Origin of the sequence: Streptacidiphilus sp. ASG 303, from assembly GCF_020991365.1 — a bacterium.
In the GTDB taxonomy this organism is placed as follows: domain Bacteria; phylum Actinomycetota; class Actinomycetes; order Streptomycetales; family Streptomycetaceae; genus Peterkaempfera.
Window position 1 is genome coordinate 1 of record NZ_JAJLRA010000008.1, and the last position, 55459, is coordinate 55459.

Annotated in this window: 48 protein-coding genes, 4 tRNA genes, 2 rRNA genes and 3 pseudogenes (1 of these 57 cut by a window edge); 22 read left to right on the plus strand and 35 right to left on the minus strand. The window is 77.8% G+C overall.

From position 1 onward, the window contains the following. The 3 genes from LO771_RS12905 to LO771_RS12915 all read left to right on the plus strand — a co-directional run. Positions 1–99 (plus strand): 23S ribosomal RNA (locus tag LO771_RS12905); the annotation flags it as partial. Positions 100–180: 81 nt separating this feature from the next. Then, a 5S ribosomal RNA gene (rrf, locus tag LO771_RS12910) occupies positions 181–297 on the plus strand. Positions 298–422: 125 nt separating this feature from the next. Further along, positions 423–1463 (plus strand): NAD-dependent epimerase/dehydratase family protein, encoded by a 1041-nt coding sequence (locus tag LO771_RS12915; RefSeq protein ID WP_230651678.1) that lies wholly within the window; start codon positions 423–425, stop codon positions 1461–1463. 118 nt (positions 1464–1581) lie between these two features. Here the strand turns inward: LO771_RS12915 and LO771_RS12920 are convergent, their stop codons facing one another. The 8 genes from LO771_RS12920 to LO771_RS12955 all read right to left on the minus strand — a co-directional run bounded on the left by LO771_RS12920 (position 1582) and on the right by LO771_RS12955 (position 7979). Next, positions 1582–2298, minus strand: a complete 717-nt coding sequence (locus tag LO771_RS12920; RefSeq protein WP_230651681.1) for an alpha/beta fold hydrolase — start codon at positions 2296–2298, stop codon at positions 1582–1584. Positions 2299–2420: 122 nt separating this feature from the next. Beyond that, on the minus strand, positions 2421–3071 hold the full coding sequence (locus LO771_RS12925; RefSeq protein ID WP_230652210.1) for a phosphoribosyltransferase: 651 nt from the start codon (positions 3069–3071) through the stop codon (positions 2421–2423). 5 nt (positions 3072–3076) lie between these two features. Beyond that, a complete protein-coding gene (locus LO771_RS12930; RefSeq protein WP_230651684.1) occupies positions 3077–3352 on the minus strand; it encodes a UBP-type zinc finger domain-containing protein in 276 nt (91 codons plus the stop codon). A 148-nt stretch (positions 3353–3500) separates the two neighbouring features. After that, entirely contained in the window at positions 3501–3992 is a 492-nt protein-coding gene (locus tag LO771_RS12935) for a hypothetical protein (protein WP_230651687.1), read from the minus strand. A 529-nt stretch (positions 3993–4521) separates the two neighbouring features. After that, on the minus strand, positions 4522–5436 hold the full coding sequence (locus tag LO771_RS12940) for an ADP-ribosylglycohydrolase family protein (protein WP_230651690.1): 915 nt from the start codon (positions 5434–5436) through the stop codon (positions 4522–4524). 232 nt (positions 5437–5668) lie between these two features. Then, positions 5669–5741: transfer RNA gene (locus LO771_RS12945), tRNA-Lys, on the minus strand. A 94-nt stretch (positions 5742–5835) separates the two neighbouring features. Then, positions 5836–6516, minus strand: coding sequence for a GPP34 family phosphoprotein (locus tag LO771_RS12950; protein WP_230651692.1), 681 nt, complete (start codon positions 6514–6516; stop codon positions 5836–5838). A 176-nt stretch (positions 6517–6692) separates the two neighbouring features. Then, the gene (locus LO771_RS12955; RefSeq protein WP_230651695.1) at positions 6693–7979 is read right to left on the minus strand and encodes a multidrug effflux MFS transporter; all 1287 of its coding nucleotides are present in this window, start codon (positions 7977–7979) and stop codon (positions 6693–6695) included. Positions 7980–8287: 308 nt separating this feature from the next. On the opposite strand from LO771_RS12955, the gene LO771_RS12960 reads away from it, so the two are divergent. Together LO771_RS12960 and LO771_RS12965 are read left to right on the plus strand one after the other, a co-directional pair. Beyond that, on the plus strand, positions 8288–9379 hold the full coding sequence (locus tag LO771_RS12960) for an LLM class flavin-dependent oxidoreductase (protein WP_230651698.1): 1092 nt from the start codon (positions 8288–8290) through the stop codon (positions 9377–9379). Positions 9380–9687: 308 nt separating this feature from the next. Continuing rightward, positions 9688–9888, plus strand: coding sequence for a hypothetical protein (locus tag LO771_RS12965; protein ID WP_230651700.1), 201 nt, complete (start codon positions 9688–9690; stop codon positions 9886–9888). A 91-nt stretch (positions 9889–9979) separates the two neighbouring features. Here the strand turns inward: LO771_RS12965 and LO771_RS12970 are convergent, their stop codons facing one another. From LO771_RS12970 to LO771_RS12980, 3 genes are all read right to left on the minus strand, one after another. Then, positions 9980–10840, minus strand: a complete 861-nt coding sequence (locus LO771_RS12970) for an amidohydrolase family protein (RefSeq protein WP_230652212.1) — start codon at positions 10838–10840, stop codon at positions 9980–9982. A 158-nt stretch (positions 10841–10998) separates the two neighbouring features. After that, a complete protein-coding gene (locus tag LO771_RS12975) occupies positions 10999–12633 on the minus strand; it encodes an acyl-CoA dehydrogenase family protein (RefSeq protein ID WP_230651704.1) in 1635 nt (544 codons plus the stop codon). Next, the gene (locus LO771_RS12980; protein WP_230651707.1) at positions 12617–13231 is read right to left on the minus strand and encodes a TetR/AcrR family transcriptional regulator; all 615 of its coding nucleotides are present in this window, start codon (positions 13229–13231) and stop codon (positions 12617–12619) included. The genes LO771_RS12975 and LO771_RS12980 overlap by 17 nt, the downstream gene beginning before the upstream one ends. A 192-nt stretch (positions 13232–13423) precedes the next feature. On the opposite strand from LO771_RS12980, the gene LO771_RS12985 reads away from it, so the two are divergent. Further along, the gene (locus LO771_RS12985; protein ID WP_230651710.1) at positions 13424–14497 is read left to right on the plus strand and encodes an NAD-dependent epimerase/dehydratase family protein; all 1074 of its coding nucleotides are present in this window, start codon (positions 13424–13426) and stop codon (positions 14495–14497) included. A gap of 155 nt (positions 14498–14652) precedes the next feature. After that, positions 14653–15543: a S41 family peptidase gene (locus LO771_RS12990; protein ID WP_230651713.1), complete on the plus strand. Its 891-nt coding sequence runs from the start codon at positions 14653–14655 to the stop codon at positions 15541–15543. A gap of 71 nt (positions 15544–15614) precedes the next feature. On the opposite strand, the gene LO771_RS12995 is transcribed toward LO771_RS12990, so the two are convergent. Together LO771_RS12995 and LO771_RS13000 are read right to left on the minus strand one after the other, a co-directional pair. Next, entirely contained in the window at positions 15615–16781 is a 1167-nt protein-coding gene (locus tag LO771_RS12995) for a sensor histidine kinase KdpD (protein ID WP_230651716.1), read from the minus strand. Then, positions 16778–17701, minus strand: a complete 924-nt coding sequence (locus tag LO771_RS13000; protein WP_308188900.1) for a response regulator transcription factor — start codon at positions 17699–17701, stop codon at positions 16778–16780. The genes LO771_RS12995 and LO771_RS13000 overlap by 4 nt, the downstream gene beginning before the upstream one ends. A 195-nt stretch (positions 17702–17896) precedes the next feature. Between LO771_RS13000 and LO771_RS13005 the strand changes: the two are divergent. The 3 genes and pseudogenes from LO771_RS13005 to LO771_RS13015 all read left to right on the plus strand — a co-directional run. Then, positions 17897–18553 (plus strand): annotated as a pseudogene (locus LO771_RS13005) (glycosyltransferase family 2 protein); the annotation flags it as partial. A gap of 165 nt (positions 18554–18718) precedes the next feature. Continuing rightward, positions 18719–19285: a DUF2064 domain-containing protein gene (locus LO771_RS13010; protein ID WP_374228172.1), complete on the plus strand. Its 567-nt coding sequence runs from the start codon at positions 18719–18721 to the stop codon at positions 19283–19285. 1 nt (position 19286) lies between these two features. Then, the gene (locus LO771_RS13015) at positions 19287–20048 is read left to right on the plus strand and encodes a methyltransferase domain-containing protein (RefSeq protein WP_230651725.1); all 762 of its coding nucleotides are present in this window, start codon (positions 19287–19289) and stop codon (positions 20046–20048) included. Positions 20049–20279: 231 nt separating this feature from the next. Here the strand turns inward: LO771_RS13015 and LO771_RS13020 are convergent, their stop codons facing one another. Next, complete coding sequence (locus LO771_RS13020) at positions 20280–21506, minus strand: MFS transporter (protein ID WP_230651728.1); 1227 nt, start codon at positions 21504–21506, stop codon at positions 20280–20282. Between the two features lie 125 nt (positions 21507–21631). On the opposite strand from LO771_RS13020, the gene LO771_RS13025 reads away from it, so the two are divergent. Then, positions 21632–22165: a MarR family winged helix-turn-helix transcriptional regulator gene (locus tag LO771_RS13025; protein WP_230651732.1), complete on the plus strand. Its 534-nt coding sequence runs from the start codon at positions 21632–21634 to the stop codon at positions 22163–22165. Between the two features lie 185 nt (positions 22166–22350). On the opposite strand, the gene LO771_RS13030 is transcribed toward LO771_RS13025, so the two are convergent. Both LO771_RS13030 and LO771_RS13035 read right to left on the minus strand, forming a co-directional pair. After that, entirely contained in the window at positions 22351–22767 is a 417-nt protein-coding gene (locus LO771_RS13030) for a hypothetical protein (protein WP_230651735.1), read from the minus strand. Between the two features lie 290 nt (positions 22768–23057). Continuing rightward, positions 23058–24215: a molybdopterin-dependent oxidoreductase gene (locus LO771_RS13035; RefSeq protein WP_374228162.1), complete on the minus strand. Its 1158-nt coding sequence runs from the start codon at positions 24213–24215 to the stop codon at positions 23058–23060. Positions 24216–24328: 113 nt separating this feature from the next. Here LO771_RS13035 and LO771_RS13040 point away from each other — a divergent pair, with 113 nt between their 5' ends. From LO771_RS13040 to LO771_RS31640, 3 genes and pseudogenes are all read left to right on the plus strand, one after another. Continuing rightward, the gene (locus tag LO771_RS13040; RefSeq protein ID WP_230651738.1) at positions 24329–26023 is read left to right on the plus strand and encodes a glycosyltransferase 87 family protein; all 1695 of its coding nucleotides are present in this window, start codon (positions 24329–24331) and stop codon (positions 26021–26023) included. A gap of 220 nt (positions 26024–26243) precedes the next feature. Then, positions 26244–27494: pseudogene (locus LO771_RS13045) on the plus strand (carbohydrate-binding protein); the annotation flags it as partial. An 84-nt stretch (positions 27495–27578) separates the two neighbouring features. Beyond that, positions 27579–27707, plus strand: a pseudogene (locus LO771_RS31640) (carbohydrate-binding protein); the annotation flags it as partial. A 76-nt stretch (positions 27708–27783) separates the two neighbouring features. Here the strand turns inward: LO771_RS31640 and LO771_RS13050 are convergent. The 4 genes from LO771_RS13050 to LO771_RS13065 all read right to left on the minus strand — a co-directional run bounded on the left by LO771_RS13050 (position 27784) and on the right by LO771_RS13065 (position 33197). Beyond that, positions 27784–29616 carry a bifunctional diguanylate cyclase/phosphodiesterase gene (locus tag LO771_RS13050; protein WP_230651743.1) on the minus strand — a complete coding sequence of 611 codons (1833 nt, stop codon included), beginning with the start codon at positions 29614–29616 and terminating at the stop codon, positions 27784–27786. A gap of 746 nt (positions 29617–30362) precedes the next feature. After that, positions 30363–30788: an OsmC family protein gene (locus LO771_RS13055; RefSeq protein WP_230651746.1), complete on the minus strand. Its 426-nt coding sequence runs from the start codon at positions 30786–30788 to the stop codon at positions 30363–30365. Between the two features lie 101 nt (positions 30789–30889). Continuing rightward, positions 30890–31657: a VOC family protein gene (locus LO771_RS13060; RefSeq protein WP_230651749.1), complete on the minus strand. Its 768-nt coding sequence runs from the start codon at positions 31655–31657 to the stop codon at positions 30890–30892. A 481-nt stretch (positions 31658–32138) separates the two neighbouring features. After that, positions 32139–33197 (minus strand): SMP-30/gluconolactonase/LRE family protein, encoded by a 1059-nt coding sequence (locus LO771_RS13065; RefSeq protein WP_308188896.1) that lies wholly within the window; start codon positions 33195–33197, stop codon positions 32139–32141. 141 nt (positions 33198–33338) lie between these two features. Between LO771_RS13065 and LO771_RS13070 the strand changes: the two genes are divergently transcribed. After that, a complete protein-coding gene (locus tag LO771_RS13070) occupies positions 33339–33689 on the plus strand; it encodes a chorismate mutase (RefSeq protein ID WP_230651753.1) in 351 nt (116 codons plus the stop codon). A 577-nt stretch (positions 33690–34266) separates the two neighbouring features. On the opposite strand, the gene LO771_RS13075 is transcribed toward LO771_RS13070, so the two are convergent. The 6 genes from LO771_RS13075 to LO771_RS13100 form a co-directional block, all read right to left on the minus strand. Further along, positions 34267–35100: a ParB/RepB/Spo0J family partition protein gene (locus tag LO771_RS13075; RefSeq protein ID WP_230651757.1), complete on the minus strand. Its 834-nt coding sequence runs from the start codon at positions 35098–35100 to the stop codon at positions 34267–34269. Then, positions 35100–36167 (minus strand): ParA family protein, encoded by a 1068-nt coding sequence (locus LO771_RS13080; protein WP_230651760.1) that lies wholly within the window; start codon positions 36165–36167, stop codon positions 35100–35102. The genes LO771_RS13075 and LO771_RS13080 overlap by 1 nt, the downstream gene beginning before the upstream one ends. A 289-nt stretch (positions 36168–36456) precedes the next feature. Beyond that, entirely contained in the window at positions 36457–36948 is a 492-nt protein-coding gene (locus LO771_RS13085) for a GNAT family N-acetyltransferase (protein WP_230651763.1), read from the minus strand. 67 nt (positions 36949–37015) lie between these two features. Continuing rightward, entirely contained in the window at positions 37016–38119 is a 1104-nt protein-coding gene (locus LO771_RS13090; protein WP_230651766.1) for a DMT family transporter, read from the minus strand. A gap of 251 nt (positions 38120–38370) precedes the next feature. Further along, a tRNA-Lys gene (locus tag LO771_RS13095) sits at positions 38371–38443 on the minus strand. A 44-nt stretch (positions 38444–38487) separates the two neighbouring features. Next, entirely contained in the window at positions 38488–39000 is a 513-nt protein-coding gene (locus LO771_RS13100; RefSeq protein ID WP_230651769.1) for a DUF4232 domain-containing protein, read from the minus strand. Between the two features lie 468 nt (positions 39001–39468). Here LO771_RS13100 and LO771_RS13105 point away from each other — a divergent pair, with 468 nt between their 5' ends. Next, a complete protein-coding gene (locus LO771_RS13105) occupies positions 39469–39834 on the plus strand; it encodes a hypothetical protein (protein WP_230651771.1) in 366 nt (121 codons plus the stop codon). A gap of 439 nt (positions 39835–40273) precedes the next feature. After that, positions 40274–41350 (plus strand): nitrous oxide reductase family maturation protein NosD, encoded by a 1077-nt coding sequence (locus LO771_RS13110; RefSeq protein ID WP_230651774.1) that lies wholly within the window; start codon positions 40274–40276, stop codon positions 41348–41350. A gap of 260 nt (positions 41351–41610) precedes the next feature. On the opposite strand, the gene LO771_RS13115 is transcribed toward LO771_RS13110, so the two are convergent. Further along, a tRNA-Lys gene (locus tag LO771_RS13115) sits at positions 41611–41683 on the minus strand. Positions 41684–41848: 165 nt separating this feature from the next. Here LO771_RS13115 and LO771_RS13120 point away from each other — a divergent pair. Next, positions 41849–43045 (plus strand): acyl-CoA dehydrogenase family protein, encoded by a 1197-nt coding sequence (locus LO771_RS13120; RefSeq protein WP_230651777.1) that lies wholly within the window; start codon positions 41849–41851, stop codon positions 43043–43045. A gap of 97 nt (positions 43046–43142) precedes the next feature. Here the strand turns inward: LO771_RS13120 and LO771_RS13125 are convergent. The 6 genes from LO771_RS13125 to LO771_RS13150 form a co-directional block, all read right to left on the minus strand. Then, positions 43143–43215: transfer RNA gene (locus LO771_RS13125), tRNA-Lys, on the minus strand. Positions 43216–43233: 18 nt separating this feature from the next. Beyond that, positions 43234–43812: a bifunctional DNA primase/polymerase gene (locus LO771_RS13130; protein ID WP_230651779.1), complete on the minus strand. Its 579-nt coding sequence runs from the start codon at positions 43810–43812 to the stop codon at positions 43234–43236. Between the two features lie 313 nt (positions 43813–44125). Beyond that, on the minus strand, positions 44126–44497 hold the full coding sequence (locus LO771_RS13135) for a hypothetical protein (RefSeq protein ID WP_230651782.1): 372 nt from the start codon (positions 44495–44497) through the stop codon (positions 44126–44128). A 265-nt stretch (positions 44498–44762) separates the two neighbouring features. Then, the gene (locus LO771_RS13140) at positions 44763–46115 is read right to left on the minus strand and encodes an AAA family ATPase (RefSeq protein ID WP_374228163.1); all 1353 of its coding nucleotides are present in this window, start codon (positions 46113–46115) and stop codon (positions 44763–44765) included. 7 nt (positions 46116–46122) lie between these two features. Continuing rightward, a complete protein-coding gene (locus LO771_RS13145) occupies positions 46123–47793 on the minus strand; it encodes a hypothetical protein (protein WP_230651785.1) in 1671 nt (556 codons plus the stop codon). Beyond that, positions 47790–49076, minus strand: coding sequence for a hypothetical protein (locus LO771_RS13150; protein WP_230651788.1), 1287 nt, complete (start codon positions 49074–49076; stop codon positions 47790–47792). The genes LO771_RS13145 and LO771_RS13150 overlap by 4 nt, the downstream gene beginning before the upstream one ends. Positions 49077–49354: 278 nt before the next feature. Here LO771_RS13150 and LO771_RS13155 point away from each other — a divergent pair, with 278 nt between their 5' ends. Then, entirely contained in the window at positions 49355–50614 is a 1260-nt protein-coding gene (locus tag LO771_RS13155) for an MFS transporter (RefSeq protein WP_230651790.1), read from the plus strand. A gap of 121 nt (positions 50615–50735) precedes the next feature. Here LO771_RS13155 and LO771_RS13160 read toward each other — a convergent pair whose 3' ends face one another. Beyond that, positions 50736–51671, minus strand: coding sequence for a phosphatase PAP2 family protein (locus LO771_RS13160; protein WP_230651792.1), 936 nt, complete (start codon positions 51669–51671; stop codon positions 50736–50738). 145 nt (positions 51672–51816) lie between these two features. Between LO771_RS13160 and LO771_RS13165 the strand changes: the two genes are divergently transcribed. Beyond that, entirely contained in the window at positions 51817–52698 is an 882-nt protein-coding gene (locus tag LO771_RS13165; RefSeq protein ID WP_230651795.1) for a TetR/AcrR family transcriptional regulator, read from the plus strand. Between the two features lie 15 nt (positions 52699–52713). Beyond that, on the plus strand, positions 52714–53352 hold the full coding sequence (locus LO771_RS13170; protein WP_230651798.1) for a histidine phosphatase family protein: 639 nt from the start codon (positions 52714–52716) through the stop codon (positions 53350–53352). Between the two features lie 128 nt (positions 53353–53480). Here LO771_RS13170 and LO771_RS13175 read toward each other — a convergent pair whose 3' ends face one another. After that, on the minus strand, positions 53481–54908 hold the full coding sequence (locus LO771_RS13175; RefSeq protein WP_230651801.1) for a tetratricopeptide repeat protein: 1428 nt from the start codon (positions 54906–54908) through the stop codon (positions 53481–53483). 249 nt (positions 54909–55157) lie between these two features. Between LO771_RS13175 and LO771_RS13180 the strand changes: the two genes are divergently transcribed. Next, a protein-coding gene (locus LO771_RS13180) for a hypothetical protein (protein ID WP_230651804.1) crosses the window boundary here: on the plus strand, positions 55158–55459 show its 5' portion. Its footprint extends 124 nt past the window's final position; only the first 302 of its 426 coding nucleotides appear in the window; the start codon lies at positions 55158–55160; its stop codon lies off the right edge, out of view.

The following is a 55459-nucleotide window of genomic DNA, read 5'->3' on the forward strand; positions in this document are numbered from 1 at the left end:
GGGTAAGGCTCCCAGTAGACGACTGGGTTGATAGGCCGGGTGTGGAAGCCGAGTGATCGGTGGAGCTGACCGGTACTAATAGGCCGAGGGCTTGTCCATAGTTGCTCCGCGTCCACTGTGTAGTTCTGAAACCACGACCGCATTGCCTGTGGCCGGGGGCGGTTGACAGTTTCATAGTGTTTCGGTGGTCATAGCGTGAGGGAAACGCCCGGTTACATTCCGAACCCGGAAGCTAAGCCTTACAGCGCCGATGGTACTGCAGGGGGGACCCTGTGGGAGAGTAGGACGCCGCCGAACAATTGTTGAGGGAGGGCCCCGCAGCCGGGAACGGCAGCGGGGCCCTTTCGCATGTCCGCCCTCGGACGATCCGCTCAGGGCGGAACCCGATACAGGCCGGCGTCCCGGCGGGGCAGGCTCGGCGCATGCGCATTCTGGTGATCGGCGGGACGGAGTTCCTCGGGCGTGCCTTCGTGGCGCAGGTACTGGAGCGGGGTGACCGCGTCACGACCTTCAACCGGGGCCTGTCAGGCCCCGACGCGCCCGGTGTCGAGACGGTGCGAGGCGACCGGGAGGTGGCGGGCGACCTCCGGGCCCTGGTGGAGGGGCGCCGGTGGGACGCCGTGGTGGACACCCGCGGCGGGGTGCCGAAGGTGGTGGGGGAGACAACGCGGATCCTGTCGGGCCACGCGGACACCTACCTCTTCGTCTCCTCCTGCCACGCCTACGCGGACTGGCCCGCCGAGCCGGTCGACGAGCGGTCCCCGCGACACCCGTGCCCTCCCGACGCCGAACGCGGCGACGTACCGCCCAACGCGCTGAAGGCCGGCTGCGAGCGCGCGGTCGAGCAGCACTTCGACGGCGGTGTCCTCATCGTCAACCCCGGCCTGATCGTCGGTCCGTACGACAACGTGGGCCGACTCCCCTGGTGGCTCGAGCGGATCGCCCGAGGCGGACGCGTCCTGGTCGGCGGCGCCCCGGACCGGGCGATGCAGTTGGTGGACGTCCGCGACATCGCCGCGTTCATGCTGGGGGCGCTGTCGGAGAGGGCCACCGGGCGGTTCCTGGTGACGGGCGTCCGCTCCAACACCACCTGGGGCGACCTGCTGCGCGACTGCACGGCGGTCACCGGCTCCGACGCGGAGCCCGTGTGGGTGGACGACGCCTTCCTGGCCGAGCGCGGGGTCGAGCCGTGGACGGAGCTGCCGCTGTGGATGCCTCTCGGGAAGGGCGGCGACGGTGTGTGGCTCGCGTCCTCGGCTGCGGCGAGGGAACGGGGGTTCCACTGCCGTCCGGTCGCCGAGACGGTGCGGGACACCTGGGAGTGGGTGCGCGGGCGGGGAGCGGATGCCGGGCCCTGGATGCAGGGGGAGACGCCGCTCGGGATCGACCCCGGGAAGGAGTCCCGTCTGCTCGCCGAGTGGGACGCAGCCGTGTCCGGACGGGCTGGCGACTCCAGGAGCTGACACACCGGCGGTCGTACCCGCCGACGGGTACGGCGCGGCGCGGGCGCGGAGGCGCATGCGGGCGGACCGGGGGACGACCGCCGGAACCGACCCCCGGAACGGCCGCCGGATCCGGCGCTCAGATCCATCCGTCGAGCGAGGCGAGGAAACCGGGCAGGTCGTCGCGGTGGATGGTGTGTCCGGCACCGGCGACGACACGGACCTCAAAACCGCGGCGGGCCAGTTCCGCCGCGTGGGCGGGTCCGACGACGAAGCTCGGGTCGGCGAGCTGGACCAGCGAGGGCACGGCGGGCCGCTCCGGGAGGACGGCCCGCCCGGCCAGGTCGGAGAGCCCGCCGCCGGTGTCCGGGTCCCAGAGCGCGAGGGTGTCGAGTTCGATGTCGACGTCGGCCGCCTCCCACCGGGGGTTGAGGGCCGCGATCTGTTCGCGGGCCGCCGTGCGGAACCAGGCGAAGCCCTCCGGCCCCAGTCCGCGCCCCGGGCCGGGAATGCACCAGGCCGGGTCGGAGTAGACCGCGCGGCGCGGACGCAGCCTCTCGACGGCGAGGGAGAGGGCGAGGCCGCCCAGGGAGTGGCCGAGGGCGAGGTCGGCCCCGGCCGGCAGGGTGTCGACCAGGTCCTGGGCGAGGGCCTCGGCGCCGTAGCGCTCGGCCGGGGTGGCGCCGGTTCCGCGGGGACTGCGGCCGTGTCCGCGCAGATCCACGGCGATCACCCGGTACCCCCGGTCGGCGAGGGCCGGTCCGACCCGCCGCCAGCTGCGGTGGTCGGACATCATGCCGTGGACCAGCAGCGCGACGCGGTCCCCGGATCCCCAGGCGCGGGCGTGCAGTCTCATGATCCGATGGAAGCGCACGGCCGCCGCCACGTCCTGTTCCCACGCGGGAGTCTGCGTGCGTGTGTGCGGGTGCGTATGTGCGGCTGCGTGCGGCGCCGGTCCGGCCGGGCAGGTGCGCGGACTCAGCCGCCGCCGTCGCCGTGCAGCAGCCGCAGTGCCTCCTCGTCGTCGACCTGCCCGAAGTCCTCGTACCAGAGCCCGACCGAGCCGAACGAGCGCGGTTCGTACAGGCACACCACCTCGTCGGCCTCCCGGCCCAGTGCCGCGACGGCCTCGCGTGAACCCACCGGTACGGCGAGGACCAGGCGCGCCGGGTGGTGGACGCGCACCGAGCGCAGCGCGGCCCGCGCCGTGAAGCCCGTGGCCAGGCCGTCGTCGACGACCACGACGGTGCGGCCGGCCAGGTCGGGCACGGGCCGGCCCCGCCGGTAGAGGTCCTCGCGCCGCCGCAGTTCGCGGCGCTCCCGCTCGGCGAGGGGCGCCAGCTCCTCGGGGGTGGCCCGCAGCCAGGCCAGCGCCTCCCGGTCCCACAGGGGCGGGGCGTCGCCCGCGACGGCGCCGATGGCCAGTTCGGGCTGGCCGGGCGCGCCGATCTTGCGCGAGACCAGGGCCTCCAGGGGTGCGCCGAGGGCGTCGGCCACCTCGCGGGCGACCGGCAGGCCGCCGCGGGGCAGGCCGAACACCAGCGGGTCGGGCAGGGCGCCTGCCTCCTGCCGGGACAGCAGCTCCTCGCCGAGGGCGCGCCCCGCCTGCCGCCGGTCGCGGAAGCGCATCGGGGTCATGCGAACAGGTCGTCCACGTAGCACCACCGCCACTCCTCGCCCGGTTCGGCCGAACGGATGACGGGATGGCCCGTGCCGTGGAAGTGCGCCGTGGCGTGCCGACGCGGCGACGAGTCGCAGCACGCGACGCGACCGCAGGTCAGGCACTGCCTCAGGTGGACCCAGTCGTGCAGCCCCGCGGCCAGGCAGTCCTGGCAGCCCGGACCGCCGTCGGTGTCCTCGATGCCGGGGGGCTCCGTCGAGCCCGCCTCGGCCAGGTGTGCGCAGATCATCGTTGTGACTCCCGCGTCGGCGACGGTGCCAGCCTCTCACCCTCCGCCGTGCCCGGCATCTCTCCCAGCTCAGCGGCCCGGGCTCGGAGCCGGGCCGGCTCCGGGCGGTGCCGCCGCGACGGGCCGGGCGCGGCCGCGACGGGCCCGCTCAGCGCGGCCGGGCCGACAGGACGTAGCGGGTGGTGCCGTCGGTGACGGAGACGGCGTAGGGCTCGCCCCTGGCGAGGGCCGCGCGGGCCCGCCGGTGCTCGCGGTCGTCGGCGAGCCAGTGCCGGACCGGTCCGGCGAACGCGGGGCCGAACTGCTCGGCGACGTCCCGCGCACGGGCCCGCAGCCACCGCACGGCCAGCTCGGGGGTGTCCGCCTGCCGGGCCCCCAGCCGGAACTCCCGGGACAGGCCCGGGGTGCGGGCCGTGCACTCGCACCAGTAGCCGGACCGGGGCGGGAGGAGGACGCCGGGCCGGCCCGCCGTTCCCCCCGGGGCGGGACCGCCCCGCAGCAGGCAGCGGCAGCCCGGGAGGTGGGCCGCCGCCGCCGCCTCCGACGCCTTCACGGTCCCGGCCGGCAAGGCCCCACCGGGCGCGGGGACCGCCTCGCCTCCCGGGTGCCGTCCGCGCGCCTCCTGGGTCGTGTGTGTCATGGCGTCCACGCCGCTCCCTCCGGTCGTACGGCCCGCTCCGGACCGTCCCGCCTCCGCCCGTGCGGGCGGGACCCCGCCCCCGCCGCCGTCCGCCCGGCGGACCGCCGGGCCGTGAGGGTCGGCAGCACGTGGTCTCCCCGCGCTGCACCGGAGGGCCGCCGGGGTCTGCGGCCCCTGGTCGTCGGCTCGTCCATGGCGGTGCCGCCTTCCTGCGAACGCCCCCCGGTCGATTGTGCGAGGGGACCGCTGCTGCTTCCCGCGCCGCAGGCAGGGCGCACGGCGGCATGTCCCCCGACCGGCCCTGCGGCGGCCCGCCCCTCCAGGGGAGTGCACGACCCGTGCCCGCCGCCCGCAAAACGGCCGCGTGTCATCCGATCGCGTGTCCCGCCGGACGTCCCGGGGACGCCGCTCCCGCCGGCGGCCGTGCGCTGCGGTCCCGGGACGTCCGGCGCTCCGTCCCGGCGACGGGTGGGACGAGGGCCGCGGACGGGGCGGTCCCGACGGCCGGCTCCGTCGGCTGCGGTCCCTGCTACGGCTGCGGCGTCCACTGGTCCGGGGCGGGGATGTCCTCCCGGGCCTCCCACCACGCCTCGGGGACGCCGCCGGTGCCGGTGCGGGCGGCGACGACGCCCGCGGCGATGGCGCAGGTCGTGTCGCGGTCGCCCCACCCGCCGACGGTCTGCCACAGGGCCTCGGGCAGGTCGTCCAGGTGGCCGGCGGCGGACCACAGGGCGAACGGCACCGTGTCCGGGGCCGAGACCCGGTGGCCCGAGCCCAGGACGGATGCGGCATGGCGCACCGACGTGCCCTCGGGGAGGCCTGCGGCGACCAGCAGCAGGGAGCGGACGTCGCTGTCCGGCAGGTGGGAGGCCGCCTCGCGCAGGAAGGCCCCGCGATCCGGCGCGTCCCCGCCCTCGCTGGAGGCCGCCAGCGCGGCGGCGACCGCCACGGCCACCGCACCTGCGACGGCCTCCGGGTGCGCGTGCGTGGTCAGCGCCGACAGCCGGGCCTGCTCGGCCGCCGCGTCCAGGTCGTCCTTGAACCAGGCCCCCAGCGGCGCGACCCGCATCGCGGCCCCGTTGCCGTACGAGCCCTGCCCGCCGAACTGCCCGGTCGTCACGGTCCGCCAGTGCTCGCCCTCCCCGATCCGGCGGAGCACGCCGTGCATCGACGGCCCGTACTTCCGCGCCGGGTCCCGCGCGTACTCGGCGGCGAACTCCGCGGCAAGGCCGTCCGGGCGGATCCCGCGGTTGCGCACGAGGTGGGAGAAGAGCACCAGGGCCATCGCCGAGTCGTCCGTCCACAGCCACGGCGCGGGGCGCAGCCGCCGTGCGGCCCACAGCTCCTCCACGGGCTCGCCGGAGAGCGTGAACCAGCCGTCCCCGAAGGCGTCGCCGAGGACGAGCCCGTCCAGGCTGCTGCGTGCATGTCGCGGGTAGGTCACGGCCGCCCTCCCGGAGGCTCGGGTCCCCGGCATTCTCGCCGCACGGCGGAGCCGGCCGCGAGCGGATTCCGCCCGGTGCCGCCCGGACGTCCGCGGAGGGCGGGCCGGGCCGGAGGGCCGGCCGCGGACGGGCGGCGCGGGGCTGTGGGGCGGGGTTCCCGCCGTGGGCGCACGCACGGAGCGGGCCCCCTCGGCATGCCGAGGGGGCCCGCTCCGAACGGTGGTGCCCTTGTGCGCCGCCAGGGACTCGAACCCCGAACCCGCTGATTAAGAGTCAGCTGCTCTGCCAGTTGAGCTAGCGGCGCCCGCTCAACGTACATCCTACCTGACCAGGAGGGGTGCTCCGCACCTCCGCGCACCCGTACGGAGGGCTGCGTCCGGGCGCGCCGGGGGCCGGGGTCAGGCGCCCGAGCCGCTCGCGGCGGCGGACTCGTCGGACTGGAGGACGCGGCGGACGGCGTCGGCGATCGGTGTGGCGCGGACCAGCTCCCGGACGTGGCGGTGGACCGTGCGGGCGCCGGGCCCCCGGACGAGCCGACGGTCGAGGCGGGCCGCGCCCAGCAGCGCCGCGAGGTGCAGGTCCCGCAGGTCCGGCAGGTCGTGGGCGGCGGTGGGGCCGCCGGGTGCGTCGGCGGCCAGTCCGTGCAGCAGGTGCACGGCCCGCGCCTGGACCCCGGCGTGCCCGACGGCGGTGTACACCGTGGAGGGGAGGATCCCGAGGATGCGGCGGCGGCGGGCGGTGAGCAGGCCGCGGGCCTCCAGGGCGTCGAGGTGGGGCCGGTCGGCGCGGACGGACGCCCTGCGCACCCAGGGGTCGAGCCTCGGGCCCCGGCCGCGTTTGCCCCCGGCGGCCGAGAGGGCGGCGAGCAGGCCGTCGGCGGGTCCGCCGGTGGGGATCGGCCGGACCCCGGTGATCCGCCTGCCCTCGACGGTGACCGCCCCGGCGAGCAGCAGCTCCGCGAGGAGGGCCCCGCCGAGGACCCGGTTGAAGTTCCGCGGGCGGCGCAGGCGCCCCGAGACCGGGTCGGCGCAGAGCAGGAGCAGTTCCTCGGGCAGGGTGGGTCGGGGTCCTCCGTGCACGGTCGTTCCTCCTTGCGGGGCGGGTCCGCCCCTCGCTCAGGGATGAGCACGCCGGACGGGCGGTCGGCGGTTGCGGGGACGGGCCAGGACGGTGTGCCGGGGGGGGCCGGTGTGCCGGGCCCCGGTGTGCCGGTGTGCGGGCGCGCCGTCCGTGCGGCCGGACGGCGGACGGTGCGTCAGCCGGTGCGGGCGGCGAGCGGATCGGGCGCGGGGCGCCAGGGGCGGCACAGCGCCAGGAAGGCCGCGGCCGACAGCAGGGCCATGGCCAGCATGGCGGCCGTCATCGGCACGGCGGTCCGTCCGCCGCCCAGCCCGGACAGGACGGGGGAGAGCGCCCCGGCGGAGAACTGCAGGGTGCCGAGCAGCGCCGAGGCCGTGCCGGCGGCGCTCGGGGCGCGCTGCAGCGCCAGGGCGGTGGTGGTGGGGGAGACCAGGCCGACCGAGGAGGCGGTGGCGAAGAGCCCGGCGGCGATCCACGGCAGGCCGGCGTCGGTGAGGGAGGTCAGCAGGACCAGGGCGGTCGCGGCGGCGGTCAGCAGGACGGTGCCGGTGAGCAGGACGCGGTGGGCCCGGAACCGTCCCAGCAGGACCTTGCCGGTGAGCTGGCCGGCGGCCACCAGGCCGACGGAGTTGAGGCCGAAGAGGAGGCTGTAGGTCTGCGGGGACGCCCCGTACACCTGCTGGAGGGCGAACGACGAGCCGGAGATGTAGGCGAAGAGCGCCGCGAAGCCGAAGGCGCCGCACAGGACGTACCCGGCGAACGACGCGTCCCGCAGCAGGCCCCGCATGGTGCGCAGGGTGTCGGCCAGCCCGCCGCGGTGGCGGCGCCCCGGCGGCAGGGTCTCCTCCAGCAGCAGCGCCGCCGCGGCGAGGATCGCGGCCCCCAGCACGGCGAGGACCGCGAAGACGCCGCGCCACGAGGTGACGCGCAGCAGCTGGCCGCCCAGCATCGGCGCGAGGATCGGCGCGGTGCCCGACACCAGCATCAGCGACGCGAAGAAGCGGGCCGCGGCCAGCCCGTCGAACAGGTCGCGGACCACGGCCCGCGCGATGACGATCCCGGCCGCGCCGGAGAGCCCCTGCAGCAGCCGGAAGGCGATGAGGAGGCGGGCGTCGGGCGCGGCGGCGCAGGCGGCCGTCGCGGCGGTGTACAGGGCCATGCCGGCCAGCAGCGGGCGACGGCGGCCCAGCGCGTCGCTGAGCGGGCCCGCCACGAGCTGCCCGGCGGCCAGGCCCAGCAGGCAGGCGGTGAGGGTGAGCTGGACGGTGCCGTCGCCGGTCGCGAGGTTCTCGGCGATGCGGGGGAGGCCCGGCAGGTAGAGGTCCATCGACAGCGGGGCGAGCGCGGTGAGCGAGCCGAGGACGAGGGTGAGCAGCAGCCCGGCGCGGTGGGGCGCGCTCCTCGCGGGGGCGCGGGGCGGGGCCGGGTCGGCGGGGGAGGCGGACGTGCGGGTGTCGTGCATGCCGGTCGGGGGCTCCTGGGCTGGGGTGGGCTGGTGCAGGCGGGTGCGGGTGGGTGCGGGTGGGGCGGGGCCGATCCGGCCGGGTCGGCTGCGGAACGGGACCGCTCGGGCCGGGGAGCGGGCGAGGTGCGGGTGGGGTGGGGTGGGGAGGGCGGACGGTCCCGGTCCCGGCCAGGGTAAGGGGCGCGTACCGCTGTGACGACTGACACCGTACGGCGCCCCCGCGGGCGGGAACAGCGCGTCCCGCCCGCGGGTTGCAGCCGTTCGGCACAGGAATGCGACACGGACGACCTGGAAGGGGCAGCGCAGTGGCCGGCAGCGGGACCGCGGCGGAGCAGCACGAGGACCGGATCCGGGGCAGGGCGCGCGGGACGGCGCCCGCGCCGCTGTCGGTCCTGGACCTGGCGCCGGTCGGCGCCGGGTACACCCCTGGCGAGGCGCTGCGGGCCACCACCGAGCTGGCCCGGCGGACCGAGGAGTGGGGCTACCACCGCTTCTGGGTGGCCGAGCACCACGGCATGCCGGGTGTCGCCAGCTCCTCCCCGCCGGTGCTGATCGCGCACCTGGCGGCGGCCACCCGCACCCTGCGGCTGGGCTCGGGCGGCGTGATGCTGCCCAACCACGCGCCGCTGGCCGTGGCCGAGCAGTTCGGCCTGCTCCACGCCCTGCACCCGGGCCGCATCGACCTGGGGCTGGGCCGGGCGCCGGGCACCGACCCGGCGACGGCGCGGGCGCTGCGCCGCGGGCTGGGCGGCGAGGGCGCCGACGACTTCCCGCAGCAGCTCGCCGAGCTGACGGCCTTCCTCGACGGCTCGTTCCCGCCCGGGCACCCGTACGAGCGGATCCGGGCCGTGCCGGGGCCGTCGGCCGACGGCGGGGGCCGCCCGCCGGTGTGGCTGCTGGGGTCGTCCGGCTTCAGCGCGCGGCTGGCGGGCGAGCTGGGGCTGCCGTTCGCGTTCGCGCACCACTTCAGCGCGGCGAACACGGTGCCGGCGCTGGACCTGTACCGGGCGGCGTTCCGGCCCTCGGAGGTGCTGGACGAGCCGTACGCGGTGATCGGCGTGAGCGCGGTCGCCGCGGACAGCGCGGCGGAGGCGCTGCGGCTGGCCCGCAGCGGCGGCCTGTCGATGCTGCGGCTGCGCCGCGGCAGCCCGGGTCCGATCCCCACGCCGGAGGAGGCGGAGGCGTACCCGTACAGCGACCTGGAGCGCGACTTCCTCGACGACTGGCTGGGCAACGTGGTCCTCGGCGAGCCGGCGCGGGTCGCGGAGGGCCTGGAGGAGCTGCGGAAGCGGACGGGTGCGCAGGAGCTGATGGTGACCTCGCACGTCCACGGGCACGAGGCGCGGATCGCCTCCTACGGGATGATCGCGGAGGCGTACGGGCTCACGGCGGGCTGATCCGGAGGCGGGCCGGGCGGGGCTGGCGGGGGCCGGCCGGGCCGAGGCGGTCCGGGCACGGAACGGGTGCGGCCCCCCGGGGGTGCCGGTGCCGCGCCTTCCCCGGAGTGCCGGCCGGCCCTGCGGCGCAGCTGTCCTGACGGGGTGCCGGACCGGACCGGCCGGCCGCCGGACCGGCGCGGGGGCGCGCGGATCTCGGGGAGGAACGATTCCGTGCGCCTCTTGTGCACCCCCATGTGCGCCCCCGGCCGAGGGCATTCGCCTGTTCGGGAAGCGGAGGACTTTCCGGACGGGCGAGGGAGGCGGCCATGAGCGAGAGCGTCATCGAGCGGGGTGTGGAGATGAGCCCGGGCGACCCGGCGTGCGAGCACGTCTACGGCACCGCGGCCGAGTTCGGCAACCTGTACGCCTGCAGCCGCTGCGGGCACACCAGCTGGGACGGTCCGGCGCTGCCCGCGGCCGCCGTGCCCTTCGTGCTGCGGCGGCCGATCGACGCGCTGGACGTCTAGGCGGGGCGCCCGGAGCGGGCACGCAGGGGCTCCCGGGCCGCCGTCGACGGGACGGCGGCCCGGGAGCCCCCGTCTGTCCGGGGACGGGCTCTCAGCCCGCCGCGCCGCCCCGGCCCCCGTCCGGGTCGAGGCCGAACAGGCGGGCGGCGTTGCCGTGGCAGACCGCCCGCAGCCAGTCGTCGCCCAGGTCCAGGCGCGCCAGGGCGTGGAGCTGGTGGGCGTAGGGGTACGGGATGTTGGGGAAGTCGGTGCCGAGCAGGACCCGGTCCTGGAGGTCCTTCAGGCGCGGCAGCTCCGCCCGCGGGAAGGGCGCCTCCTGCTCGGCGAAGCCGGTGAACGCCATGGTGGTGTCCAGGCGGACGTGCCGGTGGCGGTCGGCCAGGTCCAGGAAGTCCGCGTACTCGGGCATGCCCATGTGCGCCACCACCAGCCGCAGCCGGGGGTGCCGGGCCAGCACCGCGCCGATCGGGCCCGGGCCGGTGTGCCGGCCCGGGGCCGGGCCCGACCCGCAGTGTGTGACGACCGGGACGCCGGCCTCGGCGAGCAGGCCCCACACCGGGTCCAGCAGCGGGTCGGCCGGGTCGTAGGCGCCGACCTGGACGTGCGCCTTGAAGACCCGGGCGCCGGCCTCCACCGCCGCGCGGACGTAGCCGGCGGCCTCCGGCTCGGGGAAGAACGTGGCGGTGTGCAGGCAGTCGGGGGTGCGGGCGGCGAAGTCGGCGGCCCAGGCGTTCAGCCAGGCCGCCATGCCGGGCCTGTGCGGGTACAGCAGCGCGGTGAACGCCCGGACGCCGAAGCCGCGCAGCACCGCCAGCCGCTCCTCCTCGGCCGTCCGGTAGGCGATCGGCCAGGGGCGGCCGGTGAGCGGTCCGGCGGAGTCGAAGTACGCCCACACCTTGTCCATGACCCGGGCCGGCATGAAGTGGGTGTGCACGTCGACGAGGCCGGGCAGGCCGAGGGCGCGGCGGAAGGCCGCGACCTCGGCCGCCTCGGCCGCCGGGTCCGTGCCCGGGCCTGCGCCGGCCGGTCCGCCGACCGCTCCCGTGCCGTCGCCCCCGCTCGCGCCGGCGGCCGCTCCCGGTCCGCCGCCGTCCGTGCCGCCGTTCCCGCTCACGCCGCCCCCGGCCGCGCCCGCTCCAGGATCGCGGCGGTGTCCGCGCCCGGCGGCAGGGTGCCGAACGCGCCGCCGCGGTCGCCGCCCAGCCGGGACGCGCAGAAGGCGTCGGCGACCGCCGGGTGCCCGTGCCGCACCAGCAGCGACCCCTGCAGGACCAGCACCATCGACTCCGCGAGGCGCCGGGTGCGGTACTCGGCGTCCGTGAGGTCGGCCAGCTCCTTCCGCAGGGCGTCGACGGCGGCGTCCAGGCGCCGGTCGGCGCCCGCCGCGAGCCCCACCTCGGCGAGGAAGGCCTCCACCGTCTCCGGCCTGCGCCCCATGGCGCGCAGCGCGTCCAGGGCGGCGACGTTGCCGGAGCCCTCCCAGATGGAGACCAGCGGCGCCTCCCGGTACAGGCGCGGCATGCCGGACTCCTCGACGTAGCCGTTGCCGCCCAGGCACTCCATGGCCTCGGCGGCGTGCGCCGGCCCGCGCTTGCACACCCAGTACTTGGAGACGGCGAGCGCCAGGCGCCGCAGCAGCCCCTCGCCCTCGTCGCCCGCCGCGGCCCGGTCGGTCGCCCCGGCCAGGCGCATCGCGACGGCGGTCGCGGCCTCGGACTCCACGGCGAGGTCGGCCAGCACGTTGCGCATCAGCGGCTGGTCGAGCAGCGCCGCGCCGAACGCCCGCCGGTGGGCGGCGTGGTGGACGGCCCGCACGGTGCCGTACCGCATGGCGGAGGCGGCGCCGATCGTGCAGTCCAGGCGGGTCATGTTGACCATCCCGATGATGGTCGGCACCCCGCGGCCCTCCTCGCCGACGAGCCACCCCGTCGCGCCGTCGTACTCGATCTCGGCGGAGGCGTTGGAGTGGTTGCCCAGCTTGTCCTTGAGCCGCTGCAGGTGGATGCGGTTGCGCGAGCCGTCCGGCAGCACCCGCGGCAGCATCAGGCAGGAGAGGCCGCCCGGCGCCTGCGCCAGCGTCAGGAAGACGTCGGACATGGGCGCGGAGGTGAACCACTTGTGGCCGGTGAGCCGGTACGTGCCGTCGCCGGCGGGCACCGCCCGGGTGGTGTTGGTCCGGACGTCGGAGCCGCCCTGCTTCTCCGTCATCGACATGCCCGCGACGAGCCCGCGCTTGGTGCGCGGGTCGCGCAGCCCGGGGTCGTACTCCCGGGAGGCCAGCAGCGGCTCCAGCCACGCCGCCAGCTCCGGCGCGGCCCGCAGCGCGGGCACGGACGCGTACGTCATGGAGACCGGGCAGGTGTGGCCGGCCTCCACCTGCCCCCACAGGAAGAACTTCGCGGCGCGCGCGGTGTGGGCGCCGGGCCGGCCGTCCCGCCAGGGCGCGGCGTGCAGGCCGTGGGAGACGGCCGTGCGCATCAGCTCGTGCCACGCCGGGTGGAACTCCACCTCGTCGATCCGGTGCCCGTACCGGTCGTGGGTGCGCAGCACCGGCCGGTTCTCGTTGGCCAGGCGGCCCCACTCGGCGGCCCGCTCCGACCCGGCGAGGACGCCCAGGGCGTGCAGCTCCGGCTCGGCCCAGCCCGCGCCCTCCCGGTGGAGGGCCTCCAGCAGCGCCGGGTCGTCGGCGGCGTCGTGGCCGTAGGGGTCGGGCACCTGGTTGGTGACCTCATGCGTCGGCGGCATCGCGTCCTCCCAGGGCGCGCAGGGTGAAGGAGAGCAGGGCGGGGACCACGTCGGAGGGGTCCGAGCCGGCGGCGAGCGGGCCCACCAGCGCCTCGCCGACCGCGCCGACCAGGGCGGCGGCGGTCAGCGCGGGGTCCTGGGCGGGCAGCCGCCCGGCGGCCGTGCCCGCCGCCACCTGGGCGGCGATCACGTCGCGGAACGCCCGCCGGAAGACCAGCCGCTCGGCGTCCACGGCCGGGTCGACGGGTTCCGCGAGCAGGGCGTGGGCCAGGCGGGGGGCGCGCAGGGCGCGGACGGCGAAGGTCTCCACCACGGCCGCGACCCGCTGCTCCGGCTCCAGGCCGGGTGCGGCCGCGGCCGCCGCCACCGCCTCGACCTCGCGGCCGACGACCGAGCGGAACAGCTCCACGGCGAGCTCGGCCTTGCCGGTGAAGTGCCGGTACACGCTGCCGGTGGCCATCCCGGCGCGCTCGGCCACGGCCGCCACCGAGCACCCGGCGTAGCCGCGGTCGGCGAGCAGGGCGGCGGCGGCCCGCAGCACGGCCTCGCGGCGGCCGTCCAGCCGGGCCTGCACGGCGGGGGTCCGTCGGTAGGGCACGGGAAGGATTGAAGCAGCGATTCACTGCTTCGTACAGAGGGGCGGACGGCGGGGTGCGGGCGCGCTGGTGCGGGGGTGCGGGGGTGCGGGGCGCAGGGGCGGGGCGCGGGTGCCGCACCGCACTCCTTACGGGGCGGTGACGGGCCGCCTGTCGCGCGCCCCGCGACGCCCGCGCGGCCCTACCGTCGGGGCATGGACATCCTGGTCACGGGCGGGGCGGGCTTCATCGGCGCACGGGTCGCGGCGCGGCTGGCGGCCGCCGGGCACCGGGTGCGGGTGCTGGACGCCCTGCTGCCCGCCGCGCACCCCGCCGGGCCGCCCGGCCCCGGCGCGCTGCCCGACGGCGTGGAGCTGCGGGTCGGGGACGTGCGCGACCGGGACGCCGTCGAGGACGCCCTGCGGGGCGCCGACGCCGTCTGCCACCAGGCCGCCATGGTCGGCCTCGGCGTCGACCTCGACGACGCGCCCGGCTACGTCGGCTGCAACGACCTGGGCACCGCCGTGCTGCTGGCGGCCATGGCCCGCGCCGGGGTGCGCCGCCTCGTCCTGGCCGGCTCCATGGTCGTGTACGGGGAGGGCCGGTACCGCTGCGCCGGGCACGGCGACGTCGCCCCCGGCCCGCGCCGCCCCGCCGACCTCGACGCCGGGCTCTTCGAGCCGCCCTGCCCGCACTGCGGCGCGCCCCTCGCCCCGGACCTGGTCGACGAGTCCGCCCCGGCCGACCCGCGCAACGTGTACGCCGCCACCAAGCTCGCCCAGGAGCACCTGGCCGCCGCCTGGGCCCGGGCCTGCGGCGGCCGGGCCGTCTCGCTGCGCTACCACAACGTCTACGGGCCCGGCATGCCCCGCGACACCCCCTACGCGGGCGTCGCCTCGCTCTTCCGCTCCGCCCTCGCCCGCGGCGAGGCCCCCCGGGTCTACGAGGACGGCAGACAGCGGCGCGACTTCGTGCACGTCGACGACGTGGCGGCCGCCAACCTGGCGGTGCTGGAGGCCGACGGCGGCCACCCCTTCCGGGCGTACAACACCGGCAGCGGCGACGTGCACACGGTGGGGGAGATGGCGGCGGCGCTGGCGGAGGCGGCGGGCGGGCCGCGGCCCGTGGTCACCGGGCAGTACCGGCTGGGGGACGTCCGCCACGTGACGGCCGACTCCGGGCGGCTGCGCCGGGAGCTGGGCTGGCGGCCGCGGGTCGGCTTCGCCGAGGGCATGGCGGGGTTCGCCGCCGCCCCGCAGCGGGCGGGGGCCCCGGCGGGGGCCTCCTGACGGCGCGTCGGGCCGTCGGGCCGTCCGGTGGCGGCCCGCATCCCCGCATCCCCGCATCCCCGCGCGGGCCGCGGGACCGGGGCCGCCCGGACCCTGCGGACATCCGTGCCCAAACGGCTGCGGGCCCTCCGACGGTGTCGTTACGCTCCCGGCCCATGATCACCCATGCCGAGACCATCGACCGCGCCCTGGAGCGGATCACCGCCGGGTACGTCCTCCCCGAGCGGACCGCCGCGATCGAGTCCGCCCTCCGCGGCCGGCTCGCCTCCGGCGCGTACGACGCCCTGGACGGCCCGGCCTTCTGCGAGGCCGTCACCGCCGACCTCCAGGAGGCCTGCCCGGACCGCCACCTGCGGCTGCTCTGGAGCGACGAGCCGCAGTCCCTTGAACCGGAGGACGAGGACGCGGGGCGTGCCGCCTTCCTCGCGCTGCAGCGCAGCAAGAACCAGGGGATCCGGCGCTTCGAGCACCTCGAGGGCGGCGTCGGGCTCGTCGACGTCTCCCTGATCGCCGACCCGGCCGAGGGCGCCCGTGCGGCCGGCGCCGCCATGGAGCTGGCCGCCGGCACCCGCGCCCTCCTCCTCGACCTGCGCCGCTGCCCCGGCGGATCGCCCGAGGGCGCCGCCCTGTGGTGCAGCTTCTTCTTCCCCGACGGCGGGGTGCACCTGAACGACATCCACGACCGCCCCGCCGGCACCACCCGCCAGTACTGGACCGCCTCCCACCTGCCCGGTCCGCGCTACCTCGACCGTCCGCTGCTCGTGCTCACGAGCGCCGCCACCTTCTCCGGCGCCGAGGACGTCGCCTACACCCTCCAGGCCCACGGGCGCGCCGTCGTCGTCGGCGAGACGACCCGCGGCGGCGCCCATCCCACCGACCGGTACCCCGTGACCGCGCACATCACCGTCACCGTGCCCACCGCCCGCACCGTCAGCACCGTCACCGGCACCAACTGGGAGGGCGTGGGCGTGGTCCCGGACATCGCCGTCCCCGCGGAGGAGGCGCTGGAGACGGCGCGCCGGGAGGCCCTGCGGCGCCTGGCGTAGCCCGGTCCCGGCGCGTCCCGCGGCCCAGGCGTTCCGCGGCCGAGGCGCCCCGGGACGGGCGGCCCGGGCGGTCAGGCGCTCCGGGCGGCACCGGCCGGCGCCGGCGCCGCGGGCAGGACGACCTCGAAGCAGCAGCCGCCCTGGACGTTGCGCACCGCCGCCCGCCCCGCGTGCGCCTCCACGATGCCCCGCACGATGGCCAGGCCCAGCCCCGCCCCGCTGTCGCCGTGGCTGTGCCCCCCGGGGGCGGCACGCGGCGTGCGGGCGGGGGCGCCGCGCCAGCCGGTGTCGAAGACCCGCGGCAGGTCCTGCTCGGGGATGCCGCCGCAGCCGTCGCTCACCGACAGCACCACGTCGCCGCCCTCCCGCCGCGCCCCGACCGCGACCGTGCCGTCGGCCGGCGTCGCCCGGATCGCGTTGACCAGCAGGTTCCCCAGCACCCGGGTCATCTCCCGGCCGTCGACCTCCACCGCCTCCGGCGCCACGCCGCCGCCGACCAGCCGCACGCCGTGCTCGCGGGCCAGCGGCTGCGCCCCCGCCAGGGCCTCGTCCACCAGGTCGTAGGCGGAGACCCGGGCCAGGGTGAGGGTGAGCGCCCCCGCGTGGATGCGGGAGAGCTCGAAGAGGTCGTCGACCATGCCCGTGAGCCGGTCCACCTCGACGCGGATGCGGCGGTGGTAGCGGGCCGGGTCCTCGGCCACGCCGTCCTCCAGGGACTCCGCCATCGCGCGCAGCCCGGCCAGCGGGGTCCGCAGGTCGTGGGAGATCCAGGCGATGAGCTCGCGGCGGGACGCCTCCAGGGCCCGCTCGCGGCGCTGCGACTCGGCGAGGCGGGCGCTGGTGCCCGCCAGCGCCTCGCCGAGGGCGGCCAGTTCGCTGGTGGGCGGGTCGGCGGGGGCGGTGAACCCCTCCTCGCTGCCCACCGTCGCCGCCGCGTCGACCAGCGCCCTGCTGCCCGCCACCACCCGGCGGCCGATCAGCAGCGCCGGCACCAGCGCCGCGACGGCGGACATCCCGACGACGGCCATGACCACGCCCAGGTCGTGGTCGGACAGGAACATCGCCTGCGCCACGGTCACCGTGCCGGCCGTCATCGCCGCCACCGCGACCACGGCGACGGCGGAGAGGGAGGCCGCGACCGTGCGGCGGCGCAGCAGCCGGACGGCGGGGGCGGCCAGCAGGCCGACCGTGCCGGCGCCGAGGGCGGCCAGGGCGGCGATGAGCAGCAGGTCGTTCACGGTGTGCCCCCGGGGGTGCGGTGCGGTCCGTCGTGGCGGGTGCGGGAGCCGTCCGGGGGCCGGCCGCCGCGCCGGGCGCGGGTGCCCGCGGTGTCCTGCGGGCCCTGCGGGCCCTGCGGGTCCTGCCGCGCGTACGGGCCCTGCTGCTCGTACGGGTCCTGCCGGTCCTGCGGGGGCCGTGCTGCGTCCGGCCCGCCGGCGGCGGCGCCGTGCGCGCCGCCGGGGCCGGGGTCGAAGCGGTAGCCGACGCCCCAGACGGTGGCGATCAGGCGCGGCCCGGCCGGGTCGTCCTCGACCTTCTCCCGCAGCCGCCGCACGTGGACGGTGACGGTCGACAGGTCCCCGAACTCCCACCCCCAGACCCGGCGCATCAGCTCCTCCCGGGAGAAGACCCGGCCCGGGTGCCGCAGCAGGAAGGAGAGGAGGTCGAACTCCCGCACGGTCAGGGCGAGTTCGCGCCCGTCGCGGAAGGCGCGGCGGGCCGCCGGGTCGACGGCCACGCCGCCCGCCGCCAGCAGCTGCGGGAGGGCGTCCGCCGCGGCGCGCGGCGCCGCCGTGCGCCGCAGCACCGACCCCACCCGCAGCACCAGCTCGCGCGGGCTGAACGGCTTGGTGACGTAGTCGTCGGCGCCCAGCTCCAGGCCGAGGATGCGGTCGGCCTCGTCGCCGCGCGCGGTCAGCATCACCACCGGCAGCGGCGGGCGGCCCCCATCCGCGTCCGCGGCGCGCAGCCTGCGGCAGACCTCCATGCCGTCCAGCCCGGGCAGCATCAGGTCCAGTACCACCAGCGACGGCCGTTGCGCGGCCGCGGCGGCGAGGGCGGCCGGTCCGTCGGCGGCCCGGTCGACGGTGTACCCGGCGCGGGCCAGGTAGCCGGCGACGACCTCCGCGACGGTGGGGTCGTCGTCGACGACCAGGATCCGCGGGCCGGCGGCGCCGGGATCGCTCTGCTCGGTCATGCGGCCGAGTCTAGGACGGGCCGTGTCCGGAAGATCCGGATTGGTCAGGACCGGTAGGACTTCCGTAAGGAGTGGTGGCGGCTTTTGCGGCCTTTGCGCTCGTAGCGTGGCAGGGTGACCGCATCCCACCCGACCGGACCGGCCCCCGCGGCCCCGGTGGACGTCGTCCTGCCCTGCCTCGACGAGGCCGGGGCGCTGCCGTGGGTCCTGGAGCGCATCCCCGCCGGCTGGCGGCCCCTCGTCGTCGACAACGGCTCCACCGACGGCTCGGCCGCCCTCGCCCGCTCCCTCGGCGCCACCGTCGTCCACGAGCCCCGCCGCGGGTTCGGCGCCGCCTGCCACGCCGGGCTCCTGGCTGCCACCGCCGACGTCGTCTGCTTCCTCGACTGCGACGCCTCCCTCGACCCCGGCCAGCTCCACCGGGTCGCCGACCCCGTCCGGGAGGGCCGCGCCGACCTCGTCCTCGGCCGCCGCGTCCCCGCCGGGCGCGGCGCCTGGCCCCTGCACGCCCGCCTCGCCAACGCCGAACTGGCCCGCCGGCTGCGCCGCCGCACCGGCGCGCCGCTCCGCGACCTCGGCCCGATGCGCGCCGCCCGCCGCGAGGCGCTGCTCGCCCTCGCCCAGCGCGACCGCCGCTCCGGCTACCCGCTGGAGACGGTCCTGTCCGCCGCCGCCCTCGGCTGGCGCATCGGCGAGGTGCCGGTCGACTACCGGCCGCGCGCCGGGCGCTCCAAGGTCACCGGCACCCTGCGCGGTACCCGGCAGGCCGTCGCCGACATGCGGCGGGTGCTCGCCCGCACCGGGCAGCCGCCCGTCACCGGCACCCTGCTGGTGGTCGCCAAGGAGCCGGTGCCGGGCCGGGTCAAGACCCGGCTCTGCCCGCCCTGCACCCCGGAGCAGGCCGCCCGCCTCGCCGCCGACGCCCTCGCCGACACCCTCGCCACCGGCCTGCGGCTGCCCGTGCGGCGCCGGGTGCTGGTGCTGGACGGCCGGCCCGGCCCGTGGCTGCCCGCCGGCTGGGAGGTCGTCCCCCAGTGCGGGGGCGGGCTCGACCGGCGGCTGGCCGCCGCGTTCGCCGCCGCCGACCCGGGGCTGCCGGCGCTGCTCGTCGGCATGGACACCCCCCAGCTCACCCCGGCCCTGCTCGCCCCCGCCCTCGGCCCGGAGGCGTGGCGGGACCGCGACGCCTGGTACGGGCCGGCGGCCGACGGCGGTTTCTGGGCGCTCGGCCTGGCCCGGCCGGACGCGGCGGCCGCCCGGCGGCTGCTGGAGGGCGTGCCGATGTCGGTGCCGGACACCGGCGCGGAGCTGCTGCGGCGGCTCGGCGGCGAGGGGCTGCGCACCGGACTGCTGCCGCAGCTGGCCGACGTGGACACCGCTGCGGAGGCGGAGGAGGTCGCGGCGCTGGCTCCCGGGACGCGGTTCGCCGCGGGCTGGCGCGGGCTGTGCGGTGCGCAGGCGGCGGACGGTCCGGCGGCGGGCCCTGCGGCGGCCGCGGGCCGTCCGGCGGTGCCGGCGGGTCCGGCGGGTCCGGGGAGCGGCTGAGATGGGGTGGACGGACACGGGGGCGGACGCCGCCGGCGGCGGCCCCGCCGCGGGCGGACCGGGCGGGCCGGTACGGGTCCGGGCGGACGGCGGCGCGGACGGCGGGGCGGCCGCCCGGCCGCCCCGGCCCTGGATCGACGACCCGTTCGCCGCGGCCCTGCGGGCGGGCTGCGGCCCGCTCTGGCTGCGGCGCGCCGACGGCGGCCGCCACCGGCTGGAGGTGGAGCGCTGGTGCGCCCCGCCGGACGCCGCCGACCGGTCCGTCCTCGGCCGCTGCGCGGCCGGTCCCGGTCCGGTCCTGGACGTCGGGTGCGGGCCCGGGCGGCTCGTCGCGGAGCTCATGGCCTCGGGCGTCCCGGCGCTGGGCGTGGACGTGGTGCCGGCCGCCGTCGCGCGCACCCGCGGGCTCGGGGGCTCGGCGCTGCGGCGGTCGGTGTTCGACCGGCTGCCGGGGGAGGGCCGCTGGTCCGCGGTGCTGCTGATCGACGGCAACCTCGGCATCGGCGGCGACCCGGCCGCACTCCTCGGCCGCGGCGCGGCCCTGCTGGCCCCGGGCGGGCGGCTGATCGCCGAGGTGGACCGGTCGGACGCGGACGAGCGGGTCGAGGTGTGCGTCGAGGACGGGCAGGGACGCCGCGGCACCCCGTTCCGCTGGGCCCGGCTCGGACTGCGGGCGGCGGTGCGGGAGGGGGTCCGGGCGGGTCTGCGGGTGGCGGAGGCGTGGGACTGCGGTGCGCGGCGGTTCGTGACGCTGGAGCGGTGACGCGGCGAGCGGTGAAGGGGCGAGCGGCGACGGGCCGAACGATGGCGGGGCGGCGGGGCCGCGCGGGGTGACGCGGGGCCGGGACGGGGGCCGGCGCGGGTCGGCGGCGCGTACGGCGGCGGCCGCCCGCGCGCCCCGGGTCGGGGTGCGCGGGCGGTCGGTGGGGGTGCCGGCCCGGAGCGGTCCGGGCGGCGCGAGGCCGGGACGGGGGCCGGTGCGGGCCGGTCCGTGTCAGCGGCGGGCGCCGGTGAGGGGGGCGTCCGGCACGGGGTGGTCGGCGACCGGTGCGACGGCGGCGGCGCGGCGGGTGCGGCGGGTGCGGCGCTCCAGTCCGGCGGAGACCGCCGTGGCGGCCAGGGCCGCGACGGCGAGGGCGGCGCCGATCCAGTTGGGCGAGGTGTACCCGTGGCCGCCCTCGATGGCGAGGCCGCCGAGGTAGGCGCCGCCCGCGTTGCCGAGGTTGAAGGCGGCGATGTTGGCCGCGGAGGCGAGGGTGGGGGCGCCCTCGGCCTGCTGCATCACCCGGGTCTGCAGCGGTGGCACGGTGGCGAAGCCGGCTGCGCCGAAGAACAGGATGGTGACGGCGGCGAGCGGCTTGCTGTGGGCGGTGGCGGTGAAGACGACGAGGATCACGGCGAGGGCGCTCAGCACCACGTACAGGGTGGGCATCAGCGCGCGGTCCGCGGCGCGGCCGCCGGCCAGGTTGCCCGCGAACAGGCCGACGCCGAACAGGACCAGCAGCCAGGTCACGGTGGACGGGGCGAAGCCGGTGACGTCGGTCATCATCGGGGCGATGTAGGTGAAGGAGGCGAAGACGCCGCCGAAGCCGAGCGCGGTCATCGCCAGCGCCAGCCACACCTGGGGGCGCCGGAAGGCCGCCAGTTCGCGGCGCAGCCGGGCGTCGGGGTCGCCGGGGCTGTTCGGCACGAGGGCGGCGATGCCCGCGAGGCCGACCACGCCGAGCCCGGCGACGACCCAGAAGGTCGAGCGCCAGCCGAGGTGCTGGCCGAGCAGGGTGCCCATCGGCACGCCCAGGACGTTGGCGACGGTGAGGCCGGTGAACATCAGGGCGATGGCGCCGGCCCGCTTGGCGGGGGCGACCAGGTCGGCGGCGACGACCGCGCCGACGCCGAAGAACGCGCCGTGGGAGAGGGCGGCGACGACCCGGCCCGCCATGAGCAGCCCGTAGGTCGGGGCGAGGGCGGAGAGCAGGTTGCCGGCGATGAAGAGGACCATCAGCCCGAGCAGGACGTGCTTGCGGGGCCGCCGGGTCACCAGGGCGGTGAGCAGCGGCGCGCCGACGACCACGCCGAGGGCGTAGCCGGAGATCAGGAGCCCGGCGGTCGGGATGGAGACCGCGAAGTCGCCGGCCACCTCCGGCAGCAGGCCCATGATGACGAACTCGGTGGTGCCGATGCCGAAGGCGCTGATGGCCAGCGCCAGCAGGGCGAGAGGCATGGGGTGGGACCTTCCGTGGGGGTGCATCGGGTTTTTCGAAAGCGTCTAAGGCGCTTCTGCAATAGTTGCAGACGCGTTCTATGTAAGCACGCGGGTAAGCTGGACGCAAAGGGAGGAGGATGCAGATGGGCATCGCCGACGACGCGGCCGAGGTCCGCGCCCAGGGGTGGCGCACCCTCGCCGCACTGCACGGCCGGATCGAGGACGCGCTGGAGAAGGCCCTGCAGCGCGCCCACGACCTGTCCGTCGTGGAGTACACCGTGCTGGACGCCCTCGGCCGCCAGGACGGCTGGCACATGCGCATGCAGCAGCTCGCCCGCGCCGTGGTGCTCAGCCAGAGCGCCACCACCCGCCTGGTCACCCGGCTGGAGGACCGCGGCCTGCTCGCCCGCTACCTGTGCGACACCGACCGCCGCGGCATCTACACCGAGGTCACCGAGGCCGGGCGCGCCCTGCTGGAGGCCGCCCGCCCCACCCACGACGACGCGCTCGCCCGCGCCCTCGCCGACGCCGCCGACCTGCCCGAGCTGGCGCCCCTGGTCGACGCGCTCGCCGCCCTGCCCGCGGTCCCCGCGGTCCCCGCGGCATCGGCGTCCGGAGTTGGGGCGTCCGGGGCCGGGGGGTCCCGGCCGGCAGGGGCTTCCGCGGCGACCCGCTGAGCGGCCGCGGAGCCGGGGGGCTCTGCGTGGCCGGGGGGCTCTGCGTGGCCTGGGGCGTCCCGCTGCGGGGCGCCCCAGGCGTTGCGCGGCGGCGGGCCCGGGCCCTGTGCCCCGCGGGCGGCGGCGCGCCGCCCCGGCGGACGGCGTCCCGTGCCCGACCGCCCCGGCGGGCGGCCGACCCCGCGTCAGTCCGTGCGGCGGCGCCCGCCCGCCCCTGCCGCGCCGCGCCGGGCCGCGCCCCGGCGGCGCACCGCCCGCAGCAGGACCACGGCGGCGGTCGCCGCCGCCACCGCGGCCAGGCAGGCCAGCCACCCGCGCAGGTAGTCCAGCGGCAGCAGCGACGGATTGCCGTGGTCCTCGCCGCTGCGCAGCAGCACCGGCAGCGCGACGGCGGTGAGGGCGGCGGCCGTCAGCAGCCCCGCCCGCACCGGGCCGCGCAGCCACGGCGGCAGCAGGCGACCGGTGGCCAGGCCCGCGAGCAGCACCAGCGGCACCCACACGCCGTCGTGCAGCACCACGGCGGCCACCGCCCAGCGGACGACGCCGAGCGGCTCGTGGACGTACGGGTCGCCCAGCAGCCCGGCCACGCCGTAGCCGGTCACGGCCAGTCCGGCCGCGCCCACTGCGGCGCGCAGCGCACGGGCCGCGGGGCCGGCGGGCCGGCCGTGGACGGCCGGGGCGCGGCCGGGTTCCCGCTCGTCGGCCTGCCCGTGTGCGTGGGTGCGTGCCTGCTCGCGTGCCCGTACCCGTGCCCGTGCCCGTTCCTGGTCCCGTGCCTGGGCGGGTCCGGTCCCGGGGGATCCGGCGGGCCGTCCCGGCCGGGCGGCCGGGTCCGCGGGGTGCGGACGGTCCGGCTCCGGCCCGGGCCCCGGCGGGTCCGGGCGTCCGGTGCTCACGACAGGACCTCCAGACGGGTGACCCACTTGGTCTGCAGCACGCCCGGCCGGTTCGGCGCGATGAGCCGCGCGGGCCGGCCGTGGTCGGCGGCCAGGTCCTCGCCGTCGATGCGCAGCGCCAGCAGGGTCAGCGGGTCGCTGGCGTAGTGCGGGCCCAGCTCGGTCACGCCGTACGGGCCGCGGTCCGGCGAGACCACCCGCACCCGGGACGACGCGGGCGCCCCGGCCCGCTCCAGCAGGTCGCGCACCCGCACCCCGGACCAGCGCGCGGACGCGCTCCACCCCTCCACGCAGGCGATCGGCAGCTCGGCCTCGTACTGCGGCATCGCCCGCAGCTCCGCGAGCGTCACCTCGTACGGCCGCGGCCCCAGCACCCGCAGCCGCCAGGCGGCGGTGTCCACGGACGCGGTGCCGGCCTGGGCCGCGGTGCGGTTCACCGGCAGGCCCTGCGGGCCGATGTCCGGCCGGCGCGGGGCCAGCAGGTCGAGCCGCCGCAGCCCGGGGACGGTCTGGCCCGCCGTCACGGCGGTGACCGCGCCGACCGCCGCCCCCACGGCCAGCAGGAACCGCCGCCGGTCCGCGCCCCCGTCCCGCGGCGACGGCCGCCGCCAGTGCGCGGCGATCAGCGGTGCCTTGGCGGCGACGTGCAGCAGCAGGCCGCCGATCGCGATCCACGCCGCCCAGTAGTGCGTCTGCCGGAACGGGAACGGCCACGGGTACCACTGCGCCGTGTTGAGCAGCCCGGTGAAGAGCTCCAGCAGTGCGGCGGCGACCAGCAGGCCGACGCCCAGCCGCTCCGCCGCCTGTACCGGGCCGCGGGCCGGCGGCCAGGCGAACAGCCGCGGGTAGACCGTCCACAGCTTGGCGCCGAGCAGCGGGATCGCGGCGATGCCGCTGACCACGTGCAGGCCCTGGGTGATCCGGTACCCCTGGACGGGACGGCTCGGCAGGCCGTCGCGCAGCCAGTCCGGCGGCTGCTGGAGCACGTGGCTGAGCAGTCCGGTGGCGAAGCAGACGGTGAAGGCCGCCGCCAGCCACCGGCCCAGCACGACGGCGGTGCGCGGGTCGTGCAGCCGCTCGCTGAAGGCGCCCTCCCGGAACGGGCCGCGGCGCAGCCGCCCGGGAGGGGCCGGCATCCGGAGGTCGAGTCGCATGGGTCCATCACACCGCCGCGCGGTGCGAAAAGGGCGATGCGGCACCTTACGGAATGCGGACACCGCGCCGCGCCGGGGACCCGGCCGGCGTGCACGGTGCGAGGGTGGTGGCCATGCCCGACGCCGTCCGCCCCGCCGCGCCCTCCGCCCCCGGCCCGGGACCGGCCCCCGGGTCCGGCCCGGAGCCCGGCCCCGGCCTCGGCGCTTCCGCCGGCCCGGGGGAGCCGCATCCCGCGGCCGGGCCCGCCGGCGCCGCCGGTGGGCCCGCCGGCCCGCCCGTCCCCGCCGCCGGCCCGCCCGTCCCCGCCGCCGGCCCCGGCGGGCCGGCCGGCGCCCGCGGCGGCCTCGCGCCGACCGCCGCCTGCGCGGCGCTGCTCCTGCTGCTGGCGGCCTGCCTCGCCGCGGCCGTCCGGTGGGGCGGCGACTTCGGCCGCACGCACGCCCTCCTCGCCTGGTACGCCGCCTGCTGGGCGCTCTTCGCCGCCGCCGTCGCCCTGCTGCGCCGGGTCCCCGCCCGGCGGGTGGTGCCGCTGGTCGCCGCCGGGGGGCTGCTGCTGGCCGCCACCGGCCTCGTCGCGCCGCCCCGCACCAGCGACGACTCCTACCGCTACGCCTGGGACGGCCGGGTGCAGGCCGCCGGCGTCTCCCCGTACCGCCACGCCCCGCTGGACCCCGCGCTCGCCCCGCTGCGCGACCCGTGGCTCTTCCCCCGCGGCACCTCCTGCCGGGGCTGGGACCTGCGCCGCGCCGACGGCGTCTGCACCCGCATCAACCGGCCCGCCGTCCACACCATCTACCCGCCGGTGGCGGAGGGCTGGTTCGCCGCGCTGCACCTGGCCGCCCCGGCCGGCGCCCGCCACAAGACCGCCCAGGTGGGCGGCCTGCTGGCGGCCTGCGCCACCACGGGGGTCCTGCTCGCCGTGCTGCGCCGCCGCCCCGGGCCCGACCGCCGCCGGCGGGCGGCGCTGTGGGCCTGGTGCCCGGCCGTGCCGCTGGAGGCCGTGAACAACGCCCACGTCGACACGGTGGGCGCGCTGCTGGCGGTGGCGGGCCTGGGACTGGCCGCCGTACCGCCGGGGGCGCTGCGGCGGGGGGCGGGGACCGGGACCGGGGCCGGGGCCGGGGCCGGGGCCGGAGTGCTGCTCGGCCTGGCCACGGCGGTGAAGCTGCTGCCCGGGCTCGCGGTGCCCGGCGTGCTCGCGGGCGTCCTGCGCCGGGGCGCGTCCCGCCGGCGGCGCGCGCTGCTCGCCGCGGGCGCCGCCGTGGCCGCCTTCGCGCTGGTGTACCTGCCGTACGCCGTCTCCGACGGTGCCGCGGTGCTGGGCTACCTGCCCGGCTACCTGCACGAGGAGGGCTACGACGACGAGCGGCTGCAGCGGTTCGGCCTGCTGCGCCTGGTCCTGCCCGACGCGGCGGCCCAGGCCGCCGCCGCCCTGGCGGTCGCGGCGGCGGTCGTCCTGGTCCTGCTGCGCGGCGACCCGGCGCGGCCCTGGCGGGGGGCCCTGCTGGTGACCGGCACGGCCTTCCTGGCGCTCTGCCCCGGCTACCCCTGGTACGGGCTGCTGGTGGTGGCGCTGGTCGCACTGGACGGCCGAGGGGAGTGGCTGGCCGTCCCGGGGGCGGCCGCCGTGCTGTACCTCGCGCACGGGGGGCCGCCGTGGCTGCAGCCGTCCGTGTACGGCGCCGCGCTGGCGGCGGTGGTCGCGGGGGCGGTGCTGCGGCGGTCCGACGGGCCGGGGCGTGCGGGCGGACCACCGCGTACCGGCGGGCCGGGCTGGGCCGGCGGCGGTCCGGCCCGAGTGGTGTAGACCTAGGTCTAGTCCAATCCATTGACGTGGTCCCGACACGCGGTCACGCTGGTGCCCGGCGCCCCGCCGTGCCCCTCCCCCGGAGCGCCGGGCGGGCGCGCACCCCCGCCGGCCCTCTCCCAGGAGGCACCCCGTGCCGCACACCCCGCGCACCCCCCGGCCCCCGGTCCACCGCCCCCCGCGCCTGCGGGCACGGCGCCCCCGGCCCCAGGACCCCCGGCTGCAGGACCCCCCGCCGCCGCGCCTCCGCCGTGCGGCCGCCGTCGGCGCCGCCGCGCTCCTCGCCGCCGCCGGCCTCCTCGCCGCATCCCCGAGCGGATCCGCCCGGGCCGCCACCGGCACGGCCGCCGCCCTCGACTCCCGCTGGTACGCCGCCGCGCCCTACCTGATGCCGCGCGACAACAACCCGCCCGACGCGACCGCGATCATGTCCGCCACCGGCCTGAAGGCCGTCCAGCTCGCCTTCGTCCTGGCCCCCGACGGCGGCGGCTGCACGCCCACCTGGGACGGCGGGGCCGCCGTCTCCACCGACACCCAGGTCGCCGCCGTGGTCGACGCCGTCCGTGCGGCCGGCGGCGACGTCTCCGTCTCCGCCGGCGGCTACGGCGGCACCAAGCTCGGCCAGGTCTGCGGCACCCCGGAGGCCACCGCCGCCGCCTACCAGCAGGTGGTGGACCGCTACCGGCTCAGGGCCGTCGACTTCGACCTGGAGGAGCCCGAGTACGAGAACGCCGCGGCGATCCGCAACGAGATCGGCGCGGCCAGGATCCTGCAGGGCGCCAACCCCGGCCTGTACGTCTCCGTCACCACCGCGGGCACGGCCGACGGCACCGGCTGGTTCGGCCGGCAGATGCTGGCCGAGGCCAAGGCGCAGGGCTTCACCCCCGCCAACTTCTCGATCATGCCGTTCGACGGCGGCTTCAACGGCGCGGCGGCGCAGATCTCCGCCCTGGAGAACTTCAACGGCGTGCTCCGCTCCACCTTCGGCTGGGACGCGGCCACCGCCTACGCCCACGAGGGCGTCTCGATGATGAACGGCCGCAGCGACACCGGCGAGTACTTCCGCCAGGACGACTTCCGGCAGGTCCTGGACTACGCCACGGCGCACGGCCTGGCCCGGTACACCTTCTGGTCGCTCAACCGCGACCGGCAGTGCGCCGTCCCGGACAACAACGGGCAGACCTCCGGCAGCTGCAGCAGCGTCACCCAGCAGCCGTGGGACTTCGCCCGGTACTCCGTGCGCTTCGCCGGCGCGACCCCGCCGCCGACCCCGTCCCCCACCCCCACGTCCCCGACGCCGACGCCGACGGTGCCCACTGGGTGTGCGGCGCCGGCGTGGAGTGCGGCGACCGCGTACAGCGGGGGTGCGGTGGTGTCGTACGGCGGGCACGTGTGGACGGCGAAGTGGTGGACGCAGGGCGACATCCCGGGCAGCAACGCCCAGGACGTCTGGACCGACGGCGGCGCCTGCAGCGGCGGCACGGGCTCCCCGACGCAGACGCAGACGCCGTCCCCGACGGTGCCGGGCGGGTGTGCGGCGCCGGCGTGGAGTGCGGCGACCGCGTACACCGGGGGTGCGGTGGTGTCGTACGGCGGGCACGTGTGGACGGCGAAATGGTGGACGCAGGGCGACACCCCGGGCAGCAACGCCCAGGACGTCTGGACCGACGGCGGCGCCTGCTGAACCCTCCGGCCGCGGCGGGCCGGGACCGAGACCCGGCCCGCCGCACCGCTCCCGGCCCGGCCGGGACCCGGTCCGCCTACGCCGGAGCGCCGGGGCCCGCCCGCCCCGGCAGCGCCCCGCCCGCCGCCCGGGGGCCCTCGCGCAGCATCCGGGCCACCCGGTGCGGCGGTCCGGGCCGGGCGAAGTACCAGCCCTGGGCGGTGTCGCAGCCGGTGGCGCGCAGCCGCTCCGCCTGCGCCGCGTTCTCGACCCCCTCGGCCGTCACCGACAGGCCCAGCGCATGGGCCAGCCGCACCATCGCGGTCACGATCTTCTCGTCGGCCTCCCGCCGGTCGCCGCCCGGGTCGCGGAAGCCCTCCACGAAGGACCCGTCCAGCTTCAGCGCGTGCACCGGCAGCCGGGAGAGGTACGCGAGGTTGGAGTAGCCGGTGCCGAAGTCGTCGATGGCGATCCGCACCCCCATCTCGGCGAGCGCCTGCAGCGCCTGCAGCGGGCGGCCCGCCGGGCCCATCACCGCGCTCTCGGTCAGCTCCAGCTGGAGCAGCCGGGGCGGCAGCCCGGTCCGTTCCAGGACGCCGGCCACGTCGGCGACCACGTCGGAGTCCCAGACCTGGCGCACCGCCAGGTTGACGCTCACGAAGACCTCCGCGTCAGGGAACTCCTCCAGCCAGCGCCGGGCCTGGCGGCAGGACTCCTCCAGCACCCACTTGCCCAGCGGCACGATCGCCCCGGTCTCCTCCGCCAGCGGGATGAACCGGTCCGGCGACAGCGTCCCGAAGCGCGGGTGCCGCCACCGCACCAGCGCCTCCGCCCCGTGCACCCGGCCCTCCTCCAGGCCCACCAGGGGTTGGAACTCCACCGCGAACTCGCCGCGTTCCAGCGCCGGGCGCAGCGCCGTCGCCAGCAGCTGGCGGGTCATCTGGTGGGCGCCCCGGTCCGGGTCGTACAGCGTCCAGCGGGCCCGGCCGTCCGCCTTGGACCAGTACAGGGTGGCGTCCGCGTCCTTGACCAGCTCGGTCGGCGTGGTGCCCCGCACCGGCCGCTCCACCACGCCGACGCTGGCGGTGACCGCCAGGCGGTGCCCCGACACCTCGAACGGCTCCTCCAGGACCCGCAGCAGCTCCTCCGCCAGCCCGGTCAGCTGGTCGCCGCCCTCGCTGTCCGGGACCAGCAGGGCGAACTCGTCGCCGCCGAGCCGTGCCACCAGCCGCCCGCCGCCGGTGAACCGCTCCCGCAGCCGGGCGGCCACCGCCACCAGCAGCCGGTCGCCGACGTGGTGGCCCAGGGTGTCGTTGACGGCTGCGAAGCCGTCCAGGTCGACGTAGCAGAGCCCCACCCGGCGGCGCCCGTCGTCCGCGGCGTCGCAGGCGGCGGCGAGGCGTTCGAAGAAGCAGGCACGGTTGGGGAGCCGGGTCAGCGGGTCGTGCATCGACTGGTACTGCAGCCGGTCGCCGAGGCGGCGCTGCTCGCTGACGTCCTCCACCATGGCCAGGGTGCAGAGCGGCCGGCCCTCGCCGTCCCGGATCAGGGAGACGGTGATGTTGGTCCACACCGTGCCGCCGTCGCGGTGCCGCAGCCGCTTCTCCAGGCGCAGCCGCTCGCGTTCCCCGGACACCAGCTCCAGGTAGAGGCGGCGCGCGGACTCCTCCGGGTCGATGAAGGCGTGGATGTGCATCCGCACCAGCTCGGACACGTCCCGGCCGACCATGGCGCCCAGTGCCGGGTTGGCCTCGATGATGCAGTCGTCGGCGTCGACCAGCGCCATGCCGATCCCGGCGTCGGCGAAGGCGGCGCGGAAGCGGGACTCGCTCGTCCGCAGGGCGTCCTGCAGGCGTTCGGCCACGCCGTGCAGGGGGGCCTCGCAGGAGGGGCAGACGATCTCGGCCGGGAGGTGTCCCGGAGGTGTCATGGACGGTGCGGCGGCCGGTGCGGCCGCCACCGCCGGTGTCATCGCCGGCGTCACCGCCGTCGCCTCTGCCCGCGTCCCGGCGTGGGCCACGGAGGGGACCGCGGCAGGTGGCGCGGTCGGTTGCGAGGCCGGTGGTGCGGTCGGTGGTGCGGTCGGTGCCGTGACCGGGTTCCCGGCCGGTGCCGTGTGGGACGCCGCCCGGGAGGTGCCCGGCCGCTCCGGTGGAGGGGAGCCGCGGCCCGTGCGCTCCCCGGGGCGGTCGTGCCCGTCCCGTACCCGGCGTTCCTGGTGTCCCTGGTGTCCCTGGTGTCCTGCGTGGACACCGGCCCCGTCGTCCATGTCGGTCCCGTCGTGCGCTTCGGTCCCCCGGGTGTGCGTCCGCCCCCGGTGTGCACCGGTCCGCCGACGGGCCTCCGGTCGCCGGTGCCCCGGGGCCTCCGGCCGGTCCGGTGCGGCAGACCCGGCCCCCGGCGCCGGTCCTGCCGGGTCTCTGCAGTCAGGACCGGGACCGGGACCGGTCCCGCCTCCGCGGCCGCGGGTGTGCGGTGGCCCGCGGACCGGGAGGCCGGCCGGTGCGGGGTGCACCGCTGCGGTCCGCGTCCGCGCGCACGCACCCGGCGTGGAGCCCGGGGTTCACGCCGGGTGCGTGCGCACGGTCACGCCTGCGGTCCGGCCTGCGGTCCGGGTGCGCCCGCCCGGTGGGCACGGGCGCGTCGTACCGGTCCGCCGGACACGGGACCGTGCCCTCAGGCCAGGCGGGCGGTGAGGGTGATGGTCGTGCCCGACAGCGCCTGGCTGACGGGGCAGTTGGCCTTGGCGTCCTCGGCGGCCTTGGCGAAGCCCGCCTCGTCCAGCCCCGGCACCTGCCCGGTCACCGTGAGGTGGATTCCCGTGATGCCGGTGCCCGGCTGGAAGGTCACCTCGGCCTCGGTGTCGAGCCGGGTGGGCGGGGTGCCCGCACCGGACAGGCCGTGCGAGAGGGCCATCGAGAAGCACGCCGAGTGGGCGCCCGCGATCAGCTCCTCCGGGCTGGTCTTCCCGTTCGGCTCCTCGGCGCGCGACGGCCAGGACACGGGGAACTCCCCGATGCCCGAGGAGGCGAAGGCCACCTGCCCCCTGCCCTCCAGGAGGTTGCCCTCCCAGGCCGTACGCGCGATTCGCTTGGTTGCCACGATCCGTTCCTCCTGTGCTGGGCTGTGCTGGACTGGGCTGTGCTGGGATCCGCATCCGGTCGACCTCACCCTATGCCGGTGATTCCGCCGGACCTCTGACGTCAGGGCAGGCGACACAGCGTCAGCCGGGCGCCCGCCGGGTCGGCGCAGGGCACCATCCGGCCGTGCGGGGAGTCGAACGGGTCCACCAGCACCTGCCCGCCGAGCCGCTGCACCGCCTCCGCCGCCGCGTCGGCGTCCGGCACGGCCAGGTACACCGACCAGCGGGGCTCCGACGTACCGGTCCGGTGGCGCCCGCACACGGGCGAGTCGCCCCCGCCGGGCACCTTCCACGCCGTGTAGTCGAACTCGCGCCCGTCCCCGATCTGCTCCTGCTCGTACGGGAAGAGCGTGCGGTAGAAGGCGTCCGCCTCCGCGCCCTCCGACGTCTCCAGCTCGTACCAGCACGGCGCGCCCGGCTCGCCGACCAGCTCCGCGCCGGTGTGGCCGCCCGCCTGCCACAGCCCGAAGGACGCCCCCGCGGGGTCGAAGGCGTACGCCATGCGCCCCGCGCCGGGCACGTCGTGCGGCCCCATCACGGGCTTGCCGTCCGCTGCGGCGACCCTGCCGTACACCGCGTCCACGTCGGAGGCCGCGAGGTAGACGTTCCACATCGACGGCATGCCCTCGCCGCCCGGCGGCGGGGGCATCAGGCCGGCCACCCGCCGCCCGCCGCTGCGGCACATCGTGTAGCCGTTCATGGCCGGGCCGAGGTCCTCGAACTCCCACCCCATCACCTGGCCGTAGAAGGCGCGGGCGGCCTGCGGGTCGGGCGTGGTCAGGTCGGCCCAGCAGGGGGCGCCGTCCGGGTACGAGTCGCGTGGGGGCATGGAGTCTCTTCCTCGCTGCTCCGGTCTTCCGCGCCCGGGGAGGGTCGCTCCCCGCAGGCGTGTGCGGTCGCTCCGCGTGCCCAGAATCCGGCCGTCGGCAGCGGCCCGCAACCGCTCCGCCGCCGACCGTGGACGGCCAGCCGGGGCGGGTGCCCCGGGAGGCGCGGAGGGGGGCCGGGAACCCGTCGTCGCGGCTGTTCCGTCCCGCCTGCCCCCTCCCCGCCTGCCCCCCCGCCCGGCCGCTCGGCCCCTGTGTCGTGCGCACCGCCCCTTCCGCCCGGCCTGCGGCAGCGCTTTTCCCCGGCAGGCAGCCGCCCTCACGACCCTGGGCGGGCCTGCCGGTCAGGTCGGCCCCGGAGCCGGCCGGCCCTGGCCCTGGCCGGCCCGAGGCCCGGTCGGCCCCGGCCCTGGCCCTGGCCGGCCCTGGCCCTGGCCGGCCCTGGCCCTGGCCGGCCCCGGCCCTGGCCGGCCCCGGCCCTGCTCAGCCCGAGGCCCGGCCGGCCTCCGGCAGGGGAACCACGGCCACCGCGCGCTCCACCAGCGAGCCCAGGTAGAGCCGCCCGTCGTGCTCGCAGACCCCCGTCACCTGGCTGAAGCGGTCACCCGGCCCCTGCAGGTCGTGCACGACACGCCCGTCGGCGTCGACACCGATCACCCATACGGTGCGTTCGGGGGCCGGCTGCAGCCGCGGCGGCAGCGCCCACACGGCGCGGCGCACCGCCGGGTGCGTCCGGTGCAGCAGGTCCAGGACCGGGTCCCGGTGGCTCGGCATGGCGATCCAGACCACCCCGGACGGGCCGGTGGACATGTTGTCCGGGAACCCGGGCAGCTCCACCAGCACGTCGCGGTCGCCGGCCCGCCCACCGGCCAGCCACAGCCGGGACACCCGGTACGCCCCGGTCTCCGCCACCGCCACCCAGACCTCGTCCGGCCCCAGTACCACCCCGTTGGCGAACTGCAGTCCCTCCAGCAGCACCTCCGGCTCGCCGCCGTCCGGACCCACGCGCAGCAGCCGTCCGGTGCCCGAGTGCTCCAGGATGTCGGCCTTCCAGTCGTCGATCGTCCAGCGGCGGCTGGACTCGGTGAAGTAGACCGTGCCGTCGGCGGCCGTGACGGCGTTGCTGCAGAACCTCAGCGGCTCGCCGTCCATGCTGTCCGCGAGCACCTCCACGGCGCCCTTCCGGTCCGCCGTACCGACCGCCGCGCCGGCCGCCGGGTCGACGCGCAGCAGCCGGCCCAGCCGGGCGTCGCAGACCAGGAGCCGTCCGTCGGGCAGCGGCTGGAGCCCGGCGGGGCGTCCCGGAGCGATGTCGGCGACGGTCTCCGCCACCGAACCGTCCGGGCCGAGCCGCAGGATCCGGCCGTCCGCCACCCCGCACAGCAGGCGTCCCTCCGCGTCCACCACCACGTCCTCCGGGCCCTCGCCGCTGATCGGCAGCAGCTCCGGCGGCGGCATAGTGGGCGGCCCCTTTCGCTCCCGGGCGCGCCCGGTGGGGGCGGGCGGCTTCCACACGACCGGCTGCAGCGCGGTACGGGGCACGACGGGCTCCTCTCGGCGGGCGTATCGGCCGGCGCCCAGACTACGGACGGCCGGGCCGGGCGACGAGATGCTTGTTACTGTGGCGTTCGCCCACCCGTCCATTACCGGCCGGCGAAAGCCCCGACGCCCGGAGAGGCCCCGATGACGGACCAGCCCACCACCGCCCCCGCCGACAGCACGGAGAAGACCGGGGCCGGCGTGGCGGACCCGGCGGTGCGGGCGGAGCTCGAGCGACTGCGGCAGTCCATCGACAACATCGACGCCGCCGTCGTCCACATGCTCGCCGAGCGGTTCAAGTGCACGCAGCAGGTCGGCCGCCTCAAGGCCGAGCACCGGCTGCCCCCGGCCGACCCGGACCGCGAGCGGCGGCAGATCGAGCGTCTGCGCGGCCTGGCCGCCGACGCCCATCTGGACCCGGTCTTCGCGGAGAAGTTCCTCACCTTCATCATCGCCGAGGTCATCCGCCACCACGAGGACATCGCCCGCTCCTGATGCGCGGCCCGGGTCCGCTCGCAGGCACTGCTCGGGCCCTGGCCCCGGCCCCGTCCTCAGCCCGGGCCTCGGGCCTGCGGGCAGCCGGCTGCCCGGGCGCGCTGTGGCACGGACGCCGGGTCGGAAGGTGCGTGAGGTCCGCCGGTCCGCGATCGCGACGCGCTGGCGGCTGCCGTGGTGTCCGGCGGCGGCTGCCGGGTTTCCTCCTGCCGCTGGGCCCGTAGGGCCCGCTGCGCCTGCCGGGATCGCTCCCCGGTCGCGGCGTGAGCGTCCCGGCGCTGTCGCCGCGCACCGGGAGGACGTGGTGACCGATGCCCGGAGTCGGCCCGGTTATGACGATGCATACGTGCGCACTGCACCGGAACCGTGTCTGTGGTGTTTCGGGCTGCCAGGACGGGCCCTCGTCCGGTACGTCCGGCGCGCTCGTACTGTCGGGCTGCTGGAATCTGGCGGCGGTCCGGGGGTGCGGCAGGCGGAGGGGCCGCCGCCTGGTTCCGCCGGTCCTGGCGTGCTCGGAGGGCCGACGCGGGGCCCGGCGGTGTGCCGGGCCCCGGGGCTGCGGATGCTTCTGCGGAGGTCAGCCGTCGGCGAGCAGGACGATCAGACGGTCCAGCAGGCGCGGGGTGAGGTGGCGGCGCAGGGCCGCGGCGATGTTCTCGGGTGTGTCCAGGGTGATTACGGCGTAATCGCCCTGCGGGGCCGGGGGAGAGGCCGTCGGACGGCGGGAGCGTTGGGCGGGCGCTGCCGGAGTCGGCAGGGTCTGCTGCTCCTGGGGGAGCCGTGCGATCCGCCGGGCGTCCTCCACACCGAGGGCGCCCTCCGCGAGTGCCTGCTGGAGTTCGGGCCGCAGCCGCAGCAGGGCGAGCCGCTGCGAGATGAACCCCTGGGACTTTCCCAACCGGGCGGCGAGCTCCCGTTGCGAGTACGCGTAGCCGTCGACCAGCCGTTGGATCGCGCGGGCCTGTTCCAGCTCGGTGAGGTCGTCCCGCTGAACGTTCTCGATCAGCGCGTCCTCACCCGAGTGGAGCGCGTCCCCCCGTACGTGCACCGGTACCTCGGTCAGCCCGGCCATCCGGGCGGCGGCCAGCCGCCGGTGCCCGTGCAGCACGACGTACGGCGCGTCACCCACCGCACGGCGGTGCTGGGGGTAGTGGAGGAGGAACGCCTCGCGGGTCACCACGCCGAGCGGCTGGAGCACACCGCGTTCCCGCACGGTGTCGGCCAGGCCCTCCAGGTCGCGCAGCTCCTCGCGCGGGTTGTCGGGGTTCTCGGCCAGGGCGGTGAGCGGCAGCACGGTGGGGCGGGCGTCCACCGTGGCCGTGGTCGTAGCTGCGGCTGCGGTCGTGGCCGGGACCAGGACTGCCGTGGCCCCGGGCGTGAGCAGGGTGGCGAGGTCGATGCGGCGCCCCATCACCGGCCTCCCTTCCGGGCGGCGGCTGCCTGCTTCCGCCGTCCCCTCGGCCGCGGCGGCCTGCCGTTCACGGGCTCGGCCGGTGTGACGACCGGTGTGACGACCGGTGCGGCTGCCGATGTGACAGCCGGTGCCGCCGTGGTCCCGCCGGCCAGGGACGCCGGGGCGGTCGTGGCTGCGGACGTGGCCGGGTCCGCGCCCGCTGTGCCGGGCGTGCGCTGCGACGCCTGCGCGTTCCGCCCGCTCCGTACGCCCTTCCCGCTCCGCCCGCCCCGGCCGTCGGCCGGCGCGGGAATGCCGCCGACCACCGCCGCCGGTCCCGCCGCTGCCGATGCTGCCGCGGCCACGGGTTCGGCGGCGCCGAGGCCGACCTCCAGGGCGAGCCGGAAGAAGTCCTCCCGGGCCTGCAGGGCGACCCGGTTGCCGCCGTACTGGGTGACGACCAGTCCGTCGGCCGAGGCGCGGGTGTGGAGCTTGTAGTGCCGGACCACGGTACGGGCCACCGGCCACCCCTGGGCCTCGACGAAGGCCCGGGTCTGCTCCAGGTCCGCCCGTCCGTCGCGCGGGTCCCAGTTGTTGACCACGACCCGGAACGGCAGCCCGCGCGGCTTCACCACCCGCTCGATCGTGCGCTGGGTCGGTTCGAAGCCCAGCGGTTCCGGCTCGATGGGCACGATCACGTCGTGGGCGTGGTCGAGGACGGCCCGCAGCGCCTCCGCGGCGGGCCCCTCGCCCAGGGGGCACCGCTCACCCGGGTCGGTGCGCCCGGAGAGGTCGAGCCAGCCGGGGGTGTCGACGAAGACGTGCCGGGCCGAGGGGATCAGGTGGAGCGCCGCGAGCCCGGCGGGGTCGTCGTGCGCCTGGACGAAGTCGAAGGGCAACCCGTCGCCCACCCGCTCCGACCACCACACGGCGGAGCCCTGCGGGTCGATGGAGACCGCGACGACCGGCGGGTCCTCGCCGGCGGTCCCGCCGAGGACGTCGGCGGTGACGGCGGCGAGGTTGACGGTGAGGGTGGACTTCCCCACGCCGCCCTTCTGGTTGAGGATCACGTGCACCTGGGCCATGGACCGTCCCTGGGGTATGTCGAATCGGACATTCAGGATGTACGGCCACTCTGACAGTGCCACCGGCGCGCACCCCGCACCCGCGCCCGGTGTCGTGGTGCACGCCCCCGTTCACGCCCCTCGTTCGGCCCTCGGCCGAGGGCGGGGCCAACGTCCTTTCCGGAAGCAGGACTTGGCGGCCCACCGGTGGCCGCGTCACGGTCCGGGAGCCGCGCCGATGCGTGCCGGAGGGCCCGGCCGGGCCCTCCGCGCCCCCGGACGCGGGCCGCCGCACGTCACCGCGGCCCGGTCAGGCGCCCGCGCCGAGCTCCTTGCCGTACCAGACCTCCATGTACGGGCCCGTGCAGTATGCCGGGATCTCGGCGTAACCGTGGCGTGCGTACAGTGCGCGGGCCTCGACCAGGTCGAGGCGGGTGTTCAGGACCATCCGGCGGGCGCCGAGCGTGCGCGCCTCGTGCTCCAGCGCCTCCAGCAGGAGGCCCGCGCCCCCGCGGCCGCGGAAGGCGGGCCGCAGGTAGACGCGGGTGAGTTCGGCGCGTCCGTCGTCCAGCATCAGGACCCCGCCGCAGGCGGCGGCCTCACCGCCGCGGCGTCCGACCACGAACTGCCCGGTGGGCGGGGCGAGGAGTTCGGCACCGTCCCCGGCCAGGCCCCGGTCGACCTCCTCGGGCGTTGCGGGCCGTCTCCAGTAGCGGCTCGCCACCTCGTCGTAGTAGGCGCGGCGCAGACCGGTCGCGTCGGGGGAGTCGAAGGCCTCGGGGGCCAGGGTCCAGGACGTCATGACGCACTCTCCTACCCGAGGCGGCCGGGGACCGGCCAGCGCATTTCGGCGGGCCCGGGGGCCGCCCTCAGAGCCGCCGTCCGGCCCGGCCCTCCCGGCCGTCCGCCCCGGTGCAGGCATCTGCCCCGGTGCAGGCCTCCGCCCCCGGGGTCGGCCCGCCGTCCGCCGGCACCGACGCCACCGGCATCCCCTCCGGCGCCCCCGGCACCGGCACCGGCACCGGCGGCGCCGACGAGGCCGACGAGGCCGAGGTCTGCGCGATGAACGCGCCCGCCAGCACCAGCAGCCCGCCGAGCACCTGGGGCACCCCCAGGTGCTCGTCCAGCAGGACCCACGCCGCGACCGTGGCGACCACCGCCTCCAGGCAGGCCACCACCCCTGCCACCGGAGGCGACAGGCGACGCACCGCCACCACGCCGGTCAGGTACGCCAGGACGGTCGCCACCAGCACCACCCAGGCCACCAGCAGCAGGGCCGGAACCCGTTCGCCGCCCATCGCCACCGAGCCGCCCAGCACGTGCCACTCCGTCTGCCACGGACGCGCCACCGCGGTCAGCGCCACCGCGCCCACCAGCAGCCCGTACGCGCTGACGGCCAGCGGGTCCACGGGCTCGCCGCCGCCGCTCCCGGCGTCCGAGAGCACGAAGTACCCGACCTGGCAGCAGGCCGCCCCCAGCGCCAGCAGCACCCCGAGCGGGTCGAAGCCCAGACCGGACCAGACCTCGACCACGCACCCCAGGCCGCCCACCGCCAGCACCGCGCCGAGCGCGGCCGCCCGGGTGACCGGCCTCCGCTGGACGAACCGCACCCACCCCAGGAGCAGCGGCGGCCCCAGGTACTCGATCAGGAGGGCCACCCCGACCGGGATCCGGGAGATGGACGCGAAGTAGAACGCCTGGACGCCGGCCACCCCCAGCAGTCCGAACCCGACCAGCAGCCCGGGCCGCCGCCGCAGTTCGCCCCGGTGCCGCACCGCGACCGGCAGCAGCACCAGGGCCGCACCGGCCACCCGCAGCCACACCACGTGGAGGGGGTCGAGGCCCGCGGAGATCAGCGGCTTCGCCGCCGTCCCCGAACCGCCGAAGGCGAACGCGGACAGCAGGGCGAGGGCGAGTCCGCCGGCTCTGCCGGAGTGCGGCGCGGACCCGCCGTGTGTCTCTGAATCGGGCATCCGGCCATTCTGGCAGGGGCGTGCTGCGGGCTGCTTCGCAGGTCAGGATGGATGCGGCGGTGTTCCCCGCGGCACCGTCGGGCTCCCGTCGGTCCACCCGCCAGCCGGATACGGCCCGTCGGACGCGGCCCGTCGGGCGCCGACGGTCGTGGGCGGCGGCACCGCGCGGTACGGCCGCCGCCCGCTCCCCGCCGCCCGGAGACGCCGAGGGCCCCTCCGTGTCTCCACGGAGGGGCCCTCGGTACCGCATGTGCGCCGCCAGGGACTCGAACCCCGAACCCGCTGGTTAAGAGCCAGCTGCTCTGCCAGTTGAGCTAGCGGCGCTCACCTGCGGGAAGAACTCTACCGCATCCGGCGGGTGCTCCCGTTCACGGCCGGTCGGCCAGGAAGGCCGTGGTCCGCGCCCGGTCGTCGCACTCCGCGAAGAGCCCGCCGTCCGCCATCCCCACCTGGATCCCGCCGCCCGGGACCCCCAGCACGAGCGAGGGCGGTGCCACCGGGGTCGCGCCTGACGCGCAGTAGCCGTCGCCCTCGCCCAGCACCGACACCAGGGTGACCCGCACCCAGGCCCTGCCGCCCGGGGCCAGCCGCACCGGCCGCGCCGCCCCTTCGCGGACGGTCCGCAGCGGACGGTTGCGGCGCGGGTCGCCCTGCCCGGCGACCGCGACGGAGGGGAAGCCCTGCAGCACGCAGGAGCCGGGCCCGCGGTTGGTGAGGGAGACCAGCACCGCGTAGGTCCCGTCGGGGTTGGAGGGCTCCAGCCGCCGGGCGCCGGAGGCGGCGAGCCCGCCGGGGGAGCAGGCGGCCGAGGCGGTCCCGCCGGGGGCCGGGCGGCCCGACGCGCCGTCCGCCGGCCCCTGGGACGCGGGCGCCGACGGCACGGGCGCCGACGGTGCGGACGCCGACGGTGCGGGAGCAGCAGGGCGCGACGCCGGGCCGCCGGGCTCCGCGGTGCCCGAGGGGCGTCCCGAGGGGGCCGGGGAGGCGGACGCCGCACGCGACGGAGCCGCCGTACCCGGGGCGGCCGCCCCGACCGTCCCCGGACCGCACGCCGTCAGGAGCCCGCCCGCCGCCGCCAGCACCGCGGCCCCCCGGACCGCCCCCAGACCCCGGACCGCCCCGTACCCTCGAGTCCTCGCCATGACCGCGTCCCCCTGTCGTCCGTCCTCCGGCGGCCGCTCCGGCCGTCGTCCGCATCCACGCGGCCGCCGCCGGGCGGGTTGCGGCCGTGCCGGGCTGTGACACGGCGGTGACCGGCCCGTCGCGCCCCGCGCCCGGTGCCGCGCCCGCGCTGCTCCCGGCGCCCGCCGCCGGTCGCGCGGCGCGTCCGGCTGCCGCATCCTGGGTGCATGGACAGCGGTGGCGCAGGTCGGATGCAGGAGTCCTTCGAGGGCTGGCTGCGCGGTCACGGCTGGAAGATCCTGGACGAGCACTGCGACCACGACTGCGTCGACGTCGAGGCGTGGCACGCCGACGGCGCGCGCCTGCTGGCGGAGGTTCAGGAGGACACCGCCGACGCGGACCGCGACCTCGACACCGCCTACGGCCGGCTGCTGCGCCGGATGGACGACAACCCGGGCACCCGGTACGCCGTCGTCGTCCCGGAGGGCGCGGTGGAGGCGGCCCTGCGGGTCTCCGCGCGGGTCCGCGGACTGCTGGGGGTCGACCTGTACGCGGTCGGCGCGGGCGGTGCGGTCCGCCGCCTCGACGGCTGACGGGACTCCCGGTCCGCATCCTGCCGCTCCCGGCCTCGCCCGCCGCGGCCCCGTCCACCGCGCCCCCGTCCACCGCTGCCGTGCACGTCGGCGGGTGACCGGCGGCCGGTTTCCCGACCCCGGGCCCCCTGCAGCCGTCGGCCCCCGGTGCCCTGCCGACCCCACGGCCCGGGCCGGGCCGGGCCGGTGCCGAGGGCCCGTCCGACGGCACCCCGGCCCCGCACCCCGGCCCCGCACCCCCCTCGGCACCCGGACCGCCCGGCCCGGCGCGGATCCCGCCCGACGCGCCGTCATGTCCGCCACCCGGCGGTCACCTCCTGCGCCCGGAGGGTGACAGCGCGTGCGCGACCTGTGCGCCCTGCGTAGCTTCGACCGGGTGCGGGTGCTCCGGCCCGCAGCCGGCAGCGGGCCACACACCAGGGGAAGCAGGTCACCACCGATGCGCCTACGAAAGCTCACACACCTCCGCGGGGCCTGCGGCCCCGTCGCCCTCGCCGTCCTCGCCGCGGTGGGCGCCGCCGCGCCCGCACCCGCGCGCGCCTCGACGGTGCTGGTGGTCCGGCCGGGGGAGACGGTCCAGCAGACGGTGGACCGGGCCGCCCCCGGGGACATCGTCTTCGTGCCGGCGGGCGTCTACCGGGGGAGCGTCGACATCCGCACCGACGGCGTGACCCTCGTGGGCTCCGGCCCGGCCACCCGCTTCGTGCCCGCTGCGGCGGCGGGCACCGGCGCATGTGCCGCAGCAGGGCACGGCGTCTGCGTCACCGGAACCCCCGGGCACCCCCTGGCGGGCGTCCGCCTCCGGTCGTTCTCCGTCTCCGGTTTCACCAAGGACGGCGTCATGGCGACCTGGACCGACGGCCTGTCGGTGCGCGGCGTCGTCTCGCGCGGCAACGGCGAGCACGGCATCCGTCAGGACCGGTCGGTGCGCGGCGTCTTCCGGGACAACACCGCCGCTGACAACGCGGAGACCGGCATCTTCCTCGCCAACACGGTGACCGAGGAGGGCGGCGCCACCGACGCGGAGGGCGCGGTGGTGAGCGGCAACCGGCTCTCGGGCAACCGTGTGGGCATCACCGTGCGGCGCCTGCAGGACCTCGTGGTGGAGCGCAACGCCGTCATCGGCAACTGCGCCGGGATCTTCGTCGTCGGCGACGAGGGCATCCCCCGGGCCGGGAAGCTGGCGGTGCGCTCCAACCGGGTCTGGGAGAACAACCGCTACTGCCCGTCGACCGCCCGGCTCCCCGTGATGCAGGGCGCCGGCATCGTCCTCACGGGCGTGGAGGAGGTGCGGGTCGTCGGCAACGACGTCCGGGACAACCGCGGCGCGTCCCCGCTCTCCGGCGGCATCGTGCTCTTCCCGAGCTTCGTCGGGGTGGCCAGCTCGCGGAACACGATCGGCGGCAACACGGCCACCGGCAACCAGCCGGCCGACCTCGCCGACCGCGACAAGGGCACGGACAACGTCTTCGACGACAACCGGTGCGAGGTGTCGCAGCCCGCCGGGCGCTGCTGACGCGGGCTCACCGGTCCCGGCCCGCAGCCCGGCCCGCCCGGACCCGCCCGGACCCGCAGCCGGGGCGCGCACGCCCGGTGCCCCGCCGCCGCGGTGCCGGGCGGGCCCCGGCGGCGGAAGGCGGCGTCGCCCCGCGTCCCGGCCGCTCCCGGCGCTCCCGGACCGGCCCGCGCCACCGGGACGGCGGGCGCGCGGGCTGCGGCCTCCGACACGACGAGGGCCCTTCCCCGTGACGGGGAAGGGCCCTCGGTCCTGCACAGTGCGCCGCCAGGGACTCGAACCCCGAACCCGCTGGTTAAGAGCCAGCTGCTCTGCCAGTTGAGCTAGCGGCGCCCGCTGACCAGGAGACTGTACACGGTGCCGCGGCGGATCGCCGAATCGGCCCGCCCCTCGACGCACGGCCGCCGACCTGCGAGCGTGGCCCCCGGGCCGCCCGGCACGCTGCCGGCCCGCCCGTCACCGCCCGCCACCGCCGCCCGTCCCCCGGAGGAGCCGCCCATGAGCGCCGCGCCCGCCCCCCTTCCGCCCTTCGACCCCCGCGACCCGCTCGGGGTGGACGACCTGCTCGACGAGGAGGAGCGGGCGGTCCGGGACACCGTGCGCCGCTGGTGCGCCGACCGCGTGGCCCCGTACGTCGCCGACTGGTACGAGCGCGGCGAGCTGCCCGGGGTCCGCGAGCTGGCGAAGGAGCTGGGCGCGCTCGGCGCCCTCGGCATGCACCTGGAGGGGTACGGCTGCGCGGGCGCCTCCGCCGTGCAGTACGGCCTGGCCTGCCTGGAGCTGGAGGCGTGCGACTCCGGCATCCGCTCCCTGGTGTCGGTGCAGGGCTCGCTGGCCATGTACGCGATCCACCGGTGGGGGTCGGAGGAGCAGAAGCAGCGGTGGCTGCCCGGCATGGCGGCCGGCGAGGTGATCGGCTGCTTCGGCCTCACCGAGCCCGACCACGGCTCCGACCCCGCCTCGATGCGGACCCGGGCCCGCCGCGACGCGGGCGGCGACTGGGTGCTCGACGGCCGCAAGATGTGGATCACCAACGGCTCGGTGGCCGGGGTGGCGGTCGTGTGGGCGCAGACCGACGAGGGCGTCCGGGGCTTCCTGGTCCCCGCGGGCACCCCCGGCTTCTCCGCCCCGGAGATCAGGCACAAGGCGTCGCTGCGCGCCTCCGTCACCAGCGAGCTGGTCCTCGACGGGGTGCGGCTGCCCGCCGACGCGGTCCTCCCCGGCGTCACCGGGCTCCGCGGGCCGCTCGGCTGCCTCAACCAGGCCCGCTACGGCATCGTCTGGGGCGCGGTGGGCGCCGGCCGCAGCTGCTTCGAGGCCGCGCTGGACTACGCGGGCAGCCGGGTGCAGTTCGGCAGGCCGATCGGCGGCTTCCAGCTGACCCAGGCCAAGCTCGCCGACATGTCCCTGGAACTGCAGAAGGCCCTGCTGCTCGCCCTCCACCTCGGGCGCCGGATGGACGCGGGGCGGCTGCGTGCCGAGCAGGTCAGCTACGGCAAGCTCAACAACGTCCGGGAGGCGATGGGCATCGCCCGGACCGCCCGCACGATCCTGGGGGCCAACGGCATCAGCCTGGAGTACCCGGTGATGCGGCACGCCGCCAACCTGGAGTCCGTGCTGACCTACGAGGGCACCGTGGAGATGCACCAGCTGATCGTCGGCAAGGCCCTCACCGGGCTCGACGCCTTCCACTGAGGTCCGGGCGGCGGGCCGCCGGCCCGCCGCCTCCCCGGCCCGCCCCCGATGCACGGAGAAGGGCGCCCCCCGTGAGGAGGACGCCCTTCCCGTTGTGTGCGCCGCCAGGGACTCGAACCCCGAACCCGCTGGTTAAGAGCCAGCTGCTCTGCCAGTTGAGCTAGCGGCGCTCACCGACACCGCAGACTCTAGCAGTCGGCCCCCTCCGACTGAAATCGGTTCTCCCCGCGCGCCGGGAGCATGCGCTCCCGGGCCGTGCGCCGGGCGGCGCGCATGCAGGCGCGCAGCAGCACCCCCGCGTCCGGGAGCCACGGCTCCCGCTGGTCCGGGGCGACGATCCAGCGCCCCGAGCCGAGCCCGGGGGAGTCGGGGGCGTCGACCATGCGCTGCAGCGGGGGCACGGTCACGGCGTCGCCCGCACCGTGGCAGAGCGCCGCGGGAGTGCCGGGGCCCCACTCCTCCCAGCGCAGCAGCGGGCTCAGCCGCTCGGCGGTGCCGGGCCGGGCGAAGAGCAGCAGCCGGCCCCGGTAGGAGGCGGCGGGTCCGCATCCGGGCCCGGTCGTCCACAGCTCCTCGAGGACACGCCGCCCCGGCAGCCCCGGCAGGCTGACCACGTCGAAGACGCGGCCGCAGGGCAGGACGGTGGCGGCCCAGGGGCGTTCCCGCCACAGGGCCTGGATGCTGCGCGGGTACTCGCTCGCGGACGCCAGCCAGGCCTCTCCGGCCACGGTGACGTACTCCACGGATTCATACGTCCAGATGTCCACGGACAGCAGATGTACCGGCCGTGCCGTTCGTGTGCGGCGGGAAGCGGGGTTTGCCGGACAGGACCCCCGGGCGCGGCGTACCCTTCCACCCGCATATGCCGGAGGTCGGCGGCCGCGGGACGTCCACCGGCCGCCGCGACCCCGCGCCGGAGGGGCGCCCGCAGGCCGGGGCCCGGCGGGCGGACCCGCACGGACGCCCCTCGCACCGCTCACTCCGCAGGGGCCGCCGGGAGGGCCGTGCCCGGGGCTCCGGCCGTCCTCGCGGGCACCGCCGTCCTCACCGTCCTCGCCGTGCTCACGGCCCCCGCGGTCCTCACTCCGCCGTGCGCCCCTGCTTCTGCAGGACGCGCCCGTACTCGACCATCTTGGCGGCGTAGTCCGGCGTCCAGTCCGCGCGGTCGGCGATCTCGGCGCAGCTCAGCGCGTCGAAGCGGCGCGGGTCGGCCAGTTCGGCGGCGGCCACCGCCTGGAAGTCGGTGGCCCGCTCCGCCGCGGCCCGGAAGGCGAGGGCCAGTTCGGTCGAGCGGCGTAGCAGCTCCCCCGGGTCCTCGATCGACTCCAGGTCGAAGAAGTGCTCGGCCTCGGCCTCGCCCGCGCGCGGTTCGAAGAGCAGCGGGGCCGGGCGGAACCGCCGGGCGGCTCCTGCGCCCTCCGCAGAGCGCTGGCGGTCGGCCGGGTCGGACATGGGCACCTCCATGGGGTGGCGGGGCGGGTTCCTGCGGACACGTCGAGTGGCCGATCCGCCGGACGTGCCTGATCCGGCGTCGGCCGTGACGCGCAGGGGCGACGCAGGCACAACGGCTCACCCCCACGGTGGTATTCCTCGCCGGGTGCCGCCGTATGCGCGGCGCGCGCCGGTACGGCGGGCGGCCCGGCGCACAGGGCCTCCCGGCGCGCGGGGGAGCGGCGCCCGCCCCGCCCCCACCCGCCCCGCCGCCCCGCCGCCCGGCTCACCGCAGGCCGACGCGGTGCTCGGCCAGGTGTGCCAGGACGGCGTGGTTCGCCTCCCAGCCGTCGGGGAACTTCACGCTCACGCCCAGCTGCACCGGCTCGGTCGACGGGTGCTCGTCCAGCAGTTCGGCGATGCCGGCCCGTGCCACCACGATGCAGGCGTGCCGGTGCCGGGAGGCCAGCACGCACAGCCGCCCCGTCTCCAGGTGGAAGGCGGTGGCGTCCGGGCGGCCGGACAGCGGGTGCAGCACCACGGTCACGTCGTACTCGCGCCCCTGGAGCCGGTTGGCGGTGTCCACGGTGACGGCGGGGCCCGGCGACCCGTCGACGGGGACGCCCAGGCCGGTCAGGGCGGCCCGGACGGCGGCGGCCTGGTCCCGGTGGGCGGTGCCGACCGCGATCCGGTCGGCGGTGACCGGCGCCGTGCCCTTCTCGGAGACGGCGGCCAGGCCGCGGTCCAGCAGCCGCCGCACGGTCCGCGCCACGACGTGCACGGCCTCGGGGTCGGTCCGCACGGTGTGCCGGGCAGGAAGCTCCAGCAGCCCCCAGCCCGACTCGGCGGCCTCGTCGATCACCGCGTCCACCGGCCCGCCGTCGCCCGCCGCGCCCACGGTGAGGCGCCGGTCGCCCTCGCCGGTGCCGGAGCGGAACGGCGTGAACGGGTAGAACGCCCGCGAGACCAGCCCCGCCGCCGAGTACGGCAGCCGCCAGGAGACCGGCAGGTTGTGCGGGCGGATGCCGGGGTTGTGGTCGAGGAGCGCGGTGACCGCACTGCGCGAGGGGTCCCAGGACAGGCCCGCCCACTGGTCGGTGCCGACCACGGTGAACGGGTCGAGCTGCCCGGGGTCGCCCACGAACAGCGCCCGCTCGAAGAGCCGCGCCACGGCCAGCAGCGCGTCGGACCGCATCTGGTACGCCTCGTCGACGATGGCGTGCCGCCACGGATCGACGTCCTTGACCCACTGCCACTTGGCGGCGGTGGAGACCACCACCTGCTGCTCGGCGAGGTCGCCGATCCGGGGCGAGGCGGTGACCCCCGCGTGCCGCAGCGCCTCCGGCGCGGGCCGGCCGTCGCTGCTGTGCAGGCGGCCCACCGGCAGGTCGGGGGCGGCCGTGGCGAGCCGGTCCACCAGGTCGTCGACCTGGCTGTTGGTCTGCGCCACGATCATCAGCCGCTCGCCGGCGGCGACCAGCTCGCGGGCCGCACGCACGACGAGGGTGGACTTGCCGGCGCCGGGCGGGGAGTCGACCACCACGCCGCGCTCGGTGCCGGAGAGCACGGCGGCGAGGATCTCGGCGGTGACCCGGTCGGCGGCCGCCCCGGGGGAGGCGGTGGGGTCGGCGGGGTTCACGGTCGGGCTACTCCCATTCCTCGTCGGCCGCGGCGGCCGCGGCCGGACCGCCGGTGTGCGGACCGCCGGTGTGCGGCCCGCCGGGGCGCGGGCCGGGCACGGCGGAGGCCGAGCCGGGCGGACCGCCGTGCGTCCAGGGGGTGTTTTGCGGGTCGGGCAGCGGCGCGGCCTGCCGCACGGAGAGCTCGAACAGGGTGAAGCAGACCCGGTCGCCGGGCTGCGGCACCGTGCCCGGCTCGGGCTCCCTCCGCCGCCCCATCCCCGAGGTGAGGCGCAGCACGACGGTGCCCTCGGCGGGGTCGTGCCGCACGACCTCGGCCTTCTGCGCGGCGGGCGCCGCCCCGTCCTCGCCCGGCGGCCCCCACACCCGGTGCACCTCCCGGCCGGGGTCGGCGTGCGGGCGGTCGCCGGTGCGCACGGTGACCAGCGGCCGGGGCTTGGGGGTGCGGCCCGAGGTGTCGTACGCCGCCTCGACGGCCTCCACGGTCCCGGCGAAGGCCTCGCCGGAGAGGCGGTGCTCGGCCATCGCCAGCGGGTCGTCCAGGGCCTCCTGGAGGTCCAGCCTCGCCTGCTCGCGCTCGCGCTGCGCCAGCTTGCGGGCGGCGGTGACCGCGTCGTCGAACCGGGGCTGCGGCGGCTCCCCGGCGGCGAGCCGCTCGCGGTGGCCGGTGTAGGACCAGCGGTCGCCCTCCCACCGCTCCGCCACACGGGCGCCGGGCGGCAGCGCGCGCAGCAGGTCGAGGCCCCGCCAGACCTGGTCCCAGGTGGGCCGCAGCACCTGCTCCAGGAGGCCGCGGACCTCGTCGGCGGTCCGCCGCACGTGGGCCTCCGCCCGTGCCGCCTCACCGGGCGGGGCCGCGCGCAGGGCCGCACGGGCGGCGTCGTGGCGGGCGACGGCGGGGCCGAGCAGCTTCTCGTCGAAGCGGGGGTCGGTGGCCGGTCCGGCGGGCGGGCAGTGCAGCTGTCCGCGCCCGTCGCGGGCGGACTCGGCGTACCGGGCGGCCTCGGCGCCGCCCAGACCGGGCGGCGGGGCGATCCAGGCGAGCAGGGCGCCCAGGTGCTGGTCCTCCAGGTGGGACTGGCCGGTGGCCCAGTGGCGGCCGAGCAGCGCCGTCATGGCGAGCAGCATCGAGGAGCCGGGCACCTCGGCGCGCTCCCGCAGGTGGGTGAGCCAGCGGCCGAGCAGCGGCACCCGGCTCGGCACGGGGTAGGGCCCGGCGTCCGCGTCGTCGGCGGTGCGGCGGAACCGCGTGGAGCGGCCGAGCAGGCCCAGGTGGTGGACGCCCGCGCTGTTGGGGACGACCAGCTGCGGGGCGTCCGCGCACAGCTCGCGCACCACGGGGAGCCGCTCCCCGGTCTCCGGGTCCTTCTCGGTGCCCTCGACCTGCTCGGTCTCCTCGCCGTAGCCCTCCAGGTAGGGCAGCAGGTCGCCGGCGAGCGCCGCGAGGAAGGCGAAGCGCTGGTCGCGGTCGAGGGGCTGCGGCACCACGTGGAGCCGCGGTGCGTCGCGGTCGGTGCCGAGCATGGCCGCGAGCGGTGCGCCGTCCTCGCCGGCGGCGGCGAGCGGCACGACGACCATGGGGCGGTCGGAGAGGTGGCGGTGCCGGACGGTCGCCAGCGGCTGCGCCCGGTCCTGGTGCACGGCCTCCAGCCGGGCGAGGGTGGTCAGGAGGCTCACGGGCGCAGGCCCCCCTCGGCGAGGGCCTCGGCGCGCAGCGCGGCCGCCCGGGCGAGGCGGGCGGCGGCCTCGTCCACGGCGTCCGCCGGACCGCCGGCGCCGCCGTCGGCCGGGCCGCCGTCGTGGGCCGGGCCGCCGCCGTCCCGGGCGCCGCGGCCCGGGACGCCGCCCGCCGCCGCGGCCAGGGCCCCGCCGACGGTCCGCAGGGAGCCCAGCTCGCCGCGGACGGAGCGGCCCAGCTGTCCGACCGCGTCCGCGCAGCGGGCCTCCCGGCGGCAGTGGAAGCCCAGTTCGCAGGTGGACAGGCAGTCGGGGGCGTAGGCGGCGGGCACGGCGGCGACCGCGTCGGCGAGCTGCCCGTCGGTGCGGGCGGGCGTGCCGTCGTCGGCGGTGGACAGGTCGAAGCCCGCGTCGGCGGGGAGCGCGTCGAGGATGCGGTCGATGCGGGTCATCCGCCGCAGCTGGCGGCGGGTGACCGCCAGCTCCCGGCGGACGTCGACGACGGCGGCGGTGGGCCGGTTGGAGAAGTCCCGGGGGCAGACCAGCAGCACCGTGGGGTCGGGCGCCGCGGCCGGGCCCTCGGGCTCGTCGTAGGGGCCGTCCCCCGGCTTGACGCCGGCCAGCTCGGCCGCGGCCTCGCGCAGCGCCAGGACGTACACGGCCGCCTGGCGGGCCGCCGCGCCGACCTTGGCGGGGTCGGCGGAGCCGTCCAGGATCGGGAAGGACTTGATCTCCACGACCGTCCAGCGGCCGTCGGGGCGCACCACCACGGCGTCGGGCTCCAGGTGGGCGGGGGAGCCGGCGACGTCCAGGCGGAGCATGGGGTGGTCCAGCAGCGTCCAGCGGCCGGGCCGGGCGGCGGCCTCGGCCAGCGCCTGCCGGGTCCGCTCGGCCCGCACCGCCGTACCGGCCCGCGGCAGCAGGTCCGGTACGGCGACCCCGTCCGCGTCCGGCTCCGGCAGGCCGAGGTGGCGCTGGAGGAGGAGCAGCAGCTCGGCGTACCCGTCGGCCTTGACCCGGGCCTCGAAGACGTTGCCGCGGGCGATGGCGAACGGCGACCGGCCGAAGGGCGCGGGACTGCCCAGGCGCTCGGCGAGGACCGTCTTGTCGACCCCGGCGGCGTCCAGCAGGGCGCGGCGGCGGCAGCCGGGGTTGGCGGCGAGCGCGGCGAGGGCGCGGGCGTCGAGGCTGCGCTGCGGCGCGGGGCCGCGCAGCCCGGCGAGCCGCTGCGCGGGGGGCTCGGCGGACCCGTGGGACGCGTACCCGGGGTGCGAGTCGTTCATGGTGCGCGCCAGTCTTGCATCCGCCGCCGACAAACGGGCGCGGCGGCCCGGATCCGGCCCGTTCCCGCGGCAGGGCACGGCAGTTACCGCCCGGGCGTGCCGTCCGCCACCGGGCCGGGGGGCCGGCCGGCGGGCCGTCTGACGGTCCGTCCCGTCCGCGCGCCGCGCCGGACGGCCGTGTCCCCTGACGGGTCGGCGGTTTGCCCCCGTCGTCCGCTCCTCGCTTTGATGCCGGGGGCGGCGGGTCGCCGTCCCGTGCGGCGAGGAATGCGGTGGACATGAGGGGCAGGCGGGCGCTGGGGCGCCGGTTCGGGTGTCTGTGGGCGGCGTACGCGGTCAGCTCGTACGGCTCGGGGCTCGGGTTCGGCGCGTTCCCCCTGATCGCGGTCCTGGTGCTGCACTGCGGGCCGGCCCAGGTGGCGGCGCTGTCCTCCGCCGGGCGGGCCGTCGGCGCCCTGGTCGCGCTGCCGCTCGGCCCCTGGGTGGAGTTCCGCCGCAAGCGGCCGGTCATGGTGGCGATGGACCTGACCCGGTTCGCGGCGTTGGCGACCGTCCCCGTCGCGTTCGCGCTCGGCCGGCTCGGCTTCGCCCAGCTCCTCCTCGTGTCCGTCGTCACGGCCGCGGCCGACATCGCCTTCAGGGCGGCCTGCGGCGCGTACCTGAAGGCGCTGGTGCCGGCGGAGGACCTGCTGGTCGCGAACAGCCGGTTCGAGTCCACGATGTGGACCTCGACCACGGTCGGACCGCCGCTGGGCGGGGCCGCGATCGGGCTGCTCGGCCCGATGGCCACGGTGGTGGCCGACGCGGTCAGCTACCTGCTCTCGGCGCTCGGCGTCCGGGCCGTCGGCGGGACGGAGGCGCCCCCCGCGCGCACCGGTGCACCGCGGCTGCGGGCGGGCGACCTGCTCGAGGGCTGGCGCCACATCCTGGCCCACCCCGTGCTGCGCCCGCTGTTCCTCAACGCGGTCGTCGTCAACGGCCTGATCATGGCCTCCGAACCGCTGCTCGCGGTACTCCTGCTGGGCCGCCTCGGGTTCGCACCCTGGCAGTACGGCCTCGTGTTCGCGGCCCCCTGCGTCGGCGGGCTGATCGGCTCACGGCTCGCGCGCCCGCTCGCGGCGCGGTTCGGCCGCCACCGGGTGATGCTCACCGCCGGGGTGCTGCGGGCGTGCTGGCCCGTCGGGCTGGCCCTCGTCCGGCCCGGCGCCCCCGGGATCGTCCTCGTCGTCGCCGTCCAGCTCGGCCTGGTGACCTGCTGCGGCCTCTTCAACCCGCTGCTGGCCACCTACCGGCTCGACCGCACCGCCCCCGGCCTGGTCGCCCGCACCCTGTCCGCGTGGTCGGTCGGCAGCAGCGCCGCCATCGCGGCCCTGACCGCCCTGTGGGGCCTGCTGGCCGCCGTCACCGGCCCCCGAACCGCGATCGCCGCCGCCGGCGTCCTCCTCCTGGCCACCCCGCTGCTGCTCCCCCGCCGCGGGGACGCGCCCCGGGGCGGGCCCGCCGGTGCCGGGGTTCCGGAGGCCGCCGGCCGGGTCTGAGGCCGCGGCCCGGCGCCGGCCCCGCCCGCCCGACCAGTGGCGGCCGCGGCGCTCGGCGCGGGGCGGAGGCCCTGCCCGCCGGGCGGCACCGGGGACAACCGCCCTGCCCGGCCGCCGCGCCTCAGCGGGCGGGGACCGGCGGCCGGGAGGCCGGCGGTGCGTCGGCCCCGGCCCCCGGCGCCGCGCCGCCCCGGGGCCTCGCCGCGCCGTCCCCGGGCCTGGCCGGGGCGGGGACGAAGGCCGCCGGTGCGGGGGCCGGCCCGGCGGCCGCGGCCGCGCCCCGCCCACCGGCGCCCGCGCCGCGCCGCAGGCGGTCGGCGAGGCGCAGCGCGGGCCCGGCCAGCAGGGCGCCCGCGCCCATCACGGCGCAGCCGGCCACCGCGTCCAGCAGGTAGTGGTTGGCGGTGCCCATCACGACCACGGCGATCAGCACGGGGTACAGCAGTCCGGCGATCCGCACGGCGGTCCGGTCGGCGCACCGCCAGACCAGGACGCCGCACCACAGGGCCCAGCCCACGTGCAGGCTGGGCATGGCGGCGAACTCGTTGGTGAGGTGGCCGAGCCCCTTGGGCGCGCTCGCGTCCGCGCCCCACCAGCCGACGGCGGCGTGCTGCCGCATGGAGTCGGTGAAGCCGTACGAGGCCTCCAGCAGCCGGGGCGGGGCGGTCGGCAGGAGGGTGAAGCCGGCGAGTCCGAGCACCGTCGAGACGCCGAGCCAGGTGCGGGCGTGCCGGTAGCGGCCGCGGTGCCGGTGCCACAGCCAGGCCAGGACCAGCGGGGTGACCAGGTAGTGGAGCGAGGCGTAGGCGAAGTCGGCGGGGACGGCCAGCCAGGCGTGGCGGGTGAAGGCGGTGTTCAGCAGGTGCTCGGGCGACAGGCGCAGCCGGGCTTCCGCGGACAGCAGGGCGTGGCCGTTGCGCAGGGCCCGGGGGAGGCTCCCGGCGACCAGCAGCCGGCTGCCGTCGTAGGCGGCGTAGATCAGCGCGAGCAGGAGCAGCTCCCGCCACCAGTGGCGGGGGACGCCTGCGGCGGCGGGGGGTGCGGACGGCGACGACATGCGGGTGAACTCCGGGTGGCGAACGGGCGTACGTCATACCGTACGCTGTACGTTGGCAGAAGGCGCAGGCGGCCCGGATTCGGTGTCCGGGAACGGGGGAGGCGCCCGGCGCCACCGTCGACCGCGACCCGCCGTGACAGGACAGATGCACCCGGAACCCGCCCGTCTCCCGCAGAACGGCCCGCTGCCCGGCCCGGAGCGGAGCCCCGAGGGCGCTCACGCCGCCGGCTCCGGGCCCGCCCCCGGCGAGGGGGGCCGCACCGGCCGGGACCTCCCCCGGCAGGACCGCCCCTCCCGCCGCCCCCGCGCGCCCCGCCACACCCTCAGCGCCGAGCGCATCCTCGACACCGCCCTGCGGCTGCTCGACGAGCGGGGCATCGACGTCTTCTCGATGCGCGCCCTCGCCGAGGAGCTCGGGGTGGGCACCATGGCGCTGTACACCTACTTCCGCTCCAAGGAGGAGCTCTTCGGCGCCGCACGCGAACGCGTGTTCGCCGAGCACGCGCCCCCGGCCCGCACCGACGCGCCCTGGCACGACCAGCTCCGGGACTCCTGCCTCGCCCTCTACCGGCTCTTCACCGGGCGCCCCGCCGTCCTGCAGCTCCTGGCGGAGCAGCACCGCGCCGAGCAGCACCGCGCCGGACCCCCGGCCGACCGGGTGCCGACCACGGGCGCCGTCGGCGCCATGGAGCACATGCTGGGGCTGATGCGCGGCGCGGGCCTCGGCCGGGAGGAGGCCGCCCGCGCCCAGACCGCGCTGATGCAGTACACCGTCGGCGCGGCGCTGCGGGCCGGCCGCGCCTGCGGCGACGCCGAGGCCCGGCGGCGCTTCCGGGCCCGCCTGGAGTCGCTGCCCGCGCGCGACTTCCCGCTGGTCGTCGACCTGGCGCCGGAGCTCGCCGAGGCCCAGGAGAGCGCGGCCCAGTACGCCTTCGGGCTGGACCTGATCCTCGCCGGCCTGCGGGCTGGGGGATCATGGGAGGCAGTGGGCCGCGACGACGGGGCCCGGCCCGAACGGCCCAGCTGAGGAGGCACGGCTCCCATGCCCGCCCGCATCCTGATCGTCCGGCACGGCGAGACCGAGTGGTCCGCCACCGGCCGCCACACCGGACGTACCGACATCCCGCTCACCGAGGAGGGCCGCCACATGGCGCGCGCCCTGGGCGAGCGCCTCAAGCGCGCGCCCTGGGACGGCCTGCCCGGCGCCCGCGTCCTCACCAGCCCGCTGGCGCGGGCCCGGGAGACCTGCGAGCTGGCGGGGCTCGGGGACCGCGCGGTCCCGGCCCCCGAGCTCATGGAGTGGGACTACGGGGCGTACGAGGGCCGCACCGGCGACGCCATCCGCGCCGACGGCCACCCGGGGTGGGTGATCTGGCGCGACGGCGTCCCCGGCGGCGAGACCCTCGCCGACGTGTCCGCCCGCGTCGACGCCTTCCTCGCCCGGATCGACGAGGAGCACGGCCGCCCCCACCAAGCCACGGTGACCATGGACTGCGCCGACTGCACGGTGGTCCTCTTCGCCCACGGCCACCTGCTGCGGATCCTCACCGCCCGCTGGCTCGGGCTGCCGCCGGAGTACGGGCAGCGCTTCAAGCTGCGCCCCGCCTCGCTGGGCGTGCTCGGCTGGGAGTACGCGGAGCCCGCCGTGGAGCTGTGGAACGACACGGCCCACCTGGCCTGACGCGGCCCGCCTGGCCTGACACGGCCCACCTGGCCTGACGCGGCCCTGCGGCCCGGACCGCCCGGCACGGCCCGCCCGCGGTGCGGCCCGCGGCGCGTCCGCGGGCGGTCCGGCCGCGGACGCGCCGCTCACCCCGCCAGGTCGTAGCGCTCCACGAAGGCCGCCACCTCCGGCACGTCCCGGTGGGGCCGCAGCAGGGCCGCCGTGCCGGCCAGCATGGAGCGGATCCGCGCCGAGCGGACCTCCTGCAGCAGGTGCAGCGCCTGCGTACCGCCGGCCGCGGCGGCCGCGAGGTCGCCGCGGCCCAGCCGGCAGTGGGCGAGCTCCGCCGTGTAGAGGGCCCGGTTGCGGACGAAGTGCGGCTCCTGCAGCTCCACCGCCCGCCGGGCCAGGTCGGCGGCGCGGTCCCAGTCGCCCAGCGCGGACCGGCACTGCGCCTCCAGCCCGGTGATCTCCGCCGGGCCGTAGAAGGACATCCACTCCGGGTCGGCGTCGCGTCCGCCCCGCTCCAGCAGCCGGTGGGCCCGCAGCAGCGCCCGCTCGCAGGCGCGGCGCTCGTGCAGCACCGCCCAGCCCCCGGCCTCCCGCATGGCCAGCAGCGACAGCAGCCGGTCGGACCCCACCCGCTCCGCCGCGTGCTGCCCCGCCTGCGCGGCGCGGACCGCCTCCCGGGGCCGCCCCGCGTCGCGGGCGAGGAAGGCGCTGTTGCAGAACGCGTGGGCCTCCAGCGCCGGGTCGCCCGCCATGCGTGCGGTGGCCAGCGCCTCCGAGTAGAAGGAGCGCGCGTCGGCGAGGCGGCCCGAGTCGTGGGCCAGCCAGCCGACGGAGATCGCCAGCTCGCCCGCGCCCGCCTGCAGGCGGCGCTCGGTGGCCGCGCTGTAGCTGCCGGTGTTCAGCAGCAGGTAGGCGCCGCGCAGGGAGCGGCCGGCGGACTCGAAGAGGGCGTCGGCGCCCTGCCGGTCGTCCAGCACCCTGATCCGGCGGACGGCCTGCTCGACGCCCTCGGCCTCCTCGGCGCCGACCCGGCGGGGGGTGTCCGGCCCGGCCCACGCCGGCCGGTCCAGGCCGAGCGCCGTCACCAGGGCGGCCGGGCCGCCCGCCATGAACGTGCGGCGGTGCACGTCGTCGTTCTCCTTGCCGCTGGTGGTGCCGGTCGTACGTGTCGTACCCGTCGCACTCGTCGTACCTGTCGTGCCTGTCGTGCCGGCGCCGTCGGCGCCGGTGTCCCGACGCCCGCCCCCGGATACGCGGGCGGAGCGGGACGGGTTCGCCCGGCCCCGCACCGAACCGCGCGGGGCGAACCCCAGGTCGGTCAGGGACAGGTCCGGGAACATGTGGCGGAACACACGCTCGTAGGCGTAGTTGGGACAGCGGATCTCGCCCGCCTCCACGCGCCCGATGTACCGGGCGTCGCACGAGACGTGCTCGCCGATCTCCCGGCCCGCCCGCCGCACCCGGGCTGCGAACTCCCCGGGGGAGAGTCCGCCGCGCAGGGCGCGCATCGCGCTGTTGGCCGGGGGCCGGTCCGACGGGTCGAGGGGTCGGCTGGGTGCCATGGCTCTGCTCCCCGGGTGGCTCCTGGGTCCCCCGTGGCCGCCGGTGCGGCTGCAGGGGACGCACCGACAGTACCGGGAGTGCCGATGCGAACACGCAGAGTTTCCGCCCAAAGCGGACACGCCCGCGCGGATCCGCCATGAAATGCCACGGCCCGCCCGCATCCTGCCCGTGGCCTGCGCCCCTCCCCGGCGTTGTGCTGGTCGGGAGACCGTCCCGCCGACAGCTGTGAGGTGCGCATGGACGCCGGAGTGCCGCAGTCAGTGCCCCGAGCGGGCGGCGCCCTGCTGCCGCCGGCCGTGGTGGACGGGCTGCGCGCCGCCGTCAGGCGCGTTCCCGAGGCCGCCGAGGCGCTGCCCTTCGACACCGTCGCCGTCCCGCTCCGCCACGGACTGGAGGCCGCGGACATCCTGCGGCTGCGCGGCGTCTGCGGCGCGGTGCTGAGCGACTCCGGCGGCACCCGCCTCCTCTTCCTGGTGCCGCCCGGCACGAGCGAGCGCTGGCACCTGGCCGGCAGCTCCTGCACGCCCGGCGCGGCGGCCGCCCCCGGCGC

Excerpts from the sequence above, each read along its gene's own strand:
- LO771_RS12915 (WP_230651678.1), top strand. The coding sequence starts at position 423 with ATGCGCATTCTGGTGATCGGCGGGACGGAGTTCCTCGGGCGTGCCTTC.
- LO771_RS12920 (WP_230651681.1), bottom strand. The coding sequence starts at position 2,298 with ATGAGACTGCACGCCCGCGCCTGGGGATCCGGGGACCGCGTCGCGCTG.
- LO771_RS12925 (WP_230652210.1), bottom strand. The coding sequence starts at position 3,071 with ATGCGCTTCCGCGACCGGCGGCAGGCGGGGCGCGCCCTCGGCGAGGAG.
- LO771_RS12930 (WP_230651684.1), bottom strand. The coding sequence starts at position 3,352 with ATGATCTGCGCACACCTGGCCGAGGCGGGCTCGACGGAGCCCCCCGGC.
- LO771_RS12935 (WP_230651687.1), bottom strand. The coding sequence starts at position 3,992 with ATGACACACACGACCCAGGAGGCGCGCGGACGGCACCCGGGAGGCGAG.
- LO771_RS12955 (WP_230651695.1), bottom strand. The coding sequence starts at position 7,979 with ATGCACGACACCCGCACGTCCGCCTCCCCCGCCGACCCGGCCCCGCCC.
- LO771_RS12965 (WP_230651700.1), top strand. The coding sequence starts at position 9,688 with ATGAGCGAGAGCGTCATCGAGCGGGGTGTGGAGATGAGCCCGGGCGAC.
- LO771_RS12975 (WP_230651704.1), bottom strand. The coding sequence starts at position 12,633 with ATGCCGCCGACGCATGAGGTCACCAACCAGGTGCCCGACCCCTACGGC.
- LO771_RS12985 (WP_230651710.1), top strand. The coding sequence starts at position 13,424 with ATGGACATCCTGGTCACGGGCGGGGCGGGCTTCATCGGCGCACGGGTC.
- LO771_RS12990 (WP_230651713.1), top strand. The coding sequence starts at position 14,653 with ATGATCACCCATGCCGAGACCATCGACCGCGCCCTGGAGCGGATCACC.
- LO771_RS13015 (WP_230651725.1), top strand. The coding sequence starts at position 19,287 with ATGGGGTGGACGGACACGGGGGCGGACGCCGCCGGCGGCGGCCCCGCC.
- LO771_RS13020 (WP_230651728.1), bottom strand. The coding sequence starts at position 21,506 with ATGCCTCTCGCCCTGCTGGCGCTGGCCATCAGCGCCTTCGGCATCGGC.
- LO771_RS13025 (WP_230651732.1), top strand. The coding sequence starts at position 21,632 with ATGGGCATCGCCGACGACGCGGCCGAGGTCCGCGCCCAGGGGTGGCGC.
- LO771_RS13035 (WP_374228162.1), bottom strand. The coding sequence starts at position 24,215 with ATGCGACTCGACCTCCGGATGCCGGCCCCTCCCGGGCGGCTGCGCCGC.
- LO771_RS13040 (WP_230651738.1), top strand. The coding sequence starts at position 24,329 with ATGCCCGACGCCGTCCGCCCCGCCGCGCCCTCCGCCCCCGGCCCGGGA.
- LO771_RS13050 (WP_230651743.1), bottom strand. The coding sequence starts at position 29,616 with ATGACACCTCCGGGACACCTCCCGGCCGAGATCGTCTGCCCCTCCTGC.
- LO771_RS13060 (WP_230651749.1), bottom strand. The coding sequence starts at position 31,657 with ATGCCCCCACGCGACTCGTACCCGGACGGCGCCCCCTGCTGGGCCGAC.
- LO771_RS13070 (WP_230651753.1), top strand. The coding sequence starts at position 33,339 with ATGACGGACCAGCCCACCACCGCCCCCGCCGACAGCACGGAGAAGACC.
- LO771_RS13075 (WP_230651757.1), bottom strand. The coding sequence starts at position 35,100 with ATGGGGCGCCGCATCGACCTCGCCACCCTGCTCACGCCCGGGGCCACG.
- LO771_RS13080 (WP_230651760.1), bottom strand. The coding sequence starts at position 36,167 with ATGGCCCAGGTGCACGTGATCCTCAACCAGAAGGGCGGCGTGGGGAAG.
- LO771_RS13085 (WP_230651763.1), bottom strand. The coding sequence starts at position 36,948 with ATGACGTCCTGGACCCTGGCCCCCGAGGCCTTCGACTCCCCCGACGCG.
- LO771_RS13090 (WP_230651766.1), bottom strand. The coding sequence starts at position 38,119 with ATGCCCGATTCAGAGACACACGGCGGGTCCGCGCCGCACTCCGGCAGA.
- LO771_RS13105 (WP_230651771.1), top strand. The coding sequence starts at position 39,469 with ATGGACAGCGGTGGCGCAGGTCGGATGCAGGAGTCCTTCGAGGGCTGG.
- LO771_RS13110 (WP_230651774.1), top strand. The coding sequence starts at position 40,274 with ATGCGCCTACGAAAGCTCACACACCTCCGCGGGGCCTGCGGCCCCGTC.
- LO771_RS13120 (WP_230651777.1), top strand. The coding sequence starts at position 41,849 with ATGAGCGCCGCGCCCGCCCCCCTTCCGCCCTTCGACCCCCGCGACCCG.
- LO771_RS13135 (WP_230651782.1), bottom strand. The coding sequence starts at position 44,497 with ATGTCCGACCCGGCCGACCGCCAGCGCTCTGCGGAGGGCGCAGGAGCC.
- LO771_RS13150 (WP_230651788.1), bottom strand. The coding sequence starts at position 49,076 with ATGAACGACTCGCACCCCGGGTACGCGTCCCACGGGTCCGCCGAGCCC.
- LO771_RS13155 (WP_230651790.1), top strand. The coding sequence starts at position 49,355 with ATGAGGGGCAGGCGGGCGCTGGGGCGCCGGTTCGGGTGTCTGTGGGCG.
- LO771_RS13160 (WP_230651792.1), bottom strand. The coding sequence starts at position 51,671 with ATGTCGTCGCCGTCCGCACCCCCCGCCGCCGCAGGCGTCCCCCGCCAC.
- LO771_RS13165 (WP_230651795.1), top strand. The coding sequence starts at position 51,817 with ATGCACCCGGAACCCGCCCGTCTCCCGCAGAACGGCCCGCTGCCCGGC.
- LO771_RS13170 (WP_230651798.1), top strand. The coding sequence starts at position 52,714 with ATGCCCGCCCGCATCCTGATCGTCCGGCACGGCGAGACCGAGTGGTCC.
- LO771_RS13175 (WP_230651801.1), bottom strand. The coding sequence starts at position 54,908 with ATGGCACCCAGCCGACCCCTCGACCCGTCGGACCGGCCCCCGGCCAAC.